At 64.2% G+C, this 57,671-nt stretch carries 37 protein-coding genes and 1 pseudogene (2 of these 38 only partly in view); 22 read left to right on the top strand and 16 right to left on the bottom strand.

Features of this window, described 5'->3' with window-relative positions:
* The 14 genes and pseudogenes from ACM1PE_RS06490 to ACM1PE_RS06555 all read left to right on the top strand — a co-directional run.
* A protein-coding gene (locus ACM1PE_RS06490) for an acetyl-CoA carboxylase biotin carboxyl carrier protein subunit (RefSeq protein ID WP_419342713.1) crosses the window boundary here: on the top strand, positions 1 to 49 show its 3' portion. Its footprint begins 164 nt before the window's first position; only the last 49 of its 213 coding nucleotides appear in the window; its start codon lies off the left edge, out of view; the stop codon is at positions 47 to 49.
* Between the two features lie 41 nt (positions 50 to 90).
* The gene (locus ACM1PE_RS06495) at positions 91 to 1,116 is read left to right on the top strand and encodes a Bug family tripartite tricarboxylate transporter substrate binding protein (RefSeq protein WP_419342715.1); all 1,026 of its coding nucleotides are present in this window, start codon (positions 91 to 93) and stop codon (positions 1,114 to 1,116) included.
* Positions 1,117 to 1,178: 62 nt separating this feature from the next.
* Positions 1,179 to 2,099, top strand: a complete 921-nt coding sequence (locus ACM1PE_RS06500; protein WP_419342717.1) for an SDR family NAD(P)-dependent oxidoreductase — start codon at positions 1,179 to 1,181, stop codon at positions 2,097 to 2,099.
* Positions 2,100 to 2,150: 51 nt separating this feature from the next.
* Positions 2,151 to 2,999, top strand: coding sequence for a MaoC/PaaZ C-terminal domain-containing protein (locus tag ACM1PE_RS06505; protein WP_059378984.1), 849 nt, complete (start codon positions 2,151 to 2,153; stop codon positions 2,997 to 2,999).
* Positions 3,000 to 3,373: 374 nt separating this feature from the next.
* Positions 3,374 to 3,640, top strand: a complete 267-nt coding sequence (locus tag ACM1PE_RS06510; protein WP_054458606.1) for a hypothetical protein — start codon at positions 3,374 to 3,376, stop codon at positions 3,638 to 3,640.
* A complete protein-coding gene (locus tag ACM1PE_RS06515; RefSeq protein ID WP_419342719.1) occupies positions 3,637 to 5,055 on the top strand; it encodes a pilus assembly protein TadG-related protein in 1,419 nt (472 codons plus the stop codon). Before ACM1PE_RS06510 ends, ACM1PE_RS06515 begins: the two co-directional genes overlap by 4 nt.
* Entirely contained in the window at positions 5,052 to 5,669 is a 618-nt protein-coding gene (locus ACM1PE_RS06520; protein ID WP_280016195.1) for a pilus assembly protein, read from the top strand. The genes ACM1PE_RS06515 and ACM1PE_RS06520 overlap by 4 nt, the downstream gene beginning before the upstream one ends.
* A gap of 71 nt (positions 5,670 to 5,740) precedes the next feature.
* Positions 5,741 to 6,460 carry a hypothetical protein gene (locus ACM1PE_RS06525; RefSeq protein ID WP_419342721.1) on the top strand — a complete coding sequence of 240 codons (720 nt, stop codon included), beginning with the start codon at positions 5,741 to 5,743 and terminating at the stop codon, positions 6,458 to 6,460.
* Complete coding sequence (gene cpaB, locus ACM1PE_RS06530) at positions 6,457 to 7,311, top strand: Flp pilus assembly protein CpaB (RefSeq protein WP_059378989.1); 855 nt, start codon at positions 6,457 to 6,459, stop codon at positions 7,309 to 7,311. Before ACM1PE_RS06525 ends, cpaB begins: the two co-directional genes overlap by 4 nt.
* Positions 7,308 to 8,678, top strand: coding sequence for a type II and III secretion system protein family protein (locus ACM1PE_RS06535; RefSeq protein ID WP_373428988.1), 1,371 nt, complete (start codon positions 7,308 to 7,310; stop codon positions 8,676 to 8,678). Before cpaB ends, ACM1PE_RS06535 begins: the two co-directional genes overlap by 4 nt.
* A complete protein-coding gene (locus ACM1PE_RS06540) occupies positions 8,675 to 10,369 on the top strand; it encodes an ATPase, T2SS/T4P/T4SS family (protein WP_419342723.1) in 1,695 nt (564 codons plus the stop codon). The genes ACM1PE_RS06535 and ACM1PE_RS06540 overlap by 4 nt, the downstream gene beginning before the upstream one ends.
* The gene (locus tag ACM1PE_RS06545; protein ID WP_251876996.1) at positions 10,366 to 11,211 is read left to right on the top strand and encodes a type II secretion system F family protein; all 846 of its coding nucleotides are present in this window, start codon (positions 10,366 to 10,368) and stop codon (positions 11,209 to 11,211) included. Before ACM1PE_RS06540 ends, ACM1PE_RS06545 begins: the two co-directional genes overlap by 4 nt.
* A gap of 14 nt (positions 11,212 to 11,225) precedes the next feature.
* Positions 11,226 to 12,098 (top strand): type II secretion system F family protein, encoded by an 873-nt coding sequence (locus ACM1PE_RS06550; protein ID WP_118933149.1) that lies wholly within the window; start codon positions 11,226 to 11,228, stop codon positions 12,096 to 12,098.
* A gap of 122 nt (positions 12,099 to 12,220) precedes the next feature.
* A pseudogene (locus tag ACM1PE_RS06555) lies at positions 12,221 to 12,331 on the top strand (DUF192 domain-containing protein); the annotation flags it as partial.
* Between the two features lie 6 nt (positions 12,332 to 12,337).
* Here ACM1PE_RS06555 and ACM1PE_RS06560 read toward each other — a convergent pair.
* Both ACM1PE_RS06560 and ACM1PE_RS06565 read right to left on the bottom strand, forming a co-directional pair.
* A complete protein-coding gene (locus ACM1PE_RS06560; RefSeq protein ID WP_059378995.1) occupies positions 12,338 to 13,141 on the bottom strand; it encodes a BPSS1780 family membrane protein in 804 nt (267 codons plus the stop codon).
* 65 nt (positions 13,142 to 13,206) lie between these two features.
* Complete coding sequence (locus tag ACM1PE_RS06565; RefSeq protein WP_419342726.1) at positions 13,207 to 14,175, bottom strand: homoserine kinase; 969 nt, start codon at positions 14,173 to 14,175, stop codon at positions 13,207 to 13,209.
* Positions 14,176 to 14,360: 185 nt separating this feature from the next.
* Between ACM1PE_RS06565 and dusA the strand changes: the two genes are divergently transcribed.
* Positions 14,361 to 15,377, top strand: coding sequence for a tRNA dihydrouridine(20/20a) synthase DusA (gene dusA, locus ACM1PE_RS06570; RefSeq protein ID WP_082401337.1), 1,017 nt, complete (start codon positions 14,361 to 14,363; stop codon positions 15,375 to 15,377).
* 28 nt (positions 15,378 to 15,405) lie between these two features.
* Here dusA and ACM1PE_RS06575 read toward each other — a convergent pair whose 3' ends face one another.
* Positions 15,406 to 15,864: a CBS domain-containing protein gene (locus ACM1PE_RS06575; RefSeq protein WP_054458582.1), complete on the bottom strand. Its 459-nt coding sequence runs from the start codon at positions 15,862 to 15,864 to the stop codon at positions 15,406 to 15,408.
* Positions 15,865 to 15,902: 38 nt separating this feature from the next.
* Positions 15,903 to 17,216 carry a YihY family inner membrane protein gene (locus tag ACM1PE_RS06580; protein WP_419342728.1) on the bottom strand — a complete coding sequence of 438 codons (1,314 nt, stop codon included), beginning with the start codon at positions 17,214 to 17,216 and terminating at the stop codon, positions 15,903 to 15,905.
* Positions 17,217 to 17,233: 17 nt separating this feature from the next.
* Between ACM1PE_RS06580 and ACM1PE_RS06585 the strand changes: the two genes are divergently transcribed.
* The 3 genes from ACM1PE_RS06585 to ACM1PE_RS06595 all read left to right on the top strand — a co-directional run bounded on the left by ACM1PE_RS06585 (position 17,234) and on the right by ACM1PE_RS06595 (position 20,023).
* Positions 17,234 to 17,605: a DUF2069 domain-containing protein gene (locus ACM1PE_RS06585; protein WP_118933146.1), complete on the top strand. Its 372-nt coding sequence runs from the start codon at positions 17,234 to 17,236 to the stop codon at positions 17,603 to 17,605.
* Positions 17,602 to 19,089, top strand: a complete 1,488-nt coding sequence (locus ACM1PE_RS06590) for a protein adenylyltransferase SelO (protein ID WP_419342730.1) — start codon at positions 17,602 to 17,604, stop codon at positions 19,087 to 19,089. The genes ACM1PE_RS06585 and ACM1PE_RS06590 overlap by 4 nt, the downstream gene beginning before the upstream one ends.
* Positions 19,090 to 19,303: 214 nt before the next feature.
* Positions 19,304 to 20,023, top strand: coding sequence for a response regulator transcription factor (locus ACM1PE_RS06595; protein WP_054458575.1), 720 nt, complete (start codon positions 19,304 to 19,306; stop codon positions 20,021 to 20,023).
* 15 nt (positions 20,024 to 20,038) lie between these two features.
* Here ACM1PE_RS06595 and ACM1PE_RS06600 read toward each other — a convergent pair whose 3' ends face one another.
* Entirely contained in the window at positions 20,039 to 21,484 is a 1,446-nt protein-coding gene (locus ACM1PE_RS06600) for a sensor histidine kinase (protein WP_419342732.1), read from the bottom strand.
* Positions 21,485 to 21,579: 95 nt separating this feature from the next.
* Positions 21,580 to 23,553 (bottom strand): EAL domain-containing protein, encoded by a 1,974-nt coding sequence (locus ACM1PE_RS06605; RefSeq protein WP_059379008.1) that lies wholly within the window; start codon positions 23,551 to 23,553, stop codon positions 21,580 to 21,582.
* Positions 23,554 to 24,063: 510 nt separating this feature from the next.
* Between ACM1PE_RS06605 and ACM1PE_RS06610 the strand changes: the two genes are divergently transcribed.
* Genes ACM1PE_RS06610 through ACM1PE_RS06620 form a run of 3 tightly spaced genes read left to right on the top strand, consistent with a single transcriptional unit; the run spans position 24,064 to position 27,430 of the window.
* Entirely contained in the window at positions 24,064 to 25,446 is a 1,383-nt protein-coding gene (locus tag ACM1PE_RS06610) for a putative bifunctional diguanylate cyclase/phosphodiesterase (protein ID WP_059379010.1), read from the top strand.
* Positions 25,447 to 25,482: 36 nt separating this feature from the next.
* On the top strand, positions 25,483 to 26,553 hold the full coding sequence (gene aroC / locus ACM1PE_RS06615; protein ID WP_419342734.1) for a chorismate synthase: 1,071 nt from the start codon (positions 25,483 to 25,485) through the stop codon (positions 26,551 to 26,553).
* Between the two features lie 37 nt (positions 26,554 to 26,590).
* On the top strand, positions 26,591 to 27,430 hold the full coding sequence (locus ACM1PE_RS06620) for a M48 family metallopeptidase (RefSeq protein WP_059379015.1): 840 nt from the start codon (positions 26,591 to 26,593) through the stop codon (positions 27,428 to 27,430).
* A gap of 49 nt (positions 27,431 to 27,479) precedes the next feature.
* Here the strand turns inward: ACM1PE_RS06620 and ACM1PE_RS06625 are convergent, their stop codons facing one another.
* The 10 genes from ACM1PE_RS06625 to ACM1PE_RS06670 all read right to left on the bottom strand — a co-directional run bounded on the left by ACM1PE_RS06625 (position 27,480) and on the right by ACM1PE_RS06670 (position 55,791).
* Complete coding sequence (locus ACM1PE_RS06625) at positions 27,480 to 29,438, bottom strand: LapD/MoxY N-terminal periplasmic domain-containing protein (RefSeq protein ID WP_419342735.1); 1,959 nt, start codon at positions 29,436 to 29,438, stop codon at positions 27,480 to 27,482.
* Positions 29,439 to 29,455: 17 nt separating this feature from the next.
* A complete protein-coding gene (locus ACM1PE_RS06630) occupies positions 29,456 to 30,139 on the bottom strand; it encodes a transglutaminase-like cysteine peptidase (protein WP_187523989.1) in 684 nt (227 codons plus the stop codon).
* Between the two features lie 105 nt (positions 30,140 to 30,244).
* Complete coding sequence (locus ACM1PE_RS06635; RefSeq protein ID WP_419342736.1) at positions 30,245 to 33,451, bottom strand: retention module-containing protein; 3,207 nt, start codon at positions 33,449 to 33,451, stop codon at positions 30,245 to 30,247.
* Between the two features lie 161 nt (positions 33,452 to 33,612).
* Positions 33,613 to 37,806, bottom strand: coding sequence for a retention module-containing protein (locus tag ACM1PE_RS06640; RefSeq protein ID WP_419342738.1), 4,194 nt, complete (start codon positions 37,804 to 37,806; stop codon positions 33,613 to 33,615).
* 162 nt (positions 37,807 to 37,968) lie between these two features.
* Entirely contained in the window at positions 37,969 to 49,722 is an 11,754-nt protein-coding gene (locus ACM1PE_RS06645; RefSeq protein WP_419342739.1) for a retention module-containing protein, read from the bottom strand.
* Between the two features lie 84 nt (positions 49,723 to 49,806).
* Positions 49,807 to 50,463, bottom strand: coding sequence for a helix-turn-helix transcriptional regulator (locus ACM1PE_RS06650; RefSeq protein ID WP_059371199.1), 657 nt, complete (start codon positions 50,461 to 50,463; stop codon positions 49,807 to 49,809).
* Between the two features lie 19 nt (positions 50,464 to 50,482).
* The gene (locus tag ACM1PE_RS06655) at positions 50,483 to 51,904 is read right to left on the bottom strand and encodes an HlyD family type I secretion periplasmic adaptor subunit (RefSeq protein ID WP_059371198.1); all 1,422 of its coding nucleotides are present in this window, start codon (positions 51,902 to 51,904) and stop codon (positions 50,483 to 50,485) included.
* 7 nt (positions 51,905 to 51,911) lie between these two features.
* Positions 51,912 to 54,077: a type I secretion system permease/ATPase gene (locus ACM1PE_RS06660; protein WP_419342740.1), complete on the bottom strand. Its 2,166-nt coding sequence runs from the start codon at positions 54,075 to 54,077 to the stop codon at positions 51,912 to 51,914.
* On the bottom strand, positions 54,061 to 54,273 hold the full coding sequence (locus tag ACM1PE_RS06665; RefSeq protein WP_042792889.1) for a hypothetical protein: 213 nt from the start codon (positions 54,271 to 54,273) through the stop codon (positions 54,061 to 54,063). Before ACM1PE_RS06665 ends, ACM1PE_RS06660 begins: the two co-directional genes overlap by 17 nt.
* Positions 54,274 to 54,297: 24 nt before the next feature.
* Positions 54,298 to 55,791: a TolC family outer membrane protein gene (locus ACM1PE_RS06670; RefSeq protein WP_059371196.1), complete on the bottom strand. Its 1,494-nt coding sequence runs from the start codon at positions 55,789 to 55,791 to the stop codon at positions 54,298 to 54,300.
* Positions 55,792 to 56,316: 525 nt separating this feature from the next.
* Here ACM1PE_RS06670 and leuC point away from each other — a divergent pair.
* Positions 56,317 to 57,671, top strand: the 5' portion of a protein-coding gene (leuC, locus tag ACM1PE_RS06675) for a 3-isopropylmalate dehydratase large subunit (protein ID WP_059371195.1). It continues 49 nt past the right edge of the window; 1,355 of the gene's 1,404 nt are visible here — the first part of the coding sequence; its start codon is at positions 56,317 to 56,319; the stop codon falls past the right edge of the window.

Here is a 57,671-nt window from a genome sequence, read left to right on the forward strand (position 1 = left end):
GGTTGGCGATGAAGTGGAGGAAGGGCAGGATCTTGCTGTGCTGGATTGAGGCGGACCGCCTCTGAACCTGGATAAAAGAGCGAGGAGACTATGTTCAAGACAATCAAAAAAGACGCGTCCGGAGCTTCTGCGCGCAAGCGTCCCCTGAAGTTCCTGGCATTGCTGGGACTGGCGGCCCTGCTGGGCGCTGGCGCGGCGGGCGCGCAGACGGCGCAGGGCTTTCCCAACAAGCCGGTGACGATAAACGTGCCGTTCTCGGCGGGCGGCACGACCGATATCCTGGCGCGCGTGATAGGCCAGCGCCTGAGCGAACGCTGGGGCGTTTCCGTGGTGGTCGAGAACAAGCCCGGCGCGGGCGGCAACATCGGCACCGCGCAGGTGGCGCGCGCGGCGCCGGACGGCTACACGCTGGTGATGGGCACGATAGGCACGCACGCCATCAACCCCAGTCTCTACAAATCCATGCCCTACGACGCGATCAAGGACTTCGCGCCGATCACGCGTACCGCCATGGTGCCGAACGCCCTGGTGGTGCCCAAGAATGCGCCGTACGACACCGTGAAGGAGCTGATCGCCTACGGCCGCGCCCACCCGGGCAAGCTCACCTTTGGCTCTTCCGGACACGGAAGCACGCTGCACATGTCAGGCGAGACGTTCAAGATGATGACCGGCGTCGACATGGTGCACGTGCCCTACAAGGGCAGCACGCCGGCAGTGACGGATCTGCTGGGCGGCCAGATCTCCATGATTTTCGACAACCTGCCTTCGGCGCTACCGCACATCAAGGCGGGCCGGCTGAAGGTGCTGGCAGTGACCTCGGCTCAGCGTAGTGACCAGCTACCCGATGTGCCCACCGTGGCGGAGGCGGGCGTGCCCGGCTACGAGGTCGTGTCGTGGTTCGGCCTGTGGGCGCCCGCGAAGACGCCGGACGACGTCGTGTCGGAGATCAACAAGCAGGTGGTCGCCATCATCCAGACACCCGACATGCAGAAGCAGATCCGCGACCAGGGAGCGATGCCCAATCCCGATACGCCCGCGGAGTTCGCCGCCTTTATCGGCAGCGAAGGCAGGAAGTGGGCCGAGGTGGTGCGCCGCGCCAACGTAACGACCGAGTAGGTAATCGACAGCATTGGGCCTGCCGCAGACAGCCGGCGGGCCCGTTTTGAGGAGACATGGGCATGGAACGCATGATGGAAGGCAAGGTGGCGGTGGTGACCGGAGCCGGAGGCGGCATCGGCCGCGAGATCGCTTTGCAACTGGCGGCCGAGGGCGCCAAGGTCGTGGTCAACGATATCGGGGTTGCGCTCAATGGCGATGACCTGTCGGCCGCGGTGGCGCCCGCGGACGCAGTCGTCGCCGAGATCCGCGGCGCGGGCGGGACGGCCGTCGCCAACTTCGATTCGGTCGCGACGCACGCGTCCGCCAACGCCATCATCCAGTGCGCCATGGATCACTTCGGACGCATCGATGGCGTGGTCAACAACGCGGGCAACCTGCGCGACCGCTCCTTTCACAAGATGAGCGAGGAAGAATGGCGGGCCGTCATTGCGGTGCATCTGGATGGCACATTCTTCGTCAGCAGGGCGGCGGCCACGCACTTCCGCGAACAGGAGAGCGGCACGATGGTGCACATGACCTCGACGTCGGGGCTGATCGGCAACTACGGCCAGGCCAACTACGGAGCGGCCAAGCTGGGCATCGTGGCCTTGTCCAAGATGATTGCGCTGGACATGGGCCGCTATGGCGTGCGCTCCAACTGCATCGCCCCGTCAGCCTGGAGCCGCATGACCAGTTCCATCCCCACCGATACGCCGCAGCAGCGGGACCGCGTGGAAAAACTCAAGAAGATGGAAGCCGGCAAGATTGCGCCGATGGCCGTGTACTTGCTCAGCGATGCCGCGCGAGAGGTCAGCGGTCAGATATTCGCGGTGCGTGCCAACGAGATCATGTTGATGAGCCAACCACGTCCCATGCGTTCCGTGCACTTCAGCGAGGGCTGGACGCCGCAGCGCATTGCCGAGGTCGCCATTCCGGCGATGCAGAAGCACTTCTATCCGCTGGAGCGCTCGCCCGACGTGATGAGCTGGGATCCGATCTGACCCGGACGTCATGGTCATGGATGTGTTTTCGGGACCAAGGAGAAGAACGTCATGCGCTTGAGCCATGAACAACTGTTGAACTATGAACTGCCGGAAATCAGGCAGCGCTACACCGAGCGGGATGTCATGCTGTACGCGCTATCGGTGGGCCTGGGGCAGGATCCCGTGAATGAGTCCGACCTGGCCTATGTGGGCAGGCGGCACGATCCGCTCGTGCTGCCCTACATGGCCGTGGTGCTTGGCTATCCGGGTTTCTGGCTGGATGCGCCCGATATCGGGGCCGATACGGTGCGCTTGCTGCACGGCGAGCAGGGAATGGAACTGTTCCATCCCATACCCGCCGCCGGCGAACTGACAGGCAAGACCCGCGTGGTGGAGGTTGTCGACAAGGGCGAGAAGGGCCTGTTGCTGTATTCCGAGAAAACCTTGACGGATACCGGTACGGGACTGCTCATCGCGCGGACTTCCGCCACCCACGTGCTCAGGGGCGATGGCGGCATGGCGAATGCCGGCAGGCTGGCGCGCCCAGCGCACGCCATGCCCGACGGGCCGCCGGACTGGACCGTGCAGGCGCGCACCCGGCCCGAGCAGGCGCTGGTGTATCGCCTCAACGGCGACTACAACCCGCTGCACTGCGATCCGCAGGTCGCCCAGGCAGCCGGCTTTCCCCGCCCCATACTGCACGGCCTGTGCACGTTTGGCCTGGTGTCGCACACCGTCGCCAAGCAGCTGCAGCCTGCGGGCAATGGGGCGGTGCGTTCCGTGTCGCTGCGATTTTCCGGGCCGATGTACCCCGGCGAGACGCTGAGCATAGACGTCTGGGGGGACGGCTCCTTCCGGGCGAAGGTCGTCGAGCGCGACGCAATCGTTATCGACAATGGGGTGTTGCGGGTCGCCTAGCGCCTTGTAGGGCGGGGCGCGTCGGAACTGTTGCCCTGAGGGACGAGCATTTGCGCGCCGCAAAATGGAAGAGCGCCCCAGCTCAAGGTGAGTCTGAGGCGCTCCTGCCCGGCTTCGCACGCGATGGGTGTCAGACAGCCCGGCAACTCAAATCTACTGCTGAGCCATAGGTCGGGCAATAGGGAAAACCCTTGAATATTAAAGGGTTACAAGATTCATGTCGTTTTGCGCGGTGGCCAGCCTGCGCCGGCCGCTGCTGTCCGTGAACTGTCAACGAACCCGTGATCACTTTATCCGCCTCGGCATCCGCGAATAGCGACGCCGGGGGCGGACGCCGACACTGAAGCCTGTCTTCACAGTGCCGGAGAACGGATATGTCAGGGTTGCGCAAGCGTCAGTCGGGACAGGGTATGACGGAATACGTGGTGGTCGTGGCTTTGGTCGCGGTGGCGGCCATCGCGGTGTATCAGTACTTCGGCCAGGTGGTGCGATCGCAGACCGCCGCCATGGCGCGTGAACTGGCCGGCGAAGACGGCGGTGCGCAGAGCCGCGCGGCACAACAGGCGGCGCAAAAGGCGGCGGCGCAGACCAAGGCCCGTTCACTCAAATCCTTCACCGGCAATGCCACGGATGCGAAGTGAACACGCGTTCTTGCGCACCGCTTGCCCACCAGCGCGGCCAGGCGCTGGTCCTGGGCCTGTTGATGGCCGCGGTGGGAGGCATGTCCCTGGTCGTGCTGTACAACTTGGGGCAAACCGTGGGAGCGCGGCAGCGGCTGACGCATGCCGCGGACGCGGCCGCCTACAGCGGGGCGCTGGAGCAAGCGCGCGCGCTCAACGCCCTGGCCTATATCAACCGCACACAGATCGCGCATCAGGTCGCCATGGCGCATCTGGTCACGCTGGCTGCATCGGCGCAGTATGCCCGCACCATGCAGTCGCAGCGCGATCGGCGCAATCCGCCCGCAGGCCTGATCGCCATGTTGTTCGGCCCCGATGTGGGGGCAGCCTACCAAACGGTGCGGGCCGTGCCCGAGGCCGAGCAGAGACTCGCGTCCGCGTTTGGCGAGCATGACAGGGTGGTTCACCAGGTCCTGGAGGCTGCCGCGGCGTCCGCTGTCGCAGGTTTGGCGGCTTCGCGTGAGCGCATCATGAAGAAGGTGCTGTTTGCCAATCTGTCGGACGATGCGCCGTCGCCCGGCGTCGATGTTGCGCATGTCCGGGGCGCAAGCCTGCGGCTGTTGACCGATGAATGGCCTGGGTTCGTGGGGCGTCGTCTGGCCACACGCGAGGCGGGTTTGCGGCCGGCCGTCGAGCAGGCGGCGGCACGCTATGGCTTTCTCGACCGCCGCAGCGCCACGCGCCGCAATCCGTGGATGGTGCATCCGCTATGCCCTTTGTATCGCCACGAGTTGCGGCGCCGGGGTTCCACCTGGTTGGGGCCGGATGGACGGTGGGGCGCTCTCGATACCCAGTCCTTCCATGCGCTGCGTTTCAATCGCTGGAGAGGCTGCTACTTCCGCGAATACGCCATGGGCTGGGGCACGGCGCAAGGCCAGAAGATCAAGGCGCCCGAAGGCTTGACATATGTGGAAGAGCCGCCGTTCGATTTTTCCGAGCAGGATTTCTGGCGCTGGGTGGAGCTGTTGGCCAGATGGGATCTGCTCGACGACGTCACCAATCCGTTGGCCAACTCGTACGCCATGGCAGCCGTTCAGCGCTGGCCGGGGCGGGGTCTGCCAGCTTATCGCGACATCGCCTTGCCACGCAGCAGCAGTCCCCTGCGTTTCGCGGTGGCCGTCGGGCTTGCCGGTTCATCCTTGAAAACCACGAATGGCGACAGCGCAGTCCGCACGCCCTTGGGGGCGTTCCGCTATGGCGCGCTGGGACCGGAAGACGCCGTCACCGTCACTTCTGCGGCGGAAACCTACTTTGCGCGGCCGGAACGGCGGGCCGATGGCCGTGATGAACTTGCCACGCTTTTCCGCCCTTACTGGCAGGCGCGCTTGTCCGCCGTCAGCGCCGCAGAGGCCGCGCAGGCAAGGCGGGTGCCATGAACCGGATTCCCGCGCGCCAGCAAGGGCAGGCTCTGGTCGAAGCGTTGCTGATGCTGCCGCTGCTGGCCCTGCTGCTTTGGGCAGCGTCCTGGATTGGCGGATTGCAGTTCACGGCGCAGGAAATGGCGCAGGCCAGCCGCAAGACCGCGATGGCCGGCGCCTTGGGACAACCCGTGCGGAATTCGTCCGTACCCGGCGGCATGGCGCTCTCGGGCAGGGCCAGCGCGTTATCGGGTATCGCGCCGGCACAGGTCAAGGCCTTGCAGGACGAATGGTTCGGCGCGGATCTGAAACTGCTGTCGGTAACGGCAAGCGCTGCGCGCTTCGATCGGGATAGCGCGGCCTGGTTGCGCATCGCCCGCCGCACGCATGTGGCAAGCGGCGCCGGCTATGCGCACGGCGATACCGACACGCAGCGCAGGATCGGCCGGGCGCCTACATCCTGGAACAGGGCGGAACGAGCCTCCCTGGCCGAGGCCCGACGCTTGAAGCCTGTTGTCGATCGCCTGGACGGACCCTGGCGCAGGCCCGGCCTGTCGCTGGACTGGTTGTCCGAATGGGCGGATGTGGTGCCCGGGGAGCGGCTTGTCAGCCGCAAGGGAGCGGGCAAATGATCGGACTGCGCTGGTCTGCGTCTCTTGCCGGTTCGGCCCTGCCGAGGGACGACGGCCGGCGAAACTTGGCCATGGCAAAGACGCTGCGCCTATTGATGGCCGGCGCCCTGGCTGTCGCGGCGGTAGGGGGGCGCAATGTCGCGGCAGCTCAGGATCTTGCGACGGGCGGCGGGGAGTTCGGGGGCGGCGGCAGAAACCGGCCAGGCGTTGCTGCGCTGGAGGCATTGCGTCTTCCGGCAGGTTCGCGTCGCGGATTGTTGGCGGAGAGCATCTGGCTGCATGGAATCCCGGCGCGCGTGTTGGTATTCGATGCGCCGCTCAGCACGCCGGAGCTGATCCGCTATCTGTCCGCCCAGCAGCCGGCCTTGGCCAATCTCAACGTGTTTTCCGGCCAGGCCATCCTCTCAGGGCAGGTGGGGCAGGAGCAATGGGTCGTCCACCTTGAAGGCCTGGGCTCGCGTCGGACAGCCGGCAGCATTTCAGCGGTCAGCCTGCTGGCTGCGCCTGACAGCGCTACCCCTGCCTGGCTGCCCGCCGGGGGGCGTCTCAGATTGGACGTTGCTTTGACGGAGGAGGGCGTGCGCGTTTCCGAGCGAATCTGGCAATACGCGCAGCCCCCGGGACAGTTGGCTGCGCAGCTGGAGGAACGTCTGCTTCAGAACGGCTGGCGTCGCCTGCCCATCTCCGAGGATTCGGCGCATTGGTGGGTCCGCTCTGGCTCGCGCATGCGGCTGTCGCTGGTGCCGTTGGACGGCGGCAGCGGGCTTCTGGTCAGCGGAAGAGCGCCATGACGAACTGGATCACCCAGGTCGTGCCGCGCCTGCGCCGTATGGGCGTGTATGCCATTGCGCTGATCGCGGGTCTGGTATCCGCGTGGGCGGTGCGGGAACACGTGCAGCAGCGGGTCCAGGCGCTGGAGGCGGAGGCGCGCACGCCGATGGTCAGCCGGCTGGTCGCGGCGTACGACCTGCCCGCTGGCACGCAACTCGAAGAGGTGCACCTGGCCGTGCGCGAGATTCCGCAGCCTTGGGTGTCCCGGGCCAGCATCGATCCCCTGGATCTTTCCAGCCTGCTTGGCGCCACCTTGCTCGCCGATGTCGCCAATGGCGAGCCCTTGCTGCGGGGACACTTGACGTTCAGTCCTCCGGCCCCTGCCTTGGCGTCCCGCTTGCGCAGCGGGCAACGCGCGCTGACGGTGGCGGCGACGGACCTGGGCGGCTTGGCGGATGTATTGCGCGTGGGCGATGCCATCGATATCTACGTGAGTTTTTCGCATCGGCAGCGGGAGCTGACGGTGCCTCTCTTGCAAGGCATGCGTGTGCTGATGGTGGGGGGCGACGCCGAAGGTGAAAGCAAGGGCGGCAATATCACCTTGGCCGCAACGCCGGATGAGGCCATGCGATTCGTGGCGGCGCGGCAGAGCGGGGCGCTGACAGCGATGTTGCGCCATCGCGACGATGCCGCAGTGGTCAGCGGTGCAGCGCAGGGCGACCTTGCTTCGCTGGTCGGACTGGACCAGGAACCCCGGAATGCGCCGGGTGTGGCCATCCTGTACGGAGACAGGCTGGACCCCTCGGCAGGCGCAGGAGCAATGGATGTGGAAAGTGCAGTCGCGGCTCGACTTCAACGGGAGCGGCCATGAGACGCGTCGTCGTCAGGATGCTTGCCTGCGTGCTCTGGCTGGCCAGTCCCGCAGTGCGCGCGGAGGATGAGGCAATCGAACTTCAGGTGGGTGAAACGCGGATTCTGTCGCACCCCGGGGTCAAGCGCGTGGCGATAGGCAATGGCCAGGTAATCGGCGCCATCGAGGCCGAAGGGCGCGAGGTCGTGGTCTTTGCCCGTGCCGAGGGTGTTTCGTCCTTGCACGTCTGGGCGAATGGCGGGCGCGCCAAGGCCTATGAACTGAGGGTCGTGCCGGCCGGAGCGCCGCGTCTGCGCGCGGAGGTCGAGGCCTTGCTTGCCCGCATTCCCGGCGCGCGCAGTACCGAGGTGGGCGGCCGCATCCTGATCGAAGGCGACGACCTGTCCGACGATGACCGATTGCGCATCACGGCCCTGGCGGACCGCTATCCCGCCGTACTGGACTTTACCGGGCAAGTGGGCTGGGATCGCATGGTGCAGCTGGATGTGCAGGTCGTGGAAATCCCCACCTCAAGGCTGAGGGATCTGGGCGTGCGCTGGGACGGGCTGTCCCAAGGCGGCATCAACGCCGGCCTGGCCTGGGATGCGGGGTCGCGGGGGCGGATGAACCGTCCGGGCGAAGGGATCATAGAAACAGTGGGTCCGGTCTCTTCGGCGGCTGGCTATTTCGGCGTCAATGCGCTGCTGTCGTCCCGGATAGCGATGTTGGCGCAAAGCGGGGAGGCCGTCATGCTGGCTCAACCTCAACTGCTTGCGCGCAGCGGGGCCAGCGCCACCTTCCTGGCCGGTGGAGAGGTTCCCTACGCGTCGACCGACACGCGCGGCAACTCGACCACGATGTTCAAGCCCTATGGCGTCATGCTCAGGATCACCCCTCGCATCGACCGCAACGGGGTCATCCGATCCTTGATCGAGGTAGAAGCGAGTTCGGTGGACAACGCGCTGAGCGTGCCGGGCGGACCGGCGTTGCGTACGCGCCGCGCATCCACCGAGTTCAACGTGCGCTCCGGCGATACCCTGGTCATCGGTGGCTTCCTGTCGCGCGAGCGGGACGAGACCAGCGACGGTCTGCCATGGCTGAAAGACATCCCGGTCCTGGGAGCCTTGTTTTCGTCCCGGCGCTATCAATTGCGGGAAACCGAACTCGCCATATTCGTGACGCCCAAACTCATTACGCAGGCCGAGCCCGCCATGGCAGACCGGGTGCGGCGAGGACGTGGCGTACTTGAAGCGGCTTTTCCCGTGCCGCCTCGCCTGGGCACCGCCGTGCCTGCCGCGGCAGGGTGGGATGCCCACGCCGGCGCCGGTTCGCAATGGGGCTCGCCGCAAGACGGCGCGCCGATTTTTTCTTCGGAGACTCGGCCATGATCGACGTGGAAATGTTGTTCGAGGACGCCTCCGTGCACAGATCCACGGTGGCTGCTCCCGTGTTGATCGGAAGGGGCGCGCATTGCGGCGTGCGCATCGTGAACTGGAGGGTGGGGCGCCAGCACGCCCGCCTGTCGCGCGAAGCGGTCGGGATCGTGCTCGAAGACCTGGGCACGTTGGGCGGAACCCTGGTGAACGGGACGCGGATCGTGCGCCACGCGCCGGTGTTGCCCGACGACGAAATACTGATCGGGCCCTGCCGGCTGCGGATGTCGTTGGCGGACGTCCCGGAGCGCGCCGGGGGATCGGGCGGTGCGGCGGCTGGCGGCGCGGCTCGCGACACGGCTGCCGTGCAGGAATCGCCGATGTTGCCCGCGGCCTCGACGCCAATGCCGGTTCTGCCGCTGCCAAATCCGCTGCAGGAGCGCCGGCGCCTGCATGCGGCGCTGCTGGCGGCGCTGGATCTGCGCCGCCTTGACGTGGCGGGCATGAGCGACAGCATGCTGCGCGCCGAGGCCGAACGGCTGTTGACGCACATCGTCGCCACGGACACCGACTTGCCGCCCGGGGCGGACCGGGCCGCGCTTTGCCGCGAGGTGCTCGACGAAGCGGTCGGCCTGGGGCCGCTGGAGCCCTTGCTCGCCGCTGCCGACATCACAGAGATCATGGTCAACCGCCACGACGAGATCTATGTCGAACGTGCCGGCCGCTTGTCGCGCCATCAGGCGACCTTTACCAGCGAGCAATCGCTGCGCTGGGTCATCGAGCGCATCGTCACGCCCCTGGGACGACGCATCGACGAAAGTTCTCCCATGGTGGATGCGCGCCTGGCTGACGGGTCCCGGGTGCACGCCATCATTCCGCCGGTCGCTCTCAGGGGCGCCAGCCTGACCATACGCAAGTTTCCGCAGCGGCGCCCCGGAATGTCCGATCTGATCTCTGCGGGTTCGCTGAGCGGCGCCATGGCGCAATTCCTGGCGCTCTGCGTGAGGATGCGCAGGAATCTGGTGGTATCCGGAGGCACCGGGGCGGGAAAGACGACGTTGCTCAACATCCTGTCCAACGAGATTCCCGACGGTGAGCGCGTGGTGACCATCGAGGATGCGGCGGAGCTGCGCCTGAACCACGATCATCTGGTGGCGCTGGAGGCGCGTCCGGCCAACCAGGAGGGGCGCGGACGCATCGACATTCGCGAGCTCGTGCGCAACGCATTGCGCATGCGGCCAGACCGGATCGTCGTGGGCGAGTGCCGCGGGGCGGAGGCATTCGACATGTTGACCGCCATGAACACCGGGCACGAAGGCTCCCTGACGACGCTGCATGCCAACTCGCCGCGCGACGCGCTGGGGCGCCTGGAATCGATGATTCTGATGGCGGGACTCGATCTGCCTCTGGTTGCGGTGCGCGAACATATCGCAGCCAGCGTGGACATCGTGGTGCAGCAGGCGAGGCTGGGCGACGGGCGCCGCGTCGTGACGTCGATAGCGGAGATCACGGGCATGGAAAGCGGACGCATACAGCTCCAGGATCTGTTCCGCTACGACCGCGTGCGCGGCTTCACCGGCTGCGGGGCCTTGCCCGGCTTCATGCGCGAATGGACGCAGGTCGAGGAGGCCTTCGATCCCGCCTGGTTCTCCAACACCGAGCAGGCGGCGCCGGGGACCGCTGTCTTTGCGCAAGGAACGGCATGATCTGGCTATCTGCGGGGGCCGCCATGGTATGCGTGCTGCTACTGGCGTGGCGTGCTCAACACTGGTTTGCGCCGGCGCTGCGCCGCTACCGCGAGGTCTACACGCAGGAGGCGGGCCTGCGTCTGAGCGAGGTGTTTTTGTTCATAGACCCAGCCCAATTGTGGGCAGGCGCGGTGGCTTGCGCGGCGATGGCGGCGGCACTGGCCTTCGCCGCGACGGGCAGCGGCTTTGTCGCCACCGTCGCTGCGGCGCTTGCTTCGCACCTGCCTCGGACGCTGGTGAATGCGTTGCGGCGCCGGCGTGCCCGGCGGTTCGAGCAACAACTGCCGATGGCGCTGTTGATGCTCGCCTCTGCCTTGCGCGCGGGGGTGGCATTGACCACAGGCCTGCGCCATGTCGTCGAGCAGAGCAGCGCGCCCTTGGCTCAGGAGTTGGGCCTGATGTTGCGTGAACAGCGCATGGGAGTGCCATGGGACAGCGCGCTTGAGAACCTGCGTGGCCGCATGCCGGCCGATTCGACCGCGCTCGTCGTAGCGGCCATGCGCATTGCGGCGCAGACGGGCGGCAACCTGGCGGAGGCGCTGGAGAGTATCGCGCAGACCTTGCGCGCCCGCCTGCAGTTGCAGGCGAAGCTGCAGGCGCTGACCTCGCAAGGACGCATGCAGGCCTGGATCGTGGGGGCTTTGCCTTTGCTGCTGCTTGCCGTGCTCGACCGCCTGGAGCCGGAAATCATGGGCTTGCTGTGGCATACGCCCGTGGGTTGGGGCGTGTTGGCCATCGTGGCGGTACTGGAGACCGCGGGCATGCTGCTGATCCGGCGCATTGTCCGGATCGATATCTGACGGGAGCAGATGCGATGTGGCTGTACTTGAGCCTGTTGACGGCCGCGCTGGCCGCGGGATGGCTGGCGTGGGTGGTTTTGAAGCCGTTGTCGTTGGATAGCGAGGGCGCTTCGTCTGCCTTGCCTTGGTGGTGGCGAGCGGCCTGGCCCTGGATTTCGGCGGTGGCGCCCGTGGCGGGGCCTTTATGTTCCTGGCGTTGGCGCATACGGCTGACTCGCGCCATCGAGCGGGCGGCATTGCCCGCCGGCATCAGCTACGCGCATGTCGCGGCGCTGTGCTGGAGTGCGGCCGCGGCTGCCGGAGGGGTGACGGCGGCGGCAGCCATCCTTCTGGCGCAATCGCCATCCTGGGAGTGGATTCCTTGGATGGTAGCGTCCGCGCTGGCGGCAGGCGCCGCGCCCGGGCTTTGGCTGCGCAGTCTGGGCCGCAATCGGCGGCGCAGCATCGAACGCGACTTGCCTTTCGTGTTCGACATGATGACTTTGTGCGTGGAGGCGGGGCTGAGCGTGCACGGGGCATTGCAGATGGCAGCCCAGAGCGGGCCGGAGGGCATACTGCGGGATGCCCTGGCCGACGCATTGGCGGAGATGCGTGCGGGAGTCTCCAGGACCGCGGCGATCAAGGCCTTGGCGGAACGCAGCAATAGCCCGCTTGCGCGCAATTGGGCGGCCGCCCTGGCGCAGGCCGAAGCACTTGGGATAAGCCTGGGGCCAGTGTTGCGCGCACAGGCGGCGCAAGCCCGCAGCGATCGCCACGTGCGGGCGGAACAGCTGGCGATGCAGGCTCCGGTAAAGATGCTGCTGCCGCTGATCGGCTGCATCTTCCCCTGCACGTTCATCGTGCTGGCCTTTCCGGTGATGGTGCAATTGCTGCAGAGCGTGCAATGACTGGCGGCCAGCCGCCGGCGCCGCGCAGCGGACTCAGGCTGCTCAAAGTCGCCAGCTGCTACGGCCGCGCGCGGGGCCTGCTGGGACGCAAGCCGCCTGGGCCGCGGTCCGGCATCTTGTTGATGCCTTGCGCCGCGGTGCATACCTTTGGCATGCGCTATGCCATCGACGTGGCATTCATATCGCGGCAGGGAAGGGTGCTTGCGGTGCGCAGGGCGCTGGCGCCCTGCCGCGTGGCGTCATGCCTGGGCGCCGTTGCCGTCGTCGAGATGCGCGCTGGCGTTCTCGATACCGAACACGGAGGTATAGGCAGGATAGAAGCTGCAGTACAGCACGCCACCCGCGGCGATATTGAACGGAATCTGCAGCGTGCCGGCAAGCTGGGGTGACAGACCGATGGCGACCAGGAGGCCGGCGCAGAGGTCAATGAAAAGAAACACCAGGATCCAGGTGGCGCCGTAGACCAGGAAAGGCAGTTTGTTGCGCCAGCAGGCGATGCCGGAGAAGAACAGGGCCTGGATCAGCCGCAGCCCATGCCAGGCGACCAGGACGGGAGCGTGCCAGAACAGTGCGGCGATTATGACGTACACGATCGCGAACAAGGTCAGCGGAACGGCCATGGCAGACAGGATGGGTTCCATGGACTTTTCCACGGAGGCAATGCGCATGCCTTCGACCATCGCGTCCGTGAACGGCAGGAAGATGATCAGGCCGGTCGCAATGCAGAGCGCTGCGTACAGCAACCCCATCAGGAACAGTTTCCGGAACACGCCGGGCTGCTTGAGCGGCTTGGCCCACATCGAGGGCAGCATGATGCGGTCGGCTTCGACGTGCTTGCACGCCGATAGCGTCATCAGCGTGATGATGGGCATCAGCGCCACCACCAATATGGGGCCGACCGGCGGCGTCGCCGTGGCGAAGATGACCAGGAGGCTGATGGCCATGGCCCAGGTGAACATGGCCAGTGGTTGCTTGCGGAACAGACGGAAACCGTCTCGGACCCATTGCCAGCCGGATGTCGCGGGGAGGAATGCTGCTTGCATGGCTATTTAAAGGGGGTGATCTCTCAAAAAGGGACGTGCTAGCCCCATTATGGGGGGAGCAACGGTTACGGCAATATTGGCAGGCCCGGGCGGTGGCGCGCTTGCAACACTCTTTCGAAATGCCGGGGGTCGTGCGGTTTGAGGGTCTGAGCCGGCCGCGGCAGGAAAAAGTCGTACAGGCGCGATATCCAGAAGCGCAGCGCGGCGGCGCGCAGCATCAGCGGCCAGGCCTCGCGTTCCGCATCGGTGAACGGGCGCACGGCCGCATAGGCCGTCAGCCAGGACTCGACCAGTTCGGGCACGAATTCGCCGGTGTCGCGGTCGATGCACCAGTCGTTGACGCTTACCGCCACGTCGAACAGCCAGGTGTCGCAGCCGGCGAAGTAGAAGTCGATGATGCCGCCCATGAGCGGATCCTCGAAGGTGCCGGCGAACAGGACGTTGTCCCGGAACAGGTCGCAGTGGGCCGGACCGGTCTGCAAGGCCTGCCAGGCCGGCGTCGCGGCTGCGGCTTGCTGGTCGGCCAGCTCTGACGACAGCAGCTGAGCCTGCGCCGGTTCCAGGAAGGGCATGACCTTGGGGGCCGTTTCCAGCCACCAGGACAGTCCGCGCAGGTTGGGCTGGTGCAGCGGAAAGTCGCGTCCGGCCAGGTGGGCGCGGGCCAGCGTGGCGCCGGCCAGGGCGCAATGGGCGGCGCCGGGCGCGGGTTCGTAGCCGCCCGGCAGGCGCGAAACAATGGCGCAGGGCTTGCCGTGCAGGGTGGTCAGGCGGGTGCCGTCGCGCAGCGTCTGGGGCCGGGGCACGGGAATGCCGCGCTCGGCCAGGTGGTACATCAGTTCGATGTAGAACGGCAGTTGGGCCTGCGTCAGCACCTCGAACAGCGTCAGCACATACTCGCCGCGGGTCGTGTACAGGAAGTAGTTGGTATTCTCGATACCCGCCGTAATCCCCCGAAGCGAGACAAACTCGCCCAGATCGAAATGCGCCAGTAGGGCGCGAGCGTCGTCGTCGGAGACAGGGGTGAATACGGCCATTGATGTGCGGGATTTAGGGGTTGACGGGCGCGCGTGCAAGCCTGTTTCGGCTGCGGCGGCGCAATTTTAGACCACATGGCGGATCAGTCCGTCCGCCATCCGGCGGAGCGGACGCAGCCGCCTGCCAGACACAAAGCCGCCAAGCACCGTAAAATACCGCATCCCCTTGTTTTGTAGAGTGATTCTTGGACTCCCCCGACTGGCGGCTGTGCGTCGCCCCGATGATCGATGTGACCGACCGCCATTGCCGTTATTTCCACCGGCTGCTGGCGCCGCGCGCACGCTTGTACACGGAAATGATTACCACCGGCGCGTTGCTGCACGGCAATGTCGAGCGGCACCTGGACTTTGACGAGGCCGAGCATCCCGTGGCCCTGCAATTGGGCGGCAGCGAACCCGACGCGCTCGCGCATTCGGCCAGGCTGGGCAAAAAATGGGGTTACGACGAGATCAACCTGAATTGCGGTTGCCCGTCGGAACGGGTGCAGAAGGGCGCGTTCGGCGCCTGCCTGATGGCGGAACCGGCCCTGGTGGCCGATTGCATGAAGGCCATGCAGGACGCCGTGGATATCCCGGTCACCGTCAAACACCGGCTTGGCCTGGATTATGACGAGTCCTACGCGTTTGTCCGTGATTTCGTCGGCAAGATCTACGACACCGGCTGCCGGGTGTTCATCGCCCATGCCCGCAATGCGGTACTGAAGGGTCTGACGCCCAAGGACAACCGCGAGATTCCGCCTCTGCGCTATGACGTGGTGCGCCAATTGAAGCGCGACTTTCCGGATTGCACGTTCGTGCTCAACGGCGGTCTGGCCGACGCCGAGCAGTCCGTGCGCGCCGCGGGCGACTTCGATGGTGTCATGCTGGGCCGGGCTGCCTGGCACACGCCGCGGGTGCTGTCCGAGGTGTCTCTGCAGCTATGGCCGTCGCTGCGGTTGCCCAGTGATGCGCAGGTGGTGGACGCGATGATGGGATACGCAACGCGGCAGGTCGCGCGGGGCGTGCCCCTGCGGGTGATGACGCGGCCCATGCTGGGGCTGGTGAACGGCCAGTCCGGTGCGCGCCGTTGGCGTCGCATGTTGTCCGATCCGGCGTTGCTGGCCGCGAACAACCCTGAACTGATCTATGACGCCTGGCGCAGCCAGCGGCATGCGCCGGATATGCGCGGCGCCGCGATCGAAGCGGCGCCGGCTGGGGTTTGACTGGGGGCCAGCAGCGCTGGCCGCGGGCTCAGGACTTGGCCGGTTCGGCGCTTTCCGTGGGCCAGTCGCGGATATAGGCCTTCAGCATGTTGTTTTCGAACTGCTGGGCCGCGACGATGGCCTGGGCCATGTCGTAGAACGAAATGACGCCCATCAAGGTGGGGCCATCCATGACCGGGATGTAGCGCGCGTGCTTTTCGAGCATCAGGCGCTGCACTTCGTCGGCGCTGGTGTTGGGGGACACGCTGACCGGGGCATCGTCCATGATGGAGCGGATGGTGGTGTCGCCGGCGCCGCCATGCGCATGCATGTGGCGGATGATCTCGCGGAACGTGAGCATGCCGGTCAGCGTCCCGAATTCCATGATCACCAGAGAGCCTATGTCCTGCTCGCTCATTGTTTGCACGGCCTGGGACACAGGCATGTCGGGCGACGCCGTATAGAGCGTATCGCCCTTGACGCGCAAAATCTCGCTGACCTTCAACATCGGTTCCTCCTGGGCGGACTGCGCCCTGATCCTATTTGCTAATTTTTTTTCGCTTCCAGCTGCAGCACGGGAGCGATTCCATTTTCGGTATTTTGCGCTTCTCCGCAGACTTCTTCCAGCGTGGGCGCATTTTGCTGGGAAATCACGGCCGATGCGACTCGCAATATTTCCGGGTCATTGCGGACCCGGGGCTGGCCGCGGTCCAGCAGAAAACGGTCCACCACGGGTTCCATCGAGGTTTTGCGGGCGTCGCAGGTCAGAACCCAGAGGCCTTCGGGACTGCGCGTCGCCAAGCCCATTTCAGCCAGTGTTTCCAGGACTTCGTTCAGTTCGTCCTGGTGCAGGCGCAATTGCGCGGCCAGCAGATTGGCGGGCAGGCCTGGCGGATTGGCCGTCTGCGCCTGGCGCAGCGTGCGCAGCGCATCCACGGCGTCCACGAAGGGAGCGCCGGGATAGCGGTTGATTTCCCAGCGGCCCAGGCGGATCAGCGGTGCGCTCGACGCCAGGATCGCTCCCAGCAGCACGGCCAACCATGACAGGTAGATCCAGAGCAGGAAGATGGGCAGGGTGGCGAATGCGCCGTAAATAATGGTGTAGGTGGGGAAGCGGGTCAGGTAGTAGGCGAAAGCCGACTTCATGATTTCCAGCACGATCGCGGTCACGCAGCCCCCGACCAGGGCATCGCGCCAGAGCACCTCGCGGTTCGGGACCATGACGAACAGCGCGGCAAAACCGAGCGCGGTCAACACCAGCGGGATGAACGACACCGCGACGCTGACGGCTTCGGGCACGTCCCGGACCAGCCCCAGCGATTCGCGAGCCACGAACGAGGTCGCCCAAAGACTGGCGCCGGCCACGACCGGTCCTAGCGTGATGATGGCCCAGTACACCAGCGCGCGCTGCCGCAGCGGACGTTGGCGCGTCACGTGCCAGATGTCGTTGAACGCCTTGTCGATCGTCATGATCAGCAACAGCGAGGTGATCAGCAGGAACGCGCCGCCGATGGCGGTCAGGCGCGAAGCCTGGCGCGCGAACTGGTTCAGGTAGTCCATGATGTTGTCCGACACGGACGGCGGCATCAGGCTGTTGGTCAGGAAATCCTCGAGCGCGACGCGGAATTCCTGGAATACCGGGAAGGCGGTGAACAGCGACAGAACCACGGCCAGCATCGGCACGATGGCCAGGACGGTCGTGAAGGTGAGGCTGGACGCGACTTGCAGCAGTTTCTCTTCGCTGGCGCGTTCGGCGCTGAAGCGCACAACACGTCCGGCCCTCGCGATCCATGAAGAGCGCGAGGTCGAGTGCTCGGGGGCCGCCGGCGTCGTGGCGGCAGGCTCGGCAGGGCGATTCATCAGGCGATAATAGCAGCATGAACCCTGAACTCAACCCCCGCTTGCGCCTGTTGGCCTCGGTTTCGCTGTTCGCCCTGATCGTGCTTTGCGTCACCTGGGAGACCGTGGTGGCGCCGTTGCGGCCGGGCGGTTCCTGGATGCTGCTCAAGGCCCTGCCGCTGGCGTTTCCGCTGCGCGGCATCCTGCGCGGCAATCTCTATACCTACCAGTGGGCGTCGATGCTGTCGCTGCTCTACCTGATGGAGGGGGCGGTGCGGGCCATGTCGGATCCGGCTCCGCTGTCCGTATTGATGGCTTGGGGAGAGATCCTGCTGTCGGCCATTTTCTTTTTTAGCGCCATTTTCTACGTGCGGCCCGCCAAGCGGGCTGCCAGGAGGCAACGCGCATGAGCGCCCGTACGCTGTCCGACCTGCGCGTCGTCAACTCGTTTGCCGCCTTGCCTGCGGCCTTTTATACCCGGCTTGCGCCCCAGGCCTTGAACAATCCGCGCCTGCTGCACGGTAACGCGGAGGCGGCGGAACTGATCGGCCTGGACCCGTCGCTCCTGTCCACGCCCGAGTTCCTGAGCGTGTTTTCCGGGGCCCAGCCGCTGCCGGGCGGCGACACCCTGGCGGCGGTCTACAGCGGCCATCAGTTCGGCGTCTGGGCCGGCCAGTTGGGCGATGGCCGCGCCCATCTGTTGGGCGAGGTCGAGGGGCCGCGGGGCAGTTGGGAGTTGCAGCTCAAGGGTTCGGGCATGACGCCGTATTCGCGCATGGGCGATGGCCGCGCGGTGTTGCGTTCGTCGGTGCGCGAGTACCTTGCCAGCGAGGCCATGCACGGGCTGGGCGTGCCCACGACGCGGGCGCTGGCGCTGGTGGTTTCCGACGACCCGGTCATGCGGGAAACGGTGGAAACAGCTGCCATCGTGACGCGCATGTCACCCAGTTTCGTGCGCTTCGGCTCTTTCGAGCATTGGTCCTCGCGGCGCCAGCCCGATATGCTGAAGACGCTGGCGGACTACGTCATAGACCGTTATTACCCGGAATGCAGGGAAGCCGGAACGGGCGAGTCCTCGAACGAGGCGCTGCCCTATATCAACCTGCTGCGTGCCGTCACCCGGCGCACGGCGCTGCTGATGGCGGACTGGCAGGCGGTGGGCTTCTGCCATGGCGTGATGAATACCGACAATATGTCCATACTGGGACTGACGTTGGATTATGGTCCCTACGGTTTCATAGACGGTTTCCGGCTGGGCCATATCTGTAATCACTCGGACTCGGAAGGGCGCTATTCCTGGAACCGCCAGCCGTCCGTCGCTCTCTGGAACCTTTATCGCCTGGGCGGCAGCCTGCACACGCTGGTGCAGGATGTGGAAGGCCTGCGGGCCGTCCTGGATGAATTCGAGACGGTCTTCACGCGCGCCTTCCATGACCGCATGGGCGCCAAGCTGGGGCTGGCCGCCTGGACGCCGGCCGATGAACCGCTGCTGGACGACCTGCTCAAGCTGATGGACGCCAATCAGGCTGACTTCACGTTGACCTGGCGTCGCCTTGCCGATGCCTTGTCCGGCCAGCGCAGCGCGTTCGAAGACCTGTTCATCGACCGGCCCGCGGCAGGAGCCTGGCTGGATCGCCTGATGGCGCGGCACGCACAGGACGGCAGGTTGATGCAGAATGTAACCGCCGGCATGAATCGCGTGAATCCGCTCTACGTGCTGCGCAATCACCTGGCGGAAGAGGCGATCCGGGCGGCCAAGACGGGCGACGCCAGCGAGATCGATAACTTGATGAAGCTGTTGCGCAACCCCTACGAGGCCCAGCGGGGATATGAGCGGTATGCGGGTTTACCGCCGGATTGGGCGGGCAGTCTGGAGGTCAGCTGTTCGTCTTGAAACCGGCCGCCAGCCGTACAACTGGGACATTTGCGAAAGCGATTTTCCTGCGATTTACGGGAAAATAACCGTTTGGACAAGGAATATCGCAGTTTTTTTCCTTGCAATCATTCGTTTCCATTGTAAAAGACGTAAGATTGTCGCCAACGGAATACCCGGGACGCTGCGTCCGCGGGGCATTTGTCGATAATCTTCAAAATAAAGCACTCTAAATATGGCTGGCGCAGATGGTTTGCTGTGTATCGGTCTGCTTGAGGATGACGCCGACTTCCGGGAGGAGTTGGCGTTAGGCTTGGGTGGCTATGGTTTCCGGGTGGCATTCGCCTGTGATAATGCCGCGGCGTTTTATCGTCGGTTGCAGGAACAGCCCTGCGACATCGTCATTCTTGACGCCCACCTGCCCGGGGAAGACGGTTTCTCCGTGGCGACCCGCCTGCGCGCCCTCAGCCCCGTCGGTATCGTCATGCTGACAGGCCGTAGCGCGCTGGAAGACCGGGTGCGCGGCCTGGAAGGCGGCGCCGATGTCTACATGACCAAGCCTGTGGACCTGCTGGAACTCAGTTCCGTCATCCGCAGTTTGGCACGCCGGATGCGCCTGGCGAAGGCTCCGCGGCCGGTGGATGCGGAAACGCGCGCCACCGCCGACACGTCGTGGTCTCTGCAGGACGGAGGCTGGATCCTGGTTGCGCCCGATGGCGCCTCGCTGCACCTGAGCGCCCAGGAACGGACCTTCCTGGTCGCCTTGATGGATGCCGCTGGCAGCGCGGTCAGCCGTCAGGTCCTGGCGGAATTGTTCCTGCCGGACAGCCCGGGCGGCTTTGAATTGCGCCGTATCGACGTGCTGGTCAGCCGTTTGCGCGCCAAGGCGCAAAGCGCGGGCCTGAAGCTGCCCGTGTTGTCGGTGCGCGGCCAGGGTTACGTGTTCGCGGCCTGAAGACGCCAGGGGCGGTCAAGCCGCCGGAGCGCTGGCGGGCAGGGTGACGACGAAACGCGTGCCCACGCCGACTTCGCTTTCCACGGTCAGTGTGCCGCCCTGGTTCTCGCAGATGCGCCGGGCCAGGTAGAGTCCGATACCCATGCCCTGGGTTTCGCGGTGCGCCGTACGCCGGAAATGCGGCTCGAAGATCTTGGCTTGCTCCTCCAAGCCTATGCCCGGGCCGCGGTCGGTGACGGCGACCCACGCCATGGGAATGGCTCCCACCCGGGCTTCACCGGTTTCTATGCGCACGGGCTCATTCGCCGGCGAATATTTGATGGCATTGTGAATCAGGTTGCGCACCACCACGCTGGTCAGCGGGCGGTCGCAGTAGACCGGCAAGGAGGCGCTGGCTTGCACCATCAGCGCATGCGCGGTGTCGGGCTGCATGGCGGTGACGACATCGAGCACCAGATCCGCCATGTCCGTTTGCTCTCCGCGCGGCGTCCAGGCCTGTTCGCCCAGCCTGTCCTGGTTCAGCAGCTGATCCATGAGTTCGGTCATGCGGGCGACCGACCGATGTATGCGCGCCAAGCGGTTGTCCACGGCCTCGCCGCTCTCGGCAAGTATCATGTCCAGGGACTGGGCTGCCGCGCTGACGGTGGCAAGCGGCGCGCGCAGTTCGTGCGAGATCAGTGCGTTCATCTGGCGCTGCGTATCCAGCGCGCCGGCCAGTTCGGCCAGCCGCAACTCGCCCTGGGCCAGGTGTTCCGCGTCGGTGTGTTCGTGGTCTTTGCGTTTCGATCCCTGTTGCGGGTGGCCCTGTTGATTGATCGCCAGCAGGATCAAGGCGCTCGACACCAGCAGCAACCGCGCCAATTCGGCGAACGTTCCCGCTGCGGCCTGCGGCTGCCAGGCGTCCTGCCCCAGCAACCAGGCCGAGATGCCGTAGGCGCCGGCCAAGGTCAGCGCGACCGCTCTTGCTGGCGACGGGCTGGCGGCGCGGACCATGAGCCAGGTGGCCAGCGGCAGGCTGGCGATGGCGCAGGCCCCGGCGATCGCGGCGGACATGACACCGTTGCCTGGGTCGTACGCGAGGATCAACGCCAGTATCGCCACTATCATCAGGGCCAGGCTGGCCCAGCGGCAGGCTGTCGCCAGCTTGTCGGCGGCTGTTTCTTTTAGGATGGGTGCAGTGAGCGCCAGCAGGGCGGCATAGGAGCCGGCCTGTAGCGCCGCCGCCGGCAACAGCGCGGGTATGGAGCGGAACACTCCCTCGACCAACATGAAGGCCAGTCCCGCGCCGAAAATGGCATTGCGGGTGGCCGCCCATGCGACCGCGCAGGCTACGGCACAGGCCGTGGCGACACCGGCGGTCAGGCCCAGATGCAGGTCTTCGTGTGAAACGCCCATGCCGTAGGCCAGGGCCGCGTCGGGACCGAGCAGGGCGCATAGCAGCATCCCCCCGCGGGGCAGCATGGCTTGCCGAACCGCGGAGGCGTTACCGGTGCGCCGCGGGCGGGACGGCCAGAGAGCGCGAAAAAGCCAACAGATGCGAAGCAGCATGCCTTCCGTCAACTGGAAACCCATGGATGAGCAGGCGCGAGATCGTGCGCCTGGGCGGAGTTTACGACAGGCCCGCGCATGGCATGCACGCCCAGGCCCGCCAGGACATTCTGCGTGGCAATGTCTGGCACGTCCTCGGCGTAGACCGCGATATTCAGTGCGGCCGCCGTGGCCACCACCGTGGCGGCGAGGTGTTGGCTGCCCGGGCTGTGAAGCAGGCCGGTGATGAAGCCGCCACATAGCTTCAGATAGGACAAGGGGAATTCGTGCAGGTGCTCGATGGCGCCGAACTGGTATGACAGTCGGCTTACGCCGACGCGGGCGCCTGCAGCCACGACGATGTCGCAAAGCGGGTGCAAGTCGGTTCCCTGCGCGGCCAGGGCCGCCGCGTCGATTTCAACGATCAGGCGCGCGCTCAGGGCGGGGCGGTCGGCCAGCATGCGTTGGAGCCTGGACTGGAACGAAGGCTGGGCGATCGATGCCAGCGAAATTGGCACTGCCAGCGCGCCGGGGCGCGCGTACAGCCAGTCCAGCCCCAGGCGGATGGCTTGTATGTCGCATTCCGCGGACAGGCCGAGGCGGACGGCGGGAGGCATGAAGATCGTAGCCGGCACGGGATCCGCGTCGCTGGTGTCGTGCAGGGTCAGGCTGGCTTCCTGGTGCAGCAGGCTGCCGGAAAGATCGTGCAGAGGCTGCACGGACAAGGAGAACCTGTGCTGTTCGAGCGCGGTGACCAGCGCGTCGTGCCAGCTGTATTCGCCGATGTGCGTGCTGTCCGGCGCGCGGCTGGCCGGGGCGATCTGGTCGTCGTCGGCGCTTTCGGCGCACATCAGGGCGTGGTCCAGCCGCGCCAGCGTGTCGCTCATGCCGTCTCCTGGCGCGTAGGAGGCCATCGCCAAGGCCCAGCGGCAGGATTCGTGCTTGTCCATGGGCACGCGCAGCGAGCGCAGTTCGCGCCGCACCCGCTCGGCCAGCAGGCTGGCTTGAGGCGCCGAGGCGCGGGGCAGCAGCAGCGCAAAATCCGAACCGCTGATGCGCGCGAGCATGGCTCCCGGACCGCCGAATTCAGCGACCAGCTTGCGCAGCCGGTCGGAAGACGAGCGCAGCCACTGGTCCGTGAAGGCGCGCGAGAGATGTCGGTTGATCTGCGCCAAGTCGCGTTGCCGGAACATCAGCAGATGGCCGCCCGCGTCAGGGTCCTTGTCCGCCAGCGCCAATCTGAACTGGTCGACAAAATACTTGCGGTTGTGCAGCCGGGTGACGGGATCCCTGTAGATTTCGCTCTGTAGCGATTCGATCCGCGCATTCTGTTCCTGGACCGTGGCGGCGACTATGCGTTGCGCGTCCACCAGCGCCTGGTCGACGCCCGCCAGTTCGCAGGCGCCGTTCAATGTGTTGCGGTTGCCCGGCGCCAGCGCGCGCACGCGCTCACAGATGTCGCGCGAGGTGCGAGCTTCAATCCGCCGCGCCAGGTTCACGGAGAACAGGACCCATAGCAGGCCCGCGGCCAGCATCAATCCGAGGACCCGTACGCCGCCTTGCCATAGCGTATCGCGAGCAGTCCGCGAATCCGCTTGTACGGTCACGACACCTCGTGAACTGCCGTCCGGGGCCGAGTAGGGCCGCGATACGACGGGGGCGACCATGTTCAGCCAAGCGTCACGCCAATCGTACTCTCTGGTCTGCGGATCGGTTTGCGGCGTTTGGCGCTCGATGACGGGCGCGCCCCTGTCGTCCGTGATGCGCACCAGCGCATAGTCCCCTCCCGCGAACATTTCATCCGCCAGCGCAGTCCGTTCATCGGGGGTGGCAGTCGCATGCGACAAGGCCCAGGCCAGCGCGTTGGCGCCGTCGTCGCTCTGCTGCGCCAACTGCGCGCTCAGATAGCGGTGCGCGGCCAGCATCCCCACCGTCTGTGCGCCGAGCAGAACCAGGCCGATCAGGAGGGCAGTGAAGAAAAGGAGCCGGCGGAAAGTGGACATGTATTTGGAGGTTCCCTTCCTGGCCATTGCGTGGCCTGAACTGAGGACTGCCAGTTGTCCGGATGGAATGGCGTCGGATCGCGATCAGCGCTAGAGGGCCTGGATACGGGTGTGATACGAGTCACTAATACATCAGTGGTACAGCAATTCTACATGTCACAGAACGTGCCGAATATTACTAAATTCGTGCCGTAAGGGGCCAAGCTGTGCAATTATTTCGAAGCTGTCTGATTTTGAATGACAACTATCGAGACACGGTGTATTAATTTTTCGGGTGTAGCTGTCGTAAGTAGTAGGCGAGCATGGCGCGAGGGCCGGCGCCAATCTGCCGTGGCTCATCCCGAAGCCCTCCGTGAGCAACCAAAGTAACCGTAGGAATACAGGGAAAAGAGGTGCGTTGCCTCTGAAGTGTGGCGTTTTTTGCGAAAATAATGCATATTTTAAAAAATGTTACAGTCCTTGGGTTCCCTTTCGAACCGCAACGCCAGGGGCTTATGGATAGGGGGCTTCGTGCGTGAGAGTTACCTGCTCGCACTGTGCCTGACGCTTGCGGGCGCACTTGTAGCGATATGCTGGGTCTTCGTACGCAGGGAACGCCTGCTGCGTCAACGCCTGACGCGCGATGAACTGACCGGTGTCCTGAATCAGCAGGAATTGCACCGGCGCGCCCGCGCCTGGCTCAACAATGCAGAGGGCCGCTCGCGCCGCGGCGCGTTCTTCCTGGTGAGCTTCGAGCAATATGCCGAGATCAGCGCCATGTTGCGCGCGGGCGAAGATCAAGCCCTGCTGGTGCAGGTGGCCAATCGCCTGGGGTTGATCTGCCGGTCGATGGGCGGCATGGTGGCGCGTTCGGGGGCGGATGCTTTCACGGTCTGCGCACCCGATGTGGATGAGGCGGGGGCGGCCCAGGTGTCGGCCAAGCTGCTGGAAGCCCTGAGCGTACCCTACGAGCTGGGCGGACGTCCGCTGATGGCCATGTTCCGCGTCGGCGCCGCCTTGTATCCCGAGCACGGCCGCAGCGTGGAAGAACTGCAGCGCTGTGTCCAGGTGGCCCTGCTGCCGCTGAAGGAGCGCGGCGGCCCAGGCTGGAACTTGTTTGATTTCCGCATGCTGGCGCGCCAGCGCGACCAGCAGGGGCTGGAAAACGACCTGCGGCTGGCGCTGACCACGCCGGACATGGATCAGTTCGAACTGTATTACCAGCCGGTCTGTGACAGCGGCACCGGCATGGTGCAGGGCTGCGAGGCGCTGCTGCGCTGGCATCACCCCGTGCTCGGCAGCGTCTCGCCCGCGGTGACCATCGAATTGGCCGAGCGCAGCGGCCTGATCGTGCCGTTGGGAGCCTGGATATTGGAGCGGGCGTGTACCCAGGCGGCGCTATGGCCGGCGACCTGGCGCGTGCACGTAAACCTGTCGGTCAAGCAGATGAACGAAGATGGCTTGGTCGAACTCGTGTCGAATGCGCTGGCGGCCGCAAACCTTGCCCCGCGCAAGCTGGTGCTGGAGATAACGGAATCCCTCTTCATCCTGCATTACGAACGGCATGTGAAGATCCTGAACACGCTGCGTGCGATGGGCATCGGCGTGGCGTTGGACGATTTCGGCTGCGGCTATTCCAGTCTGAACCATCTGCGTTGCCTGCCGATCGACTGGGTCAAGATCGACCGCAGCTTCATCTCCGCGCTGGAATCCGATGCCGGCAGCCGCGAAGTGGTCTCGGCGCTGTTCGGCCTGTGCCAGGCGATGCATCTGCCGGTGGTGGCCGAAGGCGTCGAAACCGAGGGGCAGCGCGAGATCCTGAAGTCCCTGGGATGCCGGGTGATGCAAGGTTTCCTGTTGGGACGTCCCGCGCCGGCGTCCGAAATCCAGGCTTTGGCCTCGGCGGTGTCATAATCGGGGTTGCTTGCAAACCCCACCTGTTGACTCCCTATGCCCGGCAATACCCTAGGTACCCTCTTTACCGTCACCAATTTCGGCGAATCCCACGGGCCGGCCATCGGTTGCGTCGTGGACGGCTGTCCTCCGGGACTGTCGCTGGACGCTTCCGACATTCAGCTCGAACTGGACCGTCGCCGTCCTGGCACGTCACGTCACGTCACGCAGCGCCAGGAAGCAGATCAGGTGGAAATCCTGTCGGGCGTCTACGAGGGAGTGACGACGGGCACGCCCATCGGCCTGCTCATCCGCAACACGGATGCGCGCAGCAAGGACTACTCCAATATTGCCGATACCTTCCGTCCGGGCCATGCCGATTACGCCTACTGGCGCAAGTTCGGCGTGCGCGACCCGCGCGGGGGCGGCCGTTCCTCCGCGCGCTTGACGGCGCCGACCGTGGCGGCAGGCGCCATCGCCAAGAAATGGCTGGCGGAACAATACGGCGTCAAGGTGCGCGGCTATATGAGCCAGCTCGGCCCCATTGCGATCCCCTTCGTTTCGTGGGAAGACGTTCCCAATAATCCGTTCTATGCGCCAAACGCCGCGGTCGTTCCCGAACTGGAAGCCTACATGGACCAGTTGCGCCGCGACGGCGACTCCGTGGGCGCCCGGATCGAGGTCGTGGCCGAGAACCTGCCCGCGGGCTGGGGCGAACCGATCTACGACCGCCTGGACGCCGACATCGCACACGTGATGATGGGCCTGAATGCCGTGAAGGGCGTGTCGATCGGAGCGGGTTTTGACAGCATCGCTCAACGAGGCTCGGAGCACGGCGACGAAATTACCCCGGACGGTTTCCTGACCAATAACGCGGGCGGAGTGTTGGGCGGCATTTCCACTGGCCAGCCAGTCACCGTTTCGCTGGCCATCAAGCCGACCTCCAGTATCCGGGTCGAGCGCCGCTCCGTGAACCGCGCCAACGACCCGGTCATGGTGCAGACGCTGGGCCGTCACGACCCTTGCGTCGGCATCCGCGCCACGCCCATCGCAGAAGCGATGCTGGCGTTGGTCTTGATAGATCATGCCCTGCGCCACCGCGGCCAGTGCGGCGATCCGGTAGTCTGATACGCTGTTGTTCTTCGAATTGCCTGGGAGGTCCGTCATGAACCGGAAACGTCATCTGCTGCGCAACGCGGGCGCGGCGCTCGCGCTGGCGGCCCTGGCGGGCTGCACCGGCATGAATACCACGCAGTCGGGCGCCATCGGCGTCAACCGGACCCAGTACATGTCCAGCATGGTGCCTTCGCAGGCGCTGGAACAAGAGGCGACCCAGCAGTACGCCGACATACTCAAGCAGGCGCAAGCCAAGGGCCTGCTGGACCGCGACCCTCAACAGGTGGCGCGGGTCCGCACCATTTCCCAGCGGCTGATCGCGCAGGCAGGAGTCTTCCGGCCTGACGCCGCCAACTGGAAATGGGAGGTGCATGTGTTGTCCAGCAACGAGATCAACGCCTGGTGCATGCCGGGCGGCAAGATTGCGGTCTACACGGGCTTGCTGGCCAAGATCAAACCCACGGACGATGAGCTGGCGGCGGTGCTGGGCCATGAGATTTCGCACGCCTTGCGGGAGCATGCGCGCGAACGCGTATCCCAGCAGATGGCCACCAACCTGGGGTTGTCGGTGCTGGCGATCGCCACTGGGTCTTCCGCGGCGTCCGACCTGGGCGAACAGTTCACCAGCGTCATGTTCACGCTGCCCAACAGCCGCACGCACGAAACCGAAGCAGACCGCATGGGTGTGGAGCTGGCGGCCAGGGCGGGATACGATCCGCGCGCCGCCGTGACGCTGTGGCAGAAGATGGGCGCGGCAGATCAGGGCAGCGCGCCGCCTGAAATCCTGTCGACCCACCCGTCTGCCGCATCGCGCATCAGCGATCTGCAGGCCGCAGCCCAGCAGGTGCTGCCGCTGTACGAACAGTCCAAGGGTAAAGCCGCCCGCTGAGGCGGCTGCGGCGGCCGTGATTTTTACGGCCGCCTTTTGAATCGCTGTCTTATGACACGGCTGTCCTGACGCCGGGACCGCGCATGACAGCGATGCCCAGCCTGGCCAGGATGCGCTGCGTTTCGGCATCCGGCACATCTTCGGCATAGACCGCTATCTTCAAGCCGCGCGCGGTTTCCAGCACCGATGCCGTCAACTGTTGGCTGCCGGGGCTTTGCGACATGCCGCCGACGAAACCGCCGCCCAGTTTCACGTACGACAAGGGCAGGGTGTGCAACTGCGCAACTGCGCCGAACTGCTGAGCCAGGCGGCGCACGCCGATATGCGTGCCGAACTCCGATGCGACGCGGGCCAGCGTGGCGATCTGCTCGTGGCATTCCACCAGGCCGTGCGCGTCGATTTCCAGGTACAGACGGCGCGCCAGAGGCCGGTGTTCGGTCAGCAACAGGGCCAACTGGCGGAAGAACTTCTGGCCTCGCAACGAGGGCAGGGCCACCCGCACAGCCAGTTCGCCCGGGTTGGCGGCCAGCCAGTCCAGCCCCAGGCTCACGGCTTCCAGGTCGCAATCAGCCACCAGATCCAGGCGCACGGCCGGCGGGATGAACAGCGTGGCGGGGATCGGCACCTGGTCGGCCGCGGTCCGCAGCATCAGCATCGCTTCGGTACGGACGGTGCTGCCGTCGGTGGCTCGCAGGTCTTCCGTGGCCAGCTCGAAACAATGTTCCTCCAGGGCGGATTGGATCGCGTCCTTCCAGGCGCGTTCACCCGATTCCGAAGGCGACTGCATGTCGGTCGCTCCGGCGATCACGACATGGTCGTTGCCGGCGCTTTCCGCCCGCATCAAGCCGAAATCCAGGCGTGCAAGCACCGGCCCGGCCTGGCTGCCGTGGCCATAGTCGGTCATGGCCTGCGCCCAACGGCACAGATGTCCTTCACCCACGGGAATGCGGGAAGCGTGCAGGTCGGCGCGCACCTGCTCGGCCACCATCATGGCCTGGGGCGCCGCGCAGCCCGGCAGCAGCAAGGCGAAATCCGAGCCGTTCAGGCGGGCCAGCAGGGGCGAGGCCACGTGCATGCTCTTGAGCGTGCCGCGGATGCGCTCGCAAGCCGTGCGCAGCCATTGGTCGATGAACTCGCGCGGCATATGGCGATTCAGGTCCGCCAGGTCGCGTTGGCGGAACACCAGAACGTGGCCGCCGTCGATGCCACGGCCGCTTGTGAGGGCAGGGGCCTCCAGCGCGCGGCGGAACTCGTTGACGAAGTACTTGCGGTTCGGCAGGCCCGTGACCGGATCCTGGTTCAGCTCCAGCTCCAGCGACTCGATCTTGGCGTTCTGTTCTTCGACGCTGGCATGGATGCGTTCGCGGGTCTGGTTCAGCGCCTGCACCACCCCGGACAGTTCAGGCACGCGCGCCTCGACCTGTTCCGTCGGGGAGTCCTGGCCGATACTGCGCACGTGGTCGCTGATTTCACGCAGCAGGCGGTTCTTGATCCAGCCCACCAGCATGAAGGCGAATACGGCCCACAGGATGCCGGCGCCCACCACCAGGGCGATCATCTTGAGGCTGCTGCGCCACAGGGCTTCCCATGCATAGGCGTCGTTGGCGATTAGCGTGACCTCGCCGATCTGGCGCCAGCCGTCGCTGACGGCATGGCTGGCCGATTGCGTCGTCAAGGGGGCCAGCGCCTGAAACCAGGCCGGGACCGACGCCGCGGTGGCCGTGGATTTCCGTTCGATCAGAACCTTGCCTTCCGGATCGCTCAAGCGCACCAGCGAGAAATGCCCGCCGTCATAGAGCGCCGACACCAGCAGCTCTTGCACGACCGGGTCGTTGTTCGCTGGCTGCGAGAGCGACAGCGCCAACGACACGGCGGCGTCCGTGCTCTGCACCTGCAGTTGGCCGGACAGGTACTCCCGAGCGGAATTCACGCTGAGCGCGAGCGTGCCCAGCAGGATGACGCCGATGGCGAGGGTAACGCTGAGCAATAGCTGTCGAAGTATGGACATAGTCTTATTTCCGGACATCAGGGGCGCACGCCTTCCCGTTCCATGCGTTGAAGTAGATCACGCCAGCGGCTGAGACGGTCAACCGGCGCGGCGGGCTTGCCATCCACATAGACGCCGTCGGCATTGAAACTGAATACCGGCGTCAGGTCGCGACGCTGCGTGGCGGGCAAAATGGTCGAGATCAGGTTGTCCAGCACCAGCGGCACGGCATTGGGGGTTTCGTAATAACCCAGCACCATGTGGGCGATCTGGGTGCTGCTGGCCGCGCCGCCGATGCGCGCGCGGACATAGATGAATCGCAGCTTGTTGGCCGGCACGCCCAGCGCCAGCAGCGTGAAGTACTTGCCGATGACGTAGTCTTCGCAGTCGCCGGCGCCCCTGCCCAGCGATTCTAACGGCGTGGCCCAGTAATCGGCCTGTTTCCAGATGGTGATGTCCTCGCCGGACATCAGGGAGCGGTTCCAGAAATCATTGGCCTGTGTCAGCGCGCCTCTTTCCTGGGCAGAGGGGGGACTGCGCATCAATTGCAGCCATTCCGATACCGCCTTGGAGCCTTTTGCGCCATAGCGACTGGCCGACAGGCTTTGCAGCCGGTCGGCATTCACTTCCAGGGCGGAACTTCCGCCCCAGCCGCAAGCCAGGCATAGCAAAGCCAGTCGGCACAGATTCAGCGTGCGGCGGAAACGGCGGGACGATGGCATGAAACGGATTTTCACATTTTTCCGGGCATCTTAGACGCGCCCTGGGAAAAAATGCGTCATGCGGAGGCGGGAAGATCCGTTGCGGATCTTCCCGGGAGCTATTGCTCAGGCGTGGTCGACGGTCAGCTTACCTTTCTGCAGCAGGTCATTGATGATGGCCTGGTTGCTTATGGACTGGCCGTAGGCATCGTGGGTGAGATCCACGTTTGCCAGCACGATCTTCTGGTCCGCGCCCTGGGTACCCAGCTGGCCCTGGGTGTTCACATCGATGACCGTGTCGTTGTCTTCCTTGCGGAAGCCCAGGTAGTTGGTTAGGTTGCCGTCGTTTTCGCCGACGAGTAGTTCCTGCAAATCAAGAATGTCGCCGCCGTCGGCTTGCTTCTGAATCGAGAAGTCCATGATCCTATCCACAGCAGGGGCGTCCGTGGTGCCCTGGTCATTGAGTCCCCACTTGAACGTGTCGCTGTTGTCGTCATATCGGACGCCATTGCCGTCGCCGTACATGAGGTCATTACCCATGCCACCTATCAGAACATCACTGCCTGCATCGCCTTCGAGATAGTCGTTGCCTGTGCCGCCCGACAGGATGTCGCGGCCATAGCCACCGTACAAGGTGTCGTGGCTACCTTGGCCGTAGAGGATGTCGTCGCCATCGCCGCCGTGTAGGATATCGAAACTACCGCGTGTATCTCCATGCACTTCTAGGATTTCATGGTTTTCCGAGATGAACTTGTACAGATCTACATCCGTAGGCGGCACGCCAACCTTCAGAAACAAGAATTGCTTGAGCGCCTCCAGGCCCAACCCGTCGTGCAGACCTTCAGGTCTGGCGGGATTGCCATCGATGCCCCAGGGTAACTGATCGGTGTTGATCGCATCGCCGAACAGGATGTCTGAACCCTTTCCTCCGGAGATCCAATCTGTGTCCGGCAAGGCCAGTACATGGCCTGGCAAGTCGCCGGCCTCAGCTTCTCGGCCTTGAGAAATCCGAAAGTCAGCAGGTTTTGGGGGAGGAGGGGGAAGGCCGAGCATGCCTCCGTGGTCGCCTAGTATCACGTCATTGCCGTCTCCGCCGTACCAATTGTCGATGATCTGGGCTCGGTTGTAATCGTCGTCGCCACCGACGATGAGCTGGCCTACGTTGATTTTGAATGTCTGCTGATGGGATAGGTCGTCGCCTCCGTTGGAAGTGCCACCGTTATCTCTGACGCGAAAGTCGAAGGACGATGAAGTATTGTTTCCGTCGAAGGTCACAGCGTCGGGTTGGAACACTAACTTTCCGCTGGCCAGATCTTCAGTGCTGATTTCTTGTCCTTGCACAATCGCTTTGCCATTCAAGAGCAGCCTACCGTGTTGGGGTAGAGAGTCGATGATCACCGACTTCATCGAATGTCCTTCCCCTGGATCGGAGAATGGGAAATCATTCAGACTGAACGTGTAGCGGCCGCCTGCCACGACGTTGCCGGAGGCGTCTTGCGATACGGGGGCGTCGTTGACGGACAGAACTCGAATGTTCAAGGTGGATGAGGTCGTGAGCGTGCCGTCCGTCACGGTGTACGTGATCTGCGGGACGTTTCCGTTCCAGTTTGCGTCCGGTGTGAACACATAGTTGCCGTCGGCTTTCACGAGGATTGAGCCCACGCCCTCCATGTACGCAGTGATGCCGGCGGAGTACGTTGTGCCATTGAGGGTGAACGTTGTGACAGTCAGCGCGTCGTTGTCGACATCGATTGCCCCGATGAGCACGTTGCCGGATGCCGCGTGGTCCTCTAACACCTGGTTGTCGTGTGCCTGGAGGATCGGCGCGTCGTTGGCGCCCGTGATTTCAACGGTCAAGACGGCCGAGCTGGTACCACCCTCGCCATCGGAGACGGTATAAGTGATCGAACTGTAGGCTTTCTCGCCGACGCCGAGGTGTTGAAAGGCAGAGCCTGGGTCGAAGCTGTAGGAGCCATCGGCGTTCAGTGTGAATGTGCCGCCGTGGGAGCCCGCGATGGCGGCGCCTACGTTGGCTGTGTTGCCGTTCACTTGCGAAACGACAAGCGCGTCGCCGTCTGGGTCGTTGTCGTTTGCCAACACGCCGTTTTGAGCACCGACGTCGAGAGTCGAGTCCTCGCTGACAGCGCCCGAGTCTCCAGCCGCCAGGGGGGCGGGATTGGCAATGGCCCAGTCGAACTTCTGCGAGGTTGTCGCGCCAGAGGGGTCTGTGGCGGTAATGGTGACGTTGTATACGCCGATACTGCCGCCTTGCGACGCCGATGGATCGATATCACCGTTAATGATGCCGGTGCGCGGATCGATGCTCAGGCCGGGCGGCAAACCGGTTGCGGTGTAGGTAAGCTTGTCGCTCGCGTCCGGATCCGAGAAGCGGCCGGAGATGTCGTAGCTCACGTGGGTCTGAGCGTCCAGGCTGGATGTATCGGAAATGGCAGTGGAGACTGGCCCGTCGTTGGTGCCGGTGATCGTCACGACGGCGGTTGCCGTGGAGGTGGCGCCGCTGGGATCCGTGATGGTGTACGAAATGGTGCTGGTGGCGGTTTCGCCCGCGGCCAGGCGGTCAAACTCGTTTCCCGGCGTGAAGACATAGCTACCGTCAGGCAGGACTGTGAATGTGCCGCCATTGCTGCCCGCGATTGAAATGCCGTCCGCGGTCATGGGCCGGCTACCTACCGACGCTATCGTCAGGTGATCGCCGTCCGGGTCTGAGTCGTTCGAGAGCAGGTTGCCGCGTACCTGGCCGTTTTGATCGCCTTGCCCCGCATCGTCCCGCGCGGTGGGGGCATGGTTGACGCTGACGGGAGTGGGCGCCTGGTCGTCGCCATTGACGGGGCCAGTGCTGGACATGCGTGGCAAGACCGCTTCATCGCGTGCGGGATTCGAGTAGGCCAGATCGAGCGGACTGGTGGTTTCAAGAAGGCGAGCCAGTCGGACAAAGCTGCTGCCGCCTCCACCGCCGCCGCCTGCCACGACGGCGGCGGTGGGATCGAGTTCATCGAACAGGTCGCGGCCGTCTTGCAGTGCGGCCAACAATCGGTCGGAGTCGGTGCCAGCGGGCGGCGCTACCGCCGCTTCCGACGCATCATCCAGAATGCCGGTCATTTCGCTGGTCAGCGCGACGTCGCGGTCTTCGCCGATGACGATCGGCATGCCGTTTTCAATATGCAGGGAAACCGTGGCGCCCGAGGCTGTGACGACGTCACTGCCGACCGCGACTTTGCTGCCTTGATGCAGTTCGGTCAGGGAACCGTCGCTATTGCGTATCCATGCGCGACCGGAGATTTCGTTGACGATTGCGGCGGGAGTATTGGCCATGTTGGTCTCGTTTCAGAGCGTTGTCCAAGATGGTTTGATACTAGAGGGCGTTGCTGCCGCTCGATACTGCCAATACTAATAGTGCTAAGCAAAGACGTAGCAGCTTGATGGAAGACGAATCATGCGAGAAGGCCGTTTCCGGCCCTTCCTGGATTCGTCGCCTAGGCATGGTCGACGTTCAACTTTCCTTTCTGCAGCAGGTCATTGATGATGGCGTGGTTGTTCATGAGTTGGCCGTAAGCATCGTGGGTGAGGTCGACGTTCTCCAGTACGATTTTCTGATCTGCGCCCTGCGTGCCCAGCTTGCCCTGGGTGTTCACATCGATGACGGTATCGTTGCCTTCCTTGTGGAAATTCAGGTACTTGGCCAGTGAGCCGTCATTCTCGCCGACCAGCAACCCCTGCAGATCCAGAATGTCGCCGCCGTCGGCTGGCTTCAGGGGCGAGAAGTCCTTGATCGTATCCACGGCCGGGGTGCCTGCGGCGCCTTGGTCGTTGAACGCCCACTTGAATGTGTCGCCGCCTGAACCGTCGTACAGGATGTCATCGCCTTTGCCGCCAAGCAGAACATCGTTGCCGGCATCGCCAAACAGCGTGTCTTTGCTAGCGCCGCCGGACAGGACGTCGTTGCCATCGTCGCCGTGGAGCAGGTCGCTTCCTCCCTGGCCATAGAGAATGTCGTTGCCCGCGCCGCCATGCAGTTCATCATTGCCGCCGCGCGTATCTCCCTGTACGTCGAAAAGCGCGTGGTTGTCTGAGATGAACTTGTGCAGATCGGCGTCGGTGGGCTGGATGCCGTTCTTCAGAAGCAGGAACTGCTTGAGCGCGTCCAGGCTGGACCCGGCGGGAAGGTCCGCGGGCCGGGCAGGGTTGCCATCGATACCCCAGGGCAAGCGGTCCGTATTAATTGCATCGCCGAAGAGAATGTCCGAGCCGTCGCCGCCATGGAGCTTGTCGTTACCGACCGAGGCTGCCTCATTACTCGTCCGGCTGCCGATTAGCGCCGCCGTGAGATCTGAGGGATCCCGTACAACTTCTGAGCCACCCCCGCGTTTATCCGCGAGTGTATAAATGCCTCCGATTTCTGCATGGAGTTGACCGTTGGTTGGGCTATTGTCATTGAGCACAAATTGGTAGAGGTAATCGCCCGGCCCGTAAATGCTGTTGGTCTGAGTGGTCGCCTCGGAGCCCGATTCAACCACTGTCCATTCAGAACCGTTCCATTTCAGCAAGTTCCATTTGAATGTATCCACCGGACTCTTGTTGTAAAGCCACAAGTCGAATTTGAACGGGGCGCCGGCCGGATTGGTAATCGTAATTTTGTCGGCCACATTCATGGTTACGGTGAACGACTGGCCGTCGGCTGTTGTATCCGTGAGAGCCATCTTGCCTGATGTGAAGCGGCCCCAGCTTCCTCTGACAGTGTCAGCCTGACGCCCGACGGTGCCATCGCCTTCCTGCTGCCATCTGGCGGGGTCGTTGGCACCCTCGACCCAGTCGCCGTCGAAATTGATTTGCTTGGCATGATCGGAGGTATCCCAGAGCCAATCGCCGGTGTTGTCAAATTTATCGAGTACGCCTTGAACAACCCGCGGACCGACGCCAATAGCATGCACATCGCTGATTTCGGCAAGCCTCTTGAACTCGACGTCACGATCATAGTTGTACTCGGTGTTTGGCTCGCCATCCGTCAGAAAGTAGGTGATATTCTTGTACGGATTGCCCTTGTCATCCAACGTGGGCTGGCCATCAAACCAATTTTTGGTTTCATGGAGGGCCGCGCCATATGGCGTGCTGGGCCTGGTCTCTAAACGCAGAAGACTGCTCACTATTTCGTCGACATTGTCTGGTGTCAGGCCCGAGATCGACTTTTGTACCCTGGCATTCTCTCCATTGAACGTGATCAACGATACGTTGATGGTTCCGTCATGCGTTGCCAACTGATCTTCCAGCAAGTGCTTGAGTGCCTTCTTGGCGGCATCGAGCGGGGTTTCCCCATTTCGGTAGAACGCTTCCCCCCAGTCCATTGAGGTCGACAGGTCCAACAGCAGCGCGATGTTGTAGCTGGTACCTGCAATCACATTCTTCGCCATGCCGCCTTGGTCGCCCAGCAGCACGTCGTCACCTGAGCCGCCCAGTACCGTGTTGTTGCTGTTGTTGCTATCCAAGAATTGATCTACGTGTAGTCTGAACGTTTGTTGATCAGATCTATCCTCGCCGCCATCGGTGCTGCCGCCATTGTCCTTGACCCGGAACTCGAAGGATGCTCCAGCGCTTTCACCGGCACTGCGCGTGTCGGACTCGAACACCAACTTGCCGCTGGCCAGATCCTCCGCGCTGATCTCCTGTCCCTGCGCCACCGGTTTCCCGTCTAGAGACAGCACGCCGCCAGCGGGCAGGGAGTCGATGATCACGGATTGCAGCGAGTGTCCTTCTTCCGGATCGGAGAACGGAAAATCGTCCAGACTAAAAACGTAGCTACTTCCAGCCGCTACATGGCCAGAGCCGTCTAGCGAGAGGGGCGCGTCGTTGACGGCTTGGACATGGATATCCAAGGTGGATGAGCTTGTCTCCGTGCCGTCTGTCGCGGTGTAGGTGATCTGTGGGACATCTCCGTTCCAGTTCGAATCCGGTGTGAAGGTATAGCTGCCATCCGCGTTGATGAGGACCGAACCCACGCCAGCGAGGTATGCGGTGTTGCCCGCGTCATACTTTGCGCCGTTGATGGTGAATGTTGTGATGGTCAGCGTGTCATTGTCGACGTCGACCGCGCCTGCGAACACATTGCCAGACGCAGCATGGTCCTCCAGTACCTGGTTGATTTGAGCCTGGAGGATAGGCGCGTCGTTGGTTCCGATTATTTCGACGGTGAGAGTAGCGGAGCTTGTACCTCCCTCGCCATCGGAAACGGAATAGGTTATCGAACTGTGGGCCTTTTCTCCGATGCCGAGATATTGGAAGGCAGAGCCGGGATTGAAGGTGTAGGAACCGTCCGCGTTCAGCGTGAACATGCCGCCGTGAGTCCCGGCAATCGCCACACCGACGTTCGCTGCGCTGCCGTTGACGTGTGAAACGGCCAGGATGTCGCCATCCGAATCGCTGCTACTGGTTAGTACGCCATGCTGGGCGTTGACGTTGAGGGTAGTGTCCTCATCCGTGGTGCCTGTCGCGTCGGTACCGGCTGGAATTGTGTTGATGACGTCCCAGTGGAATTCCTGGGATGTCGTAGCGCCGGAAGCGTCGGTCGCTGTTATGGTGGCTGTATACCGTCCGCCGATACCGCCCTGCGAAGCGGAATGGTCGACATCACCGCTGATGATTCCGGTGTTCGGGTCAATGCTTAAACCGGGCGGTAAACCCGTGGCGGTAAAGGAGAGCCTGTCGCTGGCGTCTGGATCCGAGAAGTGGCCGGAGACGTCATAGCGCACGCTCGTCTGCCCATCCAGGCTGGAGGCGCCGGATATCGTGGTGGAAACCGGTCCGTCGTTGGCGCCGGTGATCGTCACGACGGCGGTTGCCGTGGCGGTGGCGCCGTTGGGGTCCGTGATGGAGTAGGAAACGGTACTGGTGGTAGTTTCGCCCGCGGCCAGGCGCTGATGCGCTTCCCCCGGGGTGAACACGTAACTCCCGTCAGACAGGACGGTGAATGTGCCGCCATTGCTGCCCGCGACCGTAACGCCGCCCGAGGTCATGGTCTTGCCGCCGACCGACGCTATCGCCAGCGGATCGCCGTCTGGGTCCGTGTCGTTCGCAAGCAGGCTGCCGCGTACCTGATGGTTCTGATCGCCTTGTCCTGCATCGTCTCGCGCGACGGGCGGGTGGTTGATGCTGACCGGCGTAGGCGGCTCGTCGTCGTCGCTGATGGCGCCGGTGCCGGACATGCGAGGCAACACTGCATCGCTGCGGCCGGGATTGGAATTGGAATAGCTCAGGTCAAGCGGGCTAGTGGTTTCAAGAAGGCGCGCCAAACGGACGAAACTGCTGCCACCTGCATCACCGCCACCGGCCACGACGACGGCGGTGGGATCGAGCTCATCGAACAGGTCGCGGCCGTTGCGCAGAGCGGCCAGCAAACGGTCAGAGTCGATGCCTGTGGGGGGCGTGACCGCCGCTTCGGACGCATCGTCGAGCGTGCCGGTCATTTCGCTGGTCAACGCGACCTCGCGGCCCTCGCCGATGATGATCGGCATGCCGTTTTCAACTTGGAGGGAAACCGTCGCGCCCGACGCAGTGACCAGGTCGCTGCCGGCCGGGACCTTGCTGCCGAGGTGCAGTTCGGTGAGGGATCCGTCGCTATGGCGCAGCCACGCGCGACCGGAAATTTCGTTGACGATTGCGGGAGACGTATTGGCCATGTTGGTTCCCTTTCCAGGGGGTTATCCAAGAAGGCCAGATACTAGATTTCGTTGCCAGAGCTCGATACTGGCAATACTGACAGTGCCAAGCCGCAATGCTGCTGCTTGGGGAAAGATGCCAAGCAGGGAAGGCCGTTGCCGGCCTTCCCTGGGGCTTGTTGCTTAGCTGTGGTCGACGTTCAGCTTACCCTTCTGCAGCAGGTCGTTGATGATGGCCTGATTGCTCATGGCCTGACCGTTCGCGTCATGGGTGAGATCGACGTTCTCCAGCACGATCTTCTGATCCGCGCCCTGGGTGCCAAGCTTGCCCTGGGTGTTGATCTCGACGAGCGTATTGTTGGAGTTGGCCGGATCCTGCTTGAAGTTCAGGTACTGCGACAGGTTGCCGTCCTTCTCGCCCACGAGCAGGTCCTTCAGGTCCAGCACATCCCCGCCGTCGGCGACCGAGGCCTTCGAGAAGTCCTTGATCGTGTCGATCGCGGGCTGCGCCGTGGTGCCCTGGTCGCCGAGCTGCCACTTGAACGTGTCGCTGCCGCCGTCACCCCACATGGTGTCGTTGCCCTTGCCGCCGACCAGGATGTCGTTGCCAGCGCCGCCGTGGAGCTCGTCGTTGCCGGTTCCGCCATAGAGCTTGTCGTTGCCGTCATCGCCCCACAAGACATCATTGCCGCCCTGGCCATAGATGATGTCGTCGCCCTTGCCGCCGTGCAATTCGTCATTGCCGCCACGCGTGTCGCCAGCCGCATCGAACTGTCCCGGATTCTGCTTGATGAACTCGTATATCCGTTCGTTGGTCGGCGCGACGCCGTCCACGGCAGTGAGGTAGTCCTTCAGCGAGTCGAGACCGCCACCATTGTGGGATCCCGCGGGATTGCCGGCCCACGCCAGGTGGTCGGTGTTGATCGCGTCACCGAAGATGATGTCGTTGCCGTCGCCGCCGTAGACGGTGTCGTGGCCGACTTCGGCCGGATTGCTCGTGCTGCTGCCTCCCTTGAGCGCGGCCGCCAGGTCGTTTGCGGTGTTGACGATGTCAATGGAACCAACCTTGCCGGTGACGGTGTCCCAGCCCCAGTAGTCAAACGAGATCTGGCCATTGCCGACAGTGTCCGTATTGTCGAAGAAGCGCAGGATGTTGCTGTCGATGCCGGTTCCGATACCGATGCCGTGGACCTTGCTGGTGCCACTCAAGGCTTTGAAGGCGTCGACGGATTCCTTCATGGTGTTGTAGTCGGTATCGTTACCCGGTCCTTTGACGCTCCCGCCGTTGTTGTAGTACTGAGTCGGATTGCCGTCGGTCAGGAAGAAGGTCAGGTTTTCGAACTTCACCCCATTCGGGGTCGCTTTGCCTTGGTCAGCAAACCACTTCACGGTGGCGTTGAACGCCGCCTCGTAGTTGGTGCCCGCGATATCGCCGCTCGCAATCGTGAGTTTGTTGATCGCCTCGATCAACTGGCTCAGATTGTCCTTCGTGAGGTTGTTGAACGTGATCGGAGCTTGAGCATGGGTTGCGAAGCCGATCAGCGATACATTGACGACGCCGTCGTGCTTCTCCAGGTCGGCGGCGAGCTTGACCAGCGCGTCCTTGACCAGCTGCATGCGGTTGACACCGGAACCCGATTGCGCGGACATGCTGCCCGAACGGTCCACCACCAGTGCGATGTTGTAGTTCGTGCCGGGGGTGACGTTCGTGACGTAGCCGCCGTGGTCCGCCAGGATGATGTCATCGCCCGACCCGCCGTTCAGCGGCGGCTTGCCGCCGCTGCCGCTGTTGTCATTGCCATTGGTCACCAGGTGATCGGCGGAGATGACGAACTTGTGCTCGGTCGAGGTGTCGTTGCCGCCATTCGCCGTGCCGCCATTGTCCTTCACTTGGAAATTGAAGGAGCTGTCCTGCTTGTCGGCGCCCGGAGTGAACTTCAGCAGGCCTTGTTCGATGGCCGACTTCGGAATCTCCATGCCGGCCGTGACCGGCTTGCCGTTATAGGTCATCGTGCCGCTGGTGGGCGGTTGGGTGATGATGACGCTTTGCAGGCTGTTGCCTTCCGCTCCATCGTCGAAGCGGAAATCGTTCAACGAGAAGACGTACTGGCTATCGTCAGCTTCCAGGTTCGCGGAACCGTCCACGGTCGTGGGCGCGTCGTTGACACCATTGATGGTAATGGTGATGGTGCTGGTGGCCGAGCCGTCGGCGGAGGCGACCGTGTAGGTCTCGACGATGCTTTCGCCCGCCTTGAGGAACTGGATCGCGGCGTTGTTGACGTTGTAGGTGTAGGTGCCATCGGCTTTCATTACGATGGCGCCCAGCGCTCCGCCCGCATGCGTACTGCTGGTGAGCTTGAGGGTGTTGGTGTCGAAGGTCGACTGGCCGGCATCGGGATCCGTGATCGTGACCGCGCCCTTGACGGTGAGATTTCCGGCCGTGACGTTCACATCTTCGGTGACAGACCGGAAGTCGTTGGTCATCACCGGCACGTCATTGGTGCCATTGATCGTGATGGTGATGGTCGTGGTGCTGAAGTCGCCGTCGGAATCGCGGATGGTGTACGAGAACACGTCCGAGAGCGTGTTGCCTTGCCCCAGCGCATTGACGCGCGGATCGCTGTTATTCAGAGTATAGGTATAGGTGCCATCGGCGTGGATGGTGATCTTGCCGTACACGCCATTGACCTCGGCGTCGACGTTGCCTTCGATCGCCTTGTTCGCGTTGGCAGCACCCTTGGCCACGCCGACCACGGTGGTCACGTCGGCGCCCACGGCGTCCGCACCGGTGCCGGTGATGACATTGCCCGTGGCTTCCAAGACCTTGTCTTCCGTCACGCTGGCCGTGTCCGGCTTTGCCTCGGGCGCGCTGTCGGTGATCTGGATGGTCAGCTTGCCGCTGCTGCCGTGGCCGCCAGCATTCTTGGCGGTCACGGTGAAATCGTCATGCACACTGTCCTTGCCGTTAGAGTGATCCTGGGATTTCCCCTTCTCGGTATAGGTGTAAGTGAGCTTGCCGGTAACCGGGTCGTAACCGGTGACCTTCAGCGTGCCCTTGCCCGTGGTCAGGCTGACGGGGTTGGCATTCGTCGCCTTGGTGACGTCCACGCCATTTACGTCGACGCTCACAATGCCCAACGCTGCAGAGATCTGCATCGTTCCCGTAACGGTGTCGCCCGTGGCTTCCGCGACCTTGTTCGTCGCGTTCGTAACGGCGGACTCCGCGGTGGAGGTCACGTTGAAATGCGTGTTCACCTTGTCGCCGTCGCCATCCGTTCCGGTAACGCCAACCGTGAAGTCCATCGGGCCGGCGGGAACGCTTTCCGTATAGGAGCCGGTCGTGAGGAAGGACATCCTGACGCCGCTGCCCGCGGCGACCTCGATGCTATCGAATTGAGAGAACGAGGGGGTGCCCTGGCTCAACATCTCCTTCGTGATGTGGATGGCGCCAGTCGTATTGTTCACGGGTACGGTGATGACCTTGGAAACGCCATCGCTCCATATCGTGACATTGAGCGTGCCGCTTCCCTTGACTTCCGCGACATTCAGCGTGAAATCCGAGAGGGCCTTCTTGAAGTCCATGCGGAAGCTTTCGCCCGAGTCGAAGGAGGTGTTGCCGATCCCGAACGAATTTCCGCTGCCGAACGTGTTGGCGTTGAACGTCTTTCCGCCGCCGGCGCTCAGCGTGGCATAGCCGAGGTCATAGGAGGATTGGGGGTTGTTGCTGATCGAGGAGGCCAAGTCGATCGACGCGGTCGTCCCGGGCCGGGCTTCGTGCTGGGTGACGGTATAGCCGCCCTCCGGATTCAGGGTCACCGTGAAGATCTTGGTCCCGTTGGGCGAGAAGATGTCGACCGAAGACTTGTTGAGCGCGCTGGTCGTCCAGTTCTGCGGCAGCTGACCGACAGACGACACAACCAGCGTGGCGCCCACGGCGTCGGCGCCCGTATGGAATTCCAGAATGCCGGTGGCGCTGGTAGCGGCATTCTCCATCACCGTATTGGTGACGGCGCCGAATTCCGGACTGTCATCCTCGATATTGATCGTGATGGTGCCGTTGCTGGTGGCGTGGCCATCGTTGACCTGCACGCCGATGCCCAGCTGGAGCACGTCCTCGATCGAGTTCGTCGGGTGATCCACTTGGCCCGACAGGGTTACGGTGTAGCCGCCCGCGTCGGTCATCGTGACGGTGATGACGGGGTTTCCGTGGAAGTCCTTGCCGACCAGGGTGTGGCCATTGTCCGACAAGGTCCAGACGACAGGTTTCCCTTGCGAGGTCAGGGCGTTGTCCGCCGGCTTGACCAAGGTGACGGTATGGGTGTCCTTCACATCCAAATCGGAGATGGTCAGGTTGCCGGAGTAGGTGACGGCGTTCGTCGTATCGATGGTGCCCGTGTTGTCGGGTATGCCGTGCGGCAGGCCTTCTTCGGACAGGTTGATGCTGGCGCTGCTGATGGAGGGCAGATCGTTCGTGCCGGTAATCGTAATCGTCAGCACGGCCTCGCTCTTGTCGCCGTCGGCATCGGTGATGGTGTAGCGGATGGTCTCGGTCAGCAATTCGCCCGCCTGCAGCCCCTGGACAGCTTGCAGGCTGTTGTTGAGCTGATAAGACCAGGTGCCATCGCCATTGTCCACCAGCGTGCCGTACTTGGCGTCGCCGGTAGTGATGACCGTCGTGACTGCATCGGCGCCGAGCGTGTCGTTGCCCAACAAGTTGCCGGAGATGGGGGCGGTCGTGCCTTCGGTGATGCCCGCCGTGTCGTTCTTGGCTTCCGGAGCGGTGTCGGTGATGAGCACGACCAGGTCGTCGGACTTGACCTGGTTGGCCGCGTCGGTGACGGTGACCGTGAACTTGTCGGTGACGGAGTCGTCGCCCTTGGTGTGATCCTTGGCGGTGCCGTCTTGCTGGTAGCTGTAGGTGATCTTGCCGCTGGTGGCGTCGTAGCCGGTCAGCGTGAGCTTGCCTTCGGTGCCGGTGATGACACGCGGGGTGGTCGGGCTCAGCGCCTGCAGCTCGGCCACGGTGAGGGTGACGTTGCCGATCTTGACGGTGGCCAGGCCTTCCGGCGCGGTGACGGTCAGTTCGCCGGTGACCGGCTGCGTGGCGTTCTCGGCGATGCTGACGTTGCCAGCGTCTGCGCCGTTGGCGTCGGGGACAGTCACGCCCGGCACGCCATCGGTGTGGCCGTTGATGGTGACCGTGATGGTGGTGGTGCTGACGTCGCCGTCGGCGTCACGGATCGTGTAGGTGAAGGTGTCCTTGAGCTGCTGGCCATCGAGCAGCGCGTTGACGCGCGGATCGTTGTTGTTCAGCTCGTAGGTGTAGGAGCCGTCGGCCTTGAGGACGATCTTGCCGTACTCGCCGTTGACTGCGGTGTTGACGTTGCCGGTGACGTTCTGGCCGGCGCCCACCGTGCCCTTGGCCACGCCCACGACGTTGGTGGCGTCTGCGCCGAGGGTGTCGGCGCCGGTGCCGGTGATGACGTTGCCGGAGGCGCTCAGCGCGGTGTCTTCGGTGACGGTAGCGGTGTCGGGCTTGGCTTCCGGGGCGGTGTCGGTGATGAGCACGACCAGGTCGTCGGACTTGACCTGGTTGGCCGCGTCGGTGACGGTGACCGTGAACTTGTCGGTGACGGAGTCGTCGCCCTTGGTGTGATCCTTGGCGGTGCCGTCTTGCTGGTAGCTGTAGGTGATCTTGCCGCTGGTGGCGTCGTAGCCGGTCAGCGTGAGCTTGCCCTGGGTGCCGTCGATGACACGCGGGGTGGTCGGGCTCAGCGCTTGCAGCTCGGCCACGGTGAGGGTGACGTTGCCGATCTTGACGGTGGCCAGGCCTTCCGGCGCGGTGACGGTCAGTTCGCCGGTGACCGGCTGCGTGGCGTTCTCGGCGATGCTGACGTTGCCAGCGTCTGCGCCGTTGGCGTCGGGGACAGTCACGCCCGGCACGCCATCGGTGTGGCCGTTGATGGTGACCGTGATGGTGGTGGTGCTGACGTCGCCGTCGGCGTCACGGATCGTGTAGGTGAAGGTGTCCTTGAGCTGCTGGCCATCGAGCAGCGCGTTGACGCGCGGATCGTTGTTGTTCAGCTCGTAGGTGTAGGAGCCGTCGGCCTTGAGGACGATCTTGCCGTACTCGCCGTTGACTGCGGTGTTGACGTTGCCGGTGACGTTCTGGCCGGCGCCCACCGTGCCCTTGGCCACGCCCACGACGTTGGTGGCGTCTGCGCCGAGGGTGTCGGCGCCGGTGCCGGTGATGACGTTGCCGGAGGCGCTCAGCGCGGTGTCTTCGGTGACGGTAGCGGTGTCGGGCTTGGCTTCAGGAGCGGTGTCGGTGATGAGCACGACCAGGTCGTCGGACTTGACCTGGTTGGCCGCGTCGGTGACGGTGACCGTGAACTTGTCGGTGACGGAGTCGTCGCCCTTGGTGTGATCCTTGGCGGTGCCGTCTTGCTGGTAGCTGTAGGTGATCTTGCCGCTGGTGGCGTCGTAGCCGGTCAGCGTGAGCTTGCCTTCGGTGCCGGTGATGACACGCGGGGTGGTCGGGCTCAGCGCCTGCAGCTCGGCCACGGTGAGGGTGACGTTGCCGATCTTGACGGTGGCCAGGCCTTCCGGCGCGGTGACGGTCAGTTCGCCGGTGACCGGCTGCGTGGCGTTCTCGGCGATGCTGACGTTGCCAGCGTCTGCGCCGTTGGCGTCGGGGACAGTCACGCCCGGCACGCCATCGGTGTGGCCGTTGATGGTGACCGTGATGGTGGTGGTGCTGACGTCGCCGTCGGCGTCACGGATCGTGTAGGTGAAGGTGTCCTTGAGCTGCTGGCCATCGAGCAGCGCGTTGACGCGCGGATCGTTGTTGTTCAGCTCGTAGGTGTAGGAGCCGTCGGCCTTGAGGACGATCTTGCCGTACTCGCCGTTGACTGCGGTGTTGACGTTGCCGGTGACGTTCTGGCCGGCGCCCACCGTGCCCTTGGCCACGCCCACGACGTTGGTGGCGTCCGCGCCGAGGGTGTCGGCGCCGGTGCCGGTGATGACGTTGCCGGAGGCGCTCAGCGCGGTGTCTTCGGTGACGGTAGCGGTGTCGGGCTTGGCTTCCGGAGCGGTGTCGGTGATGAGCACGACCAGGTCGTCGGACTTGACCTGGTTGGCCGCGTCGGTGACGGTGACCGTGAACTTGTCGGTGACGGAGTCGTCGCCCTTGGTGTGATCCTTGGCGGTGCCGTCTTGCTGGTAGCTGTAGGTGATCTTGCCGCTGGTGGCGTCGTAGCCGGTCAGCGTGAGCTTGCCCTGGGTGCCGTCGATGACACGCGGGGTGGTCGGGCTCAGCGCCTGCAGCTCGGCCACGGTGAGGGTGACGTTGCCGATCTTGACGGTGGCCAGGCCTTCCGGCGCGGTGACGGTCAGTTCGCCGGTGACCGGCTGCGTGGCGTTCTCGGCGATGCTGATGTTGCCGGCGTCTGCGCCGTTGTCGTCGGGGACGGTCACGCCCGGCACGCCATCGGTGTGGCCGTTGATGGTGACCGTGATGGTGGTGGTGCTGACGTCGCCGTCGGCGTCACGGATCGTGTAGGTGAAGGTGTCCTTGAGCTGCTGGCCATCGAGCAGCGCGTTGACGCGCGGGTCGTTGTTGTTCAGCTCGTAAGTGTAGGAGCCGTCGGCCTTGAGGACGATCTTGCCGTACTCGCCGTTGACCGCGGTGTTGACGTTGCCGGTGACGTTCTGGCCGGCAGCGACCGTGCCCTTGGCCACGCCCACGACGTTGGTGGCGTCCGCGCCGAGGGTGTCGGCGCCGGTGCCGGTGATGACGTTGCCGGAGGCGCTCAGCGCGGTGTCTTCGGTGACGGTAGCGGTGTCGGGCTTGGCTTCCGGAGCGGTGTCGGTAATGAGCACGACCAGGTCGTCGGACTTGACCTGGTTGGCCGCGTCGGTGACGGTGACCGTGAACTTGTCGGTGACGGAGTTGTCGCCGGCAGTGTGATCCTTGGCCGTACCGTCTTGCTGGTAGCTGTAGGTGATCTTGCCGCTGGTGGCGTCGTAGCCGGTCAGCGTGAGCTTGCCCTGGGTGCCGTCGATGACGCGCGGGGTGGTCGGGCTCAGCGCTTGCAGCTCGGCCACGGTGAGGGTGACGTTGCCGATCTTGACGGTGGCCAGGCCTTCCGGCGCGGTGACGGTCAGTTCGCCGGTGACCGGCTGCGTGGCGTTCTCGGCGATGCTGATGTTGCCGGCGTCTGCGCCGTTGTCGTCGGGGACGGTCACGCCCGGCACGCCATCGGTGTGGCCGTTGATGGTGACCGTGATGGTGGTGGTGCTGACGTCGCCGTCGGCGTCACGGATCGTGTAGGTGAAGGTGTCCTTGAGCTGCTGGCCATCGAGCAGCGCGTTGACGCGCGGATCGTTGTTGTTCAGCTCGTAGGTGTAGGAGCCGTCGGCCTTGAGGACGATCTTGCCGTACTCGCCGTTGACTGCGGTGTTGACGTTGCCGGTGACGTTCTGGCCGGCGCCCACCGTGCCCTTGGCCACGCCCACGACGTTGGTGGCGTCTGCGCCGAGGGTGTCGGCGCCGGTGCCGGTGATGACGTTGCCGGAGGCGCTCAGCGCGGTGTCTTCGGTGACGGTAGCGGTGTCGGGCTTGGCTTCCGGAGCGGTGTCGGTGATGAGCACGACCAGGTCGTCGGACTTGACCTGGTTGGCCGCGTCGGTGACGGTGACCGTGAACTTGTCGGTGACGGAGTTGTCGCCGGCAGTGTGATCCTTGGCCGTACCGTCTTGCTGGTAGCTGTAGGTGATCTTGCCGCTGGTGGCGTCGTAGCCGGTCAGCGTGAGCTTGCCCTGGGTGCCGTCGATGACGCGCGGGGTGGTCGGGCTCAGCGCTTGCAGCTCGGCCACGGTGAGGGTGACGTTGCCGATCTTGACGGTGGCCAGGCCTTCCGGCGCGGTGACGGTCAGTTCGCCGGTGACCGGCTGCGTGGCGTTCTCGGCGATGCTGATGTTGCCGGCGTCTGCGCCGTTGTCGTCGGGGACGGTCACGCCCGGCACGCCATCGGTGTGGCCGTTGATGGTGACCGTGATGGTGGTGGTGCTGACGTCGCCGTCGGCGTCACGGATCGTGTAGGTGAAGGTGTCCTTGAGCTGCTGGCCATCGAGCAGCGCGTTGACGCGCGGGTCGTTGTTGTTCAGCTCGTAGGTGTAGGAGCCGTCGGCCTTGAGGACGATCTTGCCGTACTCGCCGTTGACCGCGGTGTTGACGTTGCCGGTGACGTTCTGGCCGGCGCCCACCGTGCCCTTGGCCACGCCCACGACGTTGGTGGCATCTGCGCCGAGGGTGTCGGCGCCGGTGCCGGTGATGACGTTGCCGGAGGCGCTCAGCGCGGTGTCTTCGGTGACGGTAGCGGTGTCGGGCTTGGCTTCAGGAGCGGTGTCCGTGATCTGGATGATCAGGTCATTGCTGCGGGTCTCGCCGGCAAAGTCCGTGACGGAAACCTGGAAGAGGTCGCGGACCGAATCGTCGCCCTTGGAGTGATCGGCGGCTCCGCCAGTTTCCTGGTAGGAGTAGGTGATCTTGCCAGTGGCGGCGTCGTAATTGGTGATGGTCAGCACCCCCTTGTCGGTGGCGATGACTACCGGGTTGGCGGCGCTGGCGTTGCTGACATCCTTGCCGCCCACCGTGACCTTGTCGATGCCGGCCTCGGCGGAGACGGTCACGGAACCGGTGACCGTGGCGCCAGAGGCTTCGGCCACATTGTTATGACCCGCCGTCACATTGCCGTCGCTGTCTTCAGGCGTGATCACCGGAGGCGCATCGGTCTGGCCGGTGACCGTAATGGTCAGGGTGGCAGTGCTGGTCGCGCCTTGCGCGTCGGACACGGTGTACTTGATCGACGTCGTCGCGGTCTGGCCGTCATTCAAGTATTGGAAAGCCGTGCCGGGATTGAACGTGTACGTGCCGTCGGCATTGAGCGTGAACGTGCCGCCATTCGAACCGACGACAGGCTTGCCGACGTCGGCGTCGGCGCCATTGACTTGCGAAACGCGGATGGCGTCGCCGTCCGGATCGCGGTCGTTGCCCAGCACGCCTTCGGTAATGTGGTCAACGACCAGAGGCTTGTCTTCACCGGTGGTGCCTTGGTCATCGGTGGCGACCGGGACGGGGTTGCCCACGGTCCAGACGAAGGTCTGCGAAACGCTTGCGCCCGACTTGTCGGTGGCCGTTACGGTGATGAGGTACTCGCCCTTGACGCCCGTGTTGGTGTGATCGGACGCCCAGTTGGCGAACTGGCCGGTGAAGGTGCCGGTGGTGGGGTCGAACTTCAGGCCGCCGGGGATGTGGTCGACCGAGTAGACCAGGGAGTCGCCGTCGTCGCGGTCGCTGAAGAAGCCGGACAGGTTGTAGTTGACGACATCGCCGTCCATGTTGTCCTGGTTCTGCAGGGCAACCGCGGTCGGCGCGTCGTTGGTGCCGGTGATTTCGACTGTCAGCGTGGCGGAGCTGGTGCCGCCCTGGCCGTCCGTGACGGTATAGGTGATCGAGCTGGTCGCCGTTTGGCCAACAGCCAGATGCTGGAAGGCGTTGCCGGGGTTGAACGAGTACGAGCCGTCGGGGTTCAGGGTGAACGTGCCGCCATTGGAGCCGGCCGTCGGCGTGCCGACGTTGCCGGTGGCGCCGTTGACTTGCGAGACGGTCAGGGTATCGCCGTCCGGGTCGATGTCGTTGGACAAGACGCCGTTCTGGGCGTTGACGTTGAGCGTGGTGTCTTCGTTCGTGGTGCCGTTATCGTCGGCAGCCGTCGGTGCGGGATTGGTGACATCCCAGTTGAAGTCCTGGGACGTCGTGGCGCCGGACGGATCGGTGGCGGTCACCGTGACCGTGTAGACCCCATTGTTGCCGCCTTGCGAAGCGGAATGGTCGATGGTGCCGGTGATGATGCCGGTGTTCGGGTCGATGGTCAGGCCGGGCGGCAGGCCGGTGGCGGTAAAGGTGAGCTTGTCGGTGGTGTCCGGGTCCGAGAAATGGCTGGAGACGTTGTAGCTCACGCCGGTCTGGGCATCGATGCCCGAGGTGTCGGCGATGGAGGTGGACACCGGGCCGTCGTTGGTGCCGGTGATCGTCACGACGACGGTCGCCGTGGAGGTGGCGCCGCTGGGATCCGTGATGGTGTACGAAATGGTGCTGGTGGCCGTTTCGCCCACGGCCAGGTGGCCGTATTCGTTACCCGGGTTGAAAACGTAGCTGCCGTCGGGCAGGACCGTGAAGGTGCCGCCGTTGCTGCCGTTGACCGTGAGGCCGGCCGGGGTCATGGGGCGGCCGCTGACCGAGACGATCGCCAGCGGGTCGCCGTCGGGATCCGAGTCGTTCAGCAGCAGGTTGCCGCGCACCAGGCTGTTCTGCTCGCCGCTGCCGGTATCGTTCAGCGCGTTGGGCGGGGTGTTGACGGTGGCCGGGGTGGCCTCCTCGTCGCCGCCGGCGCCGGTGCCGGACAGACGGGGCAGGATCTCCTGGCCGCGGCTGGGGTTCGGGTAAGCCAGGTCGAGCGGGGTGGTGGTTTCCAGGATGCGGGCCAGGCGCACGAAGCTGCTGCCGCCGGCATCGCCGCCGCCGGCCACGACGGCAGCGGTGGGATCCAGTTCATCGAACGGGTCGCGGCCGTCGCGCAGGGCGGCCAGCAAGCGGTCGGAGTCGGTGCCGGAGGGCGGAGCCACGGCCGCTTCGGACGGGTCGGCCAGGGGACCAGTCATGTCGCCGGTCACGGCAACTTCGCGGCCTTCGCCGATGACGATCGGCATGCCGTTCTCGACCTGAAGCGAAACCGTGGCGCCCGAGGCAGTGACGACGTCGCTGCCGGCGGGGACCTTGCTGCCTTGATGCAGTTCAGTCAGGGAACCGTCGCTATTGCGTATCCACGCGCGACCGGAGATTTCGTTGACGACTGCGGGAGAAGTGTTGGCCATGTTGGTTCCGTTTCAGGGAGTTATCCAAGATGGCCAGATACTAGATTGCGCCGCCGGCGCGGGATATTGTCCTCAAGGACAGTATCAGGAAGTAATTTTGATTTTGGCGTCGGCGGGGGCAGAAATGCCGTGGACGAGCAGGGCGAGCTGCAGGCGATCGGTCACGCCCAGCTTTTCGAAAACGGCTGACAGGTGGGCCTTGACCGTGCGTTCGGTAATGCCCAGGGCTTCGGCGATCTGCGCATTGGCTTGGCCGCTGGAGGCATAGCGGGCCACGGTGATTTCGCGCTCGGTCAGCACGCCGCCATCCCAGGAGCTCTCGTCCTGAGCGCGTTCGGCAACCAGCTTGAGCAGGCGCGACACCAGCGAACGGCCCATCCAGATGCCGCCAGAGGCGACGACTTCCAGTGCCTGCGACAGCGAGGCGGCCGAGGCATAGCCGTGGCAATAGCCATGCGCGCCGGCGCCCAGTACCCGGGTGCCTTGCTCGTCGTTCGGACTGGGGCTGGCGACCACCACGTGCAGGTCCGCGAGCGTCGCGGCCCAGATGGGATCCTGCCAGGAAGGCAGCCGGGGCAGGTCCGCATCCAATACCGCCAGAGTGCGGCCCTGTTCGCGCCAGCGTTGCAGGTCGGCCAGGCCGCGCCCGCGGGCCGCCAGCCAGCGGGCCGGGTTCAGGCCGCGCCAATGCTGCCACAACAGGTCGTCGTGCGTAATCAACAGGACAGGAACGGGTTTCATAAAGCCTTGCAGCCCTCCTTTAACGTTCGGTAAAGGCATTCGCCTTAGCGCGCAGTATGGGCTTGAGCAGGTACTGCAGCACCGTGCGCTTGCCAGTCAGGATATGAACCTCCGCCACCATCCCGGGGATGATGGGCAACAGTTTGTCGCCTACCGTGCTGCGGTCCGTGCGGACCCGCACCACATAGTAGGAATTGCCTTTCTCGTCGGTCACGGTGTCCGCGCCGATTTGTTCCACCTTGCCTTCGAGGCCGCCGTAGATGGCGAAGTCGTAGGCCGTGAATTTCACTTCCGCCTTCTGGTCGGCATGCAGGAAGCCGATGTCGCGCGGCTGGATGCGGACCTCGAGCAGCAGCGTGTCGTCCTTGGGCACGATTTCGATGATGTCCTTGCCAGGCTGGACCACGCCGCCGACCGTGTTGTTGAATAGCGTCTTGACCGTGCCGCGCACCGGGGCGCGGACCTCGGCCAGCTTCACGCGGTCGGCCAGCGCCAGCTTGCCTTGGCGCAGGGTAGCCAGCTTGGTGTTGGTTTCGGAGAGTTCGTTGCGGGCCTGGTTGCGGATGTTCAGTTCGGCTTCCTGGAGCTTGCTTTCGGCTTCCTTGATGGAGGCCTGGAAGCGGTCGATCTGGGCTTCGGCGCCTTTCTGTTCGCCGCAGTAGCGGGCCACGTCGCGTTGCAGGCGCAACAGGTCGACTTCGGACACGGCGCCGCTCTTGAGCAGGGGACGGGTCACCTGCAACTCGCGCGAGGTCAGGCCGCAGCTGGCCGAGGCCTGGTCGCGTTTGGCGATCGTTTCGCGCAGGTCTTCCTGGCGCTGCTTGAGCTGTTCGCGGGCAACGTTGACGGTGGCGTTCAATTCCGTGGTGCGCGCCTGCCACGCATTGCGCTCCATTTCCACCAGTCCGGGCGCCTGCGCCAGCACTTCCGGGGGAGCCACGAAGGGGTCGCCGGTGGCCAAGGCCTGCAGGCGGGCCGCCTTGGCGAGCAGGGACAGGTATTCGGCGTTGTTCTCGCCCAGCGACGAGGCGAACCGGGTGGAGTCGATCTTCAGCAGGATTTCGCCGGCCTCGACTTCCTGGCCCGGACGCACCAGGATTTCCTCGACGATACCGCCGTCCAGACTCTGGATGATCTGGACCTGGCGCGAGGGTACGACCTTGCCTTCGCCGCGCACGACTTCGTCGATGCTGCCGGTGCCGGCCCAGAACAGCAGCCCGCCAGTGGCCAGCAGGCTGACCCACAGCAGGATGCGCGAACCGCGCGCCTGCGATTCATGGATGACCCATTCCGCGTTGCCTACGTAGTCGGAGCGTTGCTGGGGCTTGCCTTTTTCGGTTCCGTCCAGCAGGCGGTCGAAGAAGAACACGAACACGCCGCGCAGCTTGCGCCACAAGCTTCCAAACAGGCCGTGCCGGGTTTCGCCAGGATTGTTCAGCATGGTTTCCTCAGCTTCCGCGTCCGACGCGTCCTTGACGCAGTGCCTCGACCACTTGCTCCTTGGGACCGTCGGCCACGATATGGCCGTTGTCGATCACGATCAGGCGGTCGACCAGGTCCAGCAGGGCGGTGCGGTGCGTGACCAGCAGGATCGTCTTGGTGGCGCTGGCTTCACCCAGCCGCTTGCGCAGCTGCGCTTCACTCTGGTGATCCATGTTGCTGCTGGGCTCGTCCAGCAGCAGGATGGGCGGATCGTTGATCAGGGCGCGGGCCACCGCCACCGACTGGCGCTGGCCGCCGGAGAGGGATTCGCCGCGTTCGCCGATGATCATGTCGAAGCCATCGGGGTGCAGGTTGGCGAAGTCGGTGACGCCCGCCATGTTGGCGGCAGCCAGGATGCTGGCGTCGTCGGCGTAGGGCGCGCCCATCGCCAGGTTGTGCTTCAGGCTGCCATAAAACAGCAGCGGGTCCTGCGGAACGTGGCCGATGGCGCGCCGCACGTCGGCCGGATCGATCTGCCGCACGTCCACGCCGTCCAGCAGGACTGCGCCCTCGGTAGGTTGGTACAGCGCCAGGGCCAGCTTCTCCAGCGTGGTCTTGCCGGAGCCGATGCGGCCGATGATGCCGACCTTTTCGCCCGGCTTGAGCTTGAAGGACACTTTCTTCAGCACCGGCTGCTTGCTGCCGGGATAGCTGAAGGTCACGTCGCGGAACTCAATGCCGCCATGGAAGACCGGGCGATGCAGGAATTCGGCTTCCGCCGGACGTTCGATCGGCAGCTTCATATAGTTGTCGATCGAACCCAGCGAGGTGCGCGCGTTCTGGTACTGCATCAGCAGTCCGGCGACCTGGCCGAGCGGGGCCAGGCAGCGCCCGGCGATCATGGAGGCGGCGATGATGCCGCCCATCGATATGGCGGATTCCTGGGCCTGGTAGACGCCGATGATGACGACGGAGATCGACACCAGTTGCTGGATGGCCTGCACGAAGCCGACCGTGGACGACGAAATCAGCTTCAGTTTGCCGCCGGTCAGGGCGATGTACTCGGTGGCGCGCTCCCAGTTGCGCTGGATGGAGCCCTGCGCGTTGAGCGTCTTGACGGACTCCAGACCGGTCAGGGCCTCGACCAGGGTCGCATTGCGCTGCGACGAGGCCTGGTAGGAAGCCATGGTGAGGGATTCCATGCGGGCTTGCGCGGCCAGCGACACCAGCAGGATCAACACGATCGCGACCAGCGGCGGCAGCACCATCCAGGGCGAGATCCAGGCCAGCGCCAGCAGGAACAGCAGAATGAAGGGCAGGTCGACCAGGGTGGTGATGGTGGCCGATGCGATGAAGTCGCGGATGGATTCGAATGAACGCAGGTTGGCGGCGAAGGAGCCCACCGACACCGGCCGGCCCTCCATGCGCAGGTCCAGAACGCGTTCCATGATCTGCGCCGACAGGCGCACGTCGACCCGTTTGCTGGCGCTGTCGACCACGTGGGAGCGCGCAGTGCTCAGGATCATGTTGAAGATCACGACCAGGGTGATGCCGATGGCCAGCACCCAGAGCGTTTCGACAGCGTTGTTCGGCACGACGCGGTCATACACGTTCATGGTGAACAGCGGCATCGCCATCGCGAAGATGTTGATCAGCAGGGCGGCGATCAGCGCGTCGCGGTACAGGCGCCGGTTTTCCATGATGGCGGCCCAGAACCAATGGCGTTCGCGCACCTTGGCGACTTCGGGCGCGCGCGCGTCGAAACGGAACTGCGGGCGCACGAAGCACACCAGTCCGGTGTATTGCGCAGATAGTTCCGCGGCGCTCATTTCCATGGAGCTGCCGCCCAGTTCGGGGTGGCTGACGACGTAGTTTTCGCCGTCTTTCTTCAGCAGCAGGCAGGCGCGTTCGCCGTTGAGCAGCAGGATCGCGGGCAGCAGGTCTTGCGAAATGCTTTCCAGCGTGCGCTTGACCACGCGGGCCGAGAGCTGGGCACGCGCGGCGGCGCGCGGCAGCAATGCCGGCGTCAGCTTGTGTTCTTCCAGCGGCAGGCCGGCCGACAGCGCCTGAGCCGTCGCCGTCACGCCATGCAGCCGGGTGATTTCAACCAGGCAGTCCAGCAGCGGGTCGTCGTGCGCCGCGCGCGCGTCAGCGCGCCACTCCCGGGCCGCCATTTCAGATAACTTGTCCATCTTCGTCATCCAGCAGGTCGAGGTGTTCGGAGAGGCGCGCGCGCTGTTGCTTGCGCTGGGTCAGCTTTTGTTGAGCCTGGATAGGCAGGTCGGTCATACGCAAGGTGCCATTGGCTATCAGCGCGTCGATCAGGTCTTCCAGGACGCGGACGAAGTCCGCATCCAGTTGTGAGAAGTCGTTGCCCTGTTTCTGCATATGGTCTCCTTGCGCTTGCATCGCCTAGGGTTTGGCCTTGGGCGAGTTTACCGGGATGAACGTGGGCGGCAGGTTGCCCTCGTTGTATTGCACGCGCACGGGCGCCAGGCGGGCCGAGTCGGGGATCGTCGAGTTGCAGAGCTTGATGACTTCGTCGGAGACTTCCAGCTTGCCGTTTTCTTCAGGCATTTCGTTGCGCGCGGGCTGCAGCGACAGCGCCGGCAGCAGCGCGTGCGACAGCGCCAGCCAGCGGTATTGCGCGATCTGCAGGTCATACAGCGCGTTGGTCAGGGCGCGGCGCGATTCGAACAATTCGTTTTCGGTGTCCAGCAAGTCCAGCAGCGAACGCTGGCCGATCTGGAATTGCTGGCGGTAGGCTTCGCGCACCTTGGTGGTGGCCACTTCGTGGTCACGCAGGAAGGGCAGCTTCTGGCTCAGGCTGGCGACGTTGTTCCAGGCCACGGCCAGGTCCTGCTGCACATTGCGGCAGGTGTAGTCGCGGATGTCGCGCGCGGCATAGGACTGCGCGGAGGTCTGGCGCACGCGGGCGGAGTCGGAGCCGCCGCGATACAGGTTGTAGCTCATGACAACCTGGACGCTGGAGTTCTGGATGTCGCGGTTTTGCGGCGTCGGGTCGTTCTGGTCGCGGCCGGTGGCGGCCACGAACTCGAACTTGGGCGAGAAAGCGCCCTTGGACGAGGCGACGCCTGCCTGGGCGGCCTGCAGTCCGGCCTGCTTGGACAGGAAGCTGGGGTTGCGGCGCAGCGATTCGTTGAAATCGGCGGGTTTGACCGGCAGCTTGCCGCTGATATCGGGCGTGGGCTGCATCGCTTCAGGGGGCAGGGCACCGGTGACGCGCTGGAAACGCTGTTGCACGTCCAGCAGGTTGGCGGTTTCGGTCATCAGGTTGGTCTGGGCCAGCGCCAGGCGCCCGCCGGCCTGTTCCAGGTCGACGCGGCGGCCCACGCCCGATTCGGCGCGCTCATTGATCTGCTTGAGCGTTTCTTCGTGCAGGGTGTAGTTCTGGCGCGCCAGCAGTTCCATGTCGCGATAGCGCTGCAGGTCGATATAGGCCTGCACTGCGCCGAAGGCGGTGTTGTCGCTGGTCGCCAACAGGTCATAGAAGCGCGCCAGCTTGTCGAAGCCGGCTTGCTTGACGTCGTTGCTCGTACGGAAGCCGTCGAAAATCAGCTGACGCAATTCCACGCTATAGCCGGGGCGGTTCCAGCTCTGCGACCCGACTCCGGGCACGTTGTTGCGGTATTCGCGGCCCACGTAGCCTTGCGCATTGATCTGCGGGAAGAACGCGCCGCGAGCGACGGCCTGGCCTTCCAGCGAAGCCTGGAAATCATGGTACTTGGCCTGGATTTCCGGGTTGCTGAGCAGGGTCTGCTCGACGACCTGGTTCAGAGTGACCCCAGCTGCCCCGGAGGCGGGGGCTGCTGACTGTGCAAATGCCGCAGGAACGAATGCCAGGGCAAGGACCGAAGTCGTGCTTTTGAGCAAAAACGAAGCCATAGTGATTATTCGCGAGTCGAGTTAGGAATTAATGGCCGCCATATTGTGTGGAAATGTCAGATTTGACGAGTCAATATTTGTTAATTCTTGACGAAGTTTTCCGGTCGGCAGTTTGGGTTTCTTCGCGCATCATCTCTTAATTAGCTTGAATTTGCACTAATTTCGCGATATTCCAGATTTGTGATCCGGTTTAATGCAGGATAAATGCGGTTTATTGCGCTTTATTTCGCGGTTTGGGTGAACACGGCGCACAACGATTATATCGGTTTGATAATTTTGTATCTGTTTTAAATACCCGAATTTGTATCTGTAACTGTTTGGTTGCGGTTCGATTGAGGTATGGAAATAAGACGAAGTGACCCCGCCATGTCTTAGCATGGTAGTGTTGGTACTGGTATATAAGGTGCAGTTGTACTAGGTTGAGACCCTGTGCATAATTCGCTCATGCCGCAGTGGCTGGCGCCCGGGATCGTTGTTTGAACCGCGCGCGGCACGAGCCGGATTGTCTATTTGCAGAGCGCATCCATGGCCCAAACTCTTTACGACAAACTCTGGGACGCCCACGTCGTCCATCAGGAATCAGACGGCACCTGTCTGCTCTATATCGACCGCCACCTGGTGCACGAAGTCACCAGCCCGCAGGCGTTCGAGGGCCTGGCGATGGCCGGCCGCAAGCCGTGGCGCACGGGCGCCAACCTGGCAGTCGCGGACCACAACGTGCCGACGCTGAACCGCGCCCAGGGCATCGACGATCCGATTTCGCGCCTGCAGGTGGACACGCTGGACGCCAACTGCGAAAAGTACGGCATCACCGAATTCCGCATGAATGACCTGCGCCAGGGCATCGTGCACGTGATCGGCCCGGAGCAGGGCGCGACCCTGCCCGGCATGACCGTGGTCTGCGGCGACTCGCACACCAGCACGCACGGCGCCCTGGGTGCGCTGGCCTTCGGCATCGGCACTTCCGAAGTGGAGCACGTGCTGGCGACCCAGACGCTGCTCATGAAGAAAGCCAAGAGCATGCTGATCAAGGTCGACGGCGAATTGCCCTTCGGCTGTACGGCCAAGGACGTGGTCCTGCACATCATCGGCATCATCGGCACGGCCGGCGGCACGGGCTACGCCATCGAGTTCGCCGGCAGCACGATCCGCGCCCTGTCCGTGGAAGGCCGCATGACCGTCTGCAACATGGCCATCGAAGCCGGCGCTCGTTCCGGCATGGTGGCGGTGGACGACAAGACCGTCGAGTACTTCCGCGGCCGTCCCTTCGCGCCCACGGGCGTGCTCTGGGATCAGGCGGTGGGCTACTGGCGCACCCTGCATACCGATGAGGGCGCCAAGTTCGACGCCGTGGTGCAAGTCAACGCCCGCGACATCAAGCCGCAGGTCACCTGGGGCACGTCCCCGGAAATGGTGCTGCCGGTGGATTCCCGCGTGCCGGACCCCGATCGCGAAAAAGACGACGTGCGCCGCAGCGGCATGGAGCGCGCGTTGCAGTACATGGGCTTGAAGCCGAACACGCCGCTTACCGATATCCGCGTGGATCGCGTGTTCATCGGTTCTTGCACCAATTCGCGCATCGAAGACCTGCGCGCGGCGGCCGCGGTCGCACGCGGCAAGCATGTGGCCTCCAATGTGCGCCAGGCCATGGTGGTGCCGGGCTCGGGCCTGGTCAAGCAGCAGGCCGAGCGCGAAGGGCTGGACAAGATCTTCATCGAGGCGGGCTTTGAGTGGCGCGAGCCGGGCTGCTCCATGTGCCTGGCCATGAACGCCGACCGCCTGGAACCGGGCGAGCGTTGCGCCTCTACCTCGAACCGCAATTTCGAGGGCCGGCAAGGGCAGGGCGGGCGCACCCATCTGGTCAGCCCGGCCATGGCCGC

The organism is Achromobacter sp. PD1 (assembly GCF_048541815.1).
Lineage (GTDB): Bacteria > Pseudomonadota > Gammaproteobacteria > Burkholderiales > Burkholderiaceae_B > Achromobacter > Achromobacter bronchisepticus_A.

Bases quoted from the DNA above. Each gene is read 5' to 3' on its own strand.
- ACM1PE_RS06505 (WP_059378984.1), top strand. From the start codon at position 2,151: ATGCGCTTGAGCCATGAACAACTGTTGAACTATGAACTGCCGGAAATC.
- ACM1PE_RS06510 (WP_054458606.1), top strand. From the start codon at position 3,374: ATGTCAGGGTTGCGCAAGCGTCAGTCGGGACAGGGTATGACGGAATAC.
- ACM1PE_RS06665 (WP_042792889.1), bottom strand. From the start codon at position 54,273: ATGCAGAAACAGGGCAACGACTTCTCACAACTGGATGCGGACTTCGTC.
- ACM1PE_RS06545 (WP_251876996.1), top strand. From the start codon at position 10,366: ATGATCTGGCTATCTGCGGGGGCCGCCATGGTATGCGTGCTGCTACTG.
- ACM1PE_RS06575 (WP_054458582.1), bottom strand. From the start codon at position 15,864: ATGTTGAAGGTCAGCGAGATTTTGCGCGTCAAGGGCGATACGCTCTAT.
- ACM1PE_RS06660 (WP_419342740.1), bottom strand. From the start codon at position 54,077: ATGGACAAGTTATCTGAAATGGCGGCCCGGGAGTGGCGCGCTGACGCG.
- ACM1PE_RS06550 (WP_118933149.1), top strand. From the start codon at position 11,226: ATGTGGCTGTACTTGAGCCTGTTGACGGCCGCGCTGGCCGCGGGATGG.
- ACM1PE_RS06670 (WP_059371196.1), bottom strand. From the start codon at position 55,791: ATGGCTTCGTTTTTGCTCAAAAGCACGACTTCGGTCCTTGCCCTGGCA.
- ACM1PE_RS06640 (WP_419342738.1), bottom strand. From the start codon at position 37,806: ATGGCCAATACGTCTCCCGCAATCGTCAACGAAATTTCCGGTCGCGCG.
- ACM1PE_RS06655 (WP_059371198.1), bottom strand. From the start codon at position 51,904: ATGCTGAACAATCCTGGCGAAACCCGGCACGGCCTGTTTGGAAGCTTG.
- ACM1PE_RS06650 (WP_059371199.1), bottom strand. From the start codon at position 50,463: ATGAAACCCGTTCCTGTCCTGTTGATTACGCACGACGACCTGTTGTGG.
- ACM1PE_RS06580 (WP_419342728.1), bottom strand. From the start codon at position 17,216: ATGAATCGCCCTGCCGAGCCTGCCGCCACGACGCCGGCGGCCCCCGAG.
- ACM1PE_RS06500 (WP_419342717.1), top strand. From the start codon at position 1,179: ATGGAACGCATGATGGAAGGCAAGGTGGCGGTGGTGACCGGAGCCGGA.
- ACM1PE_RS06565 (WP_419342726.1), bottom strand. From the start codon at position 14,175: ATGGCCGTATTCACCCCTGTCTCCGACGACGACGCTCGCGCCCTACTG.
- ACM1PE_RS06635 (WP_419342736.1), bottom strand. From the start codon at position 33,451: ATGGCCAATACTCCCGCCGCAATCGTCAACGAAATCTCCGGTCGCGCA.
- ACM1PE_RS06600 (WP_419342732.1), bottom strand. From the start codon at position 21,484: ATGCTGCCCCGCGGGGGGATGCTGCTATGCGCCCTGCTCGGTCCCGAC.
- ACM1PE_RS06590 (WP_419342730.1), top strand. From the start codon at position 17,602: ATGAGCGCCCGTACGCTGTCCGACCTGCGCGTCGTCAACTCGTTTGCC.
- ACM1PE_RS06525 (WP_419342721.1), top strand. From the start codon at position 5,741: ATGGCAAAGACGCTGCGCCTATTGATGGCCGGCGCCCTGGCTGTCGCG.
- ACM1PE_RS06605 (WP_059379008.1), bottom strand. From the start codon at position 23,553: ATGTCCACTTTCCGCCGGCTCCTTTTCTTCACTGCCCTCCTGATCGGC.
- ACM1PE_RS06630 (WP_187523989.1), bottom strand. From the start codon at position 30,139: ATGCCATCGTCCCGCCGTTTCCGCCGCACGCTGAATCTGTGCCGACTG.
- ACM1PE_RS06495 (WP_419342715.1), top strand. From the start codon at position 91: ATGTTCAAGACAATCAAAAAAGACGCGTCCGGAGCTTCTGCGCGCAAG.
- ACM1PE_RS06535 (WP_373428988.1), top strand. From the start codon at position 7,308: ATGAGACGCGTCGTCGTCAGGATGCTTGCCTGCGTGCTCTGGCTGGCC.
- ACM1PE_RS06620 (WP_059379015.1), top strand. From the start codon at position 26,591: ATGAACCGGAAACGTCATCTGCTGCGCAACGCGGGCGCGGCGCTCGCG.
- ACM1PE_RS06520 (WP_280016195.1), top strand. From the start codon at position 5,052: ATGAACCGGATTCCCGCGCGCCAGCAAGGGCAGGCTCTGGTCGAAGCG.
- ACM1PE_RS06645 (WP_419342739.1), bottom strand. From the start codon at position 49,722: ATGGCCAACACTTCTCCCGCAGTCGTCAACGAAATCTCCGGTCGCGCG.
- aroC (WP_419342734.1), top strand. From the start codon at position 25,483: ATGCCCGGCAATACCCTAGGTACCCTCTTTACCGTCACCAATTTCGGC.
- ACM1PE_RS06625 (WP_419342735.1), bottom strand. From the start codon at position 29,438: ATGTCCATACTTCGACAGCTATTGCTCAGCGTTACCCTCGCCATCGGC.
- ACM1PE_RS06585 (WP_118933146.1), top strand. From the start codon at position 17,234: ATGAACCCTGAACTCAACCCCCGCTTGCGCCTGTTGGCCTCGGTTTCG.
- ACM1PE_RS06540 (WP_419342723.1), top strand. From the start codon at position 8,675: ATGATCGACGTGGAAATGTTGTTCGAGGACGCCTCCGTGCACAGATCC.
- ACM1PE_RS06595 (WP_054458575.1), top strand. From the start codon at position 19,304: ATGGCTGGCGCAGATGGTTTGCTGTGTATCGGTCTGCTTGAGGATGAC.
- cpaB (WP_059378989.1), top strand. From the start codon at position 6,457: ATGACGAACTGGATCACCCAGGTCGTGCCGCGCCTGCGCCGTATGGGC.
- ACM1PE_RS06560 (WP_059378995.1), bottom strand. From the start codon at position 13,141: ATGCAAGCAGCATTCCTCCCCGCGACATCCGGCTGGCAATGGGTCCGA.